The organism is Stenotrophomonas sp. Steno-C17, from assembly GCF_056393165.1.
Window position 1 is genome coordinate 1 of the sequence record NZ_JBWJPD010000003.1, and the last position, 57,102, is coordinate 57,102.

The following is a 57,102-nucleotide window of genomic DNA, read 5'->3' on the forward strand; positions in this document are numbered from 1 at the left end:
TCATTCTTCATTACGTACTACCTGCGCCGGAAGCGGCGAAACTGCGGAAAACAAAGGCGACAGGGGGCAGGTCCACGAACGGACCCGCGCGGCGAGTCGCGGCGGTTCGTTATTGTCTCGTTAAAGACCGTGCCTGGCGACCGCACCAATGGAATGGAGAGGTCCGCCCGCGCATGCAGCGCGCGATGTCAGCAAGCAATCCAGTAATCGATCTGGAACAACCGTCCCTGCGCATCGAAACGCAGGTCATAGCGTTCCTCGAAGATCCCACGCGGATCGGCGGTGACATGCACGGCGCCATCGCTGGCGTGTGCGCGCGGCAACCGCTGCATGACGCTGGCCGCGGTGCTGCGCAGATCGATCCGCTGCCCGGTGGACAGCATCAGCGCGCCATCGCGCCCCGGTTCGAAGCGGCGCAGCACGGCGGTCTGGCCGTCGCTCTCCCAGGCCTGTCCGGCCCAACTCAGCAGTTGCACCTCGCCTGCGTCGTACGCACTGCCGCATTCGTATGGTGATGCCTCACGCTGCTCCGGCGCCCCCAGTGCCTGCAGCACGCGCGGCAACGGCACCCGCGCAGCGTGCCCGAACCGGCCTACGCCGTGCACCTGCACACCCACGATGGCGGGCTGCGCTTCTTCAGCCGTGGACGCCGCGCCTGCCAGTGCGCCGGGCGGCCCCAACAGCAGCGCGCCTGCGGCAAGCAGGCCGGCAACGCGACGGTGGCGGGTGCGCAGTTCCATGACGGTGACTGTACTGCAGTTCCCGCCATTCGAATGCCCTGCACCTACAACGGCTTCACGGCATACCGACTAATTTTTGCCAGACACTTTACGGATGACGGACCCACGTGCATCGGCATCGCCCCACCCCGTGGCTGCAACGCGCAGGCGCGCCCCTGCTGATCTGTGCGCTGTGGCTGCCTGCAACCGGCGGCGCGCAGTCCCTGCCTGACAGCGCGGCACCACCGGCATTGGACTGGGAACAGGCGCGGCAACGGCTTGAACAGGTGTCCGACGCACTGGCCGCCGCCGACGCCGGCGTGCGCAACAAGCAGGAACTGCAGGAGGCCACCCGTCTGCTGCGCCTGCCCGAGATCACCGGCGAAGTGCGCCGCCTGCAGTTCCAGAAGACCCTCACCCTGCCGCTGGGCTCGCTGGCGCCGGTGGCCGAGGCCTACGGCATCGATTCTCCACTGTCGTTCACCGAACGCGACTGGCGCACGCGCCCCGTGGTGACCGCGGTGCTTCCGCTGTACACCGGCGGGGTGATTCCGGCGGCACAGCGCGCGGCCAGCGCGGCCAGCGAACAGGCCAGCGCCGAGCGTGAAGCGCAGCGGCAATCGATCACCGTGCAGCTGGCGCAGGCCTACTTCGGCCAGCGCCTGGCCGAACAGGCGGTGGACGTGCGCCGCGATGTGCGTGACGGTCTGGAACGCCATCTGTCCGATGCGCAGAAACTGGAGCGCGAAGGCTTCGCCACGCGGGCCCAGCGCCTGCAGGCCACCGTGGCCCGCGACAAGGCCGAACGCGAGTACCAGAAGAGCGTGAACGACCTGGCCACGCTGCAGGCTGCGCTGGCCACCCTGTTGCGCAGTGGTGGCCAGGTCCGCCCCACCTCGCCGCTGTTCGTGCAGCGCGCGCCGCTGGAACCGGTGGCCAGCTTCGAACGCACCGCGCAGGCGCGGCAACCGCAGATCGCGCGCCTGCGTGCGCTGGTGGCGCAGGCCGAACAGGGCGTGCGCGTGCAGCAGGCCAAGCTGAAACCGCAGATCTTTGCGTTCGGCCAGTACGACTTCCGCCGCCGCGATGAAATGCTGACCGACCCCGACTGGGCGTTCGGCATCGGCTTGAAGTACACCTTCCTGTCACCCAACTCGCGCCCGGCGCAGATCGGTGCGGCGCGTGCGCAGCAGGAACAGGCCGAGGCCGGTCTGCGCGAGGCCGAGAACCAGGTCGCCCTGGGCGTGCGCAAGGCCTGGAACGAGCTGGAAACCGCCCGCCAGCAGTTCGTGCTGCTGGACAGCAGCATCGCCCAGGCACAGGAAAACCTGCGTTTGCAGGAACTGGCGTTCCGAGAGGGCCAGGCCACATCGCTGGACGTGATCGATGCGCGATTGGGGCTGGGCGGCGCCCGCGTGGAGCGTTCGCAGGCGGCGTATCAGTACGACGTGGCCTTGGCGCAATTGCTGGAGATCAGTGGCCAGATGGACCGTTTCGAAGACTACCGGCGGCGTGCGGACGAGGTGATCGACCATGAGTGATGTATTGCACGATGACGCAGCAACACCGCCGGGCAAGCGCCGTACCGGCCTGATCCTGGTCGTGGTGTTGCTGCTGGTGGTGGTGCTGGGCCTGTGGCTGGCCTGGCGCAGCCCGGCCGACCAGATCCAGGGCATGGCCGACGCAGACACGCTGAACGTGGCCGCCAAGATCACCGCCCGCGTGGCCGAACTGAAGGTGCGCGAAGGCGACCGCGTGCAGGCCGGGCAGATTGTGTTCCTGCTGGACAGCCCGGAAGTGGCGGCCAAGGAACAGCAGGCCCACGGTGCGCTGGCCTCCGCCCAGGCAGTGGCCGACAAGGCCGACGAAGGCGCGCGCCGCGAAGACATCCGCGCCGCCGAAGCCAACTGGAAGCGCGCCGAAGCGGGCGCCACCCTGGCCGAGGCCACCGCCGGCCGCGTGCAGAACCTGTTCAACGAAGGCGTGATGACCCGGCAGAAGCGCGACGAGGCGCACGCCCAGGCCACCAGTTCGCGCGAGCTGGCCCGTGCCGCGCGCGCGCAGTACGACATGGCCCTGGCCGGCGCACGCGAGCAGGACAAGCGTGCCGCACAGGGCCAGGTACAGCAGGCACAGGGCGCGGTGGCCGAGGTCAACGCCGCCCGCGCCGAAGTGGAAGGCCGCGCACCGGTGGCCGGCGAGATCAACAAACGCATGGCCGACCCCGGCGAACTGGTGCCGGCCGGATTCCCGGTGTTCACCCTGGTCGACATCGATCGCATGTGGGTGTCGATGAACCTGCGCGAATCGCAGATGCAGGGCCTGAAGGTCGGCAGCCGCCTGCAGGGCCGGATTCCCGCACTAGAAAAGGATGCGACGTTCGAGGTGTACTTCATCAATCCGGCCGGTGACTACGCCACCTGGCGCAGCACGCGCCAATCGTCGGGCTACGACGTGCGCAGCTTTGAAGTGCGGGTTCGCCCGGTGCAGCGTGTCGAAGGCTTCCGGCCCGGCATGAGCGTGTTGTTCGCATGGCCGCAGGGCTGAACCCGGACAGCACCGGCATGGGCGCTGCGTGGCGGCGCGAACTGCGTGCGCTGCGCAGCAACCGCGCAGACCTGGCGCTGGTCACGCTGTTGCCGATGCTGATGCTGGCAGTGATGGCCTGGATGTTTTCCGCATCGGTGATGCGCGATGTGCCCATTGCCGTGGTCGACCTGGACCACAGCAGCGACAGCCGCCTGCTGCTGCGCATGCTCGATGCCAGCCCGGGCGTGCGCGTGGCCACGCAGCCGGCCAGCCTGGACGAGGCACAGGCGCAGTTGCGCAGCCTGCAGGTGTTCGCGGTGGTGCTGGTGCCGCGCGATGTCACCCGCCAGGCGCTGCGTGGCCGCCAGGGCACCGTGTTCGCCTATTACAACGCGACCTACATGACCACCGGGCAGTCGGCTGCGCGCGATATCGGCGATGCGGTATCGGCCTGGGGCGCGCGCCTGCTGCGCGAACGCATCGGCCTGCAGGTCGGCCCCGGCAAGCTGCGCGCCGCGCCCATCGCCGTGCAGTCGGACATCCTCTATAACCCGGCGCGCAGCTACGAGCTGTTCCTGCTGCCGCTGATCTTCCCGGCGGTGCTGTCGCTGGTATTGGCCTTGGCCGTGGCCGGCAGCCTGGGCCGCGAGATCCGCGATGGCACGCTGCGCAGTTGGCTGGGGCGCACGCCATGGTCGGCGCTGCTGGGCAAGATCGCACCCTACGTGCTGCTGTTTTCCGTATACGGCGCCGCAGGTGTCGCCTACCTGGCCTGGCTGCGCGGCGATGGCATCGCCGGCAGCGTGCTGTTGCTGCTGCTGGCACAGCCGCTGTTCTACCTGGCCACCGCCAGCTACGCGCTGTTCTTCGTCGGCGTCACCCGTGACATGGGCACCGCACTGTCTGCCGTGGGCCTGAGCATCGGCACCGCACTGGCCTTTTCCAGCGCCACGTTCCCGATTATCGATGCGCCGCTGTTCACCCGCATCTGGCACCTGCTGCTGCCGCTGAGCGCCTACATCAAGCTGCAGACCCAGCAGCAGTTCGTCGGCGCGCCGTTGGCGGTATCGCTGTGGCCACTGGCCACCCTGCTGCTGATGATCGTGGTGGCCGGCGGCATCGGCGGCGCACGGCTGATCGCCTTCGCCCGCGGCGCACCGGCCGCGCAAGCGGCCAGGGCAAGCGCATGAACGAAGTGTGGCGCAGCCTGCGGCAGACCCTGATGGCCGTGCTGCTGGACCGCTACGCCATCGTGGTGATGGTCGGCGCGGTCATCCTGTACTCGTTCTTCTACCCGGCCGCGTATCGCCACCAGGTGGCCGGCGATCTGCCGGTGCTGGTGGTGGATCAAGACCACAGCGCCACCAGCCGCGAACTGCTGCGCACGCTGGATGCGCTGCGCGTGGCGCGGGTGGTCGGGCAACCGGCCAATATCGAAAGCGCCCGCCAGCAACTGGAAGCCGGCCAGGCCGAAGGCATCGTGCTGATTCCGGCAAACCTGGAGCGCGACATCCTGCGCGGCACCCCGGCCAAGCTGGTGCTGCTCGGCAATGGCGCCTATCTGGGCCGTGCCAGCTGGGTGCTGGGCAGCGTGGCCGATGCGCTGGGCGCGTTCGGTCGCGATGCCGCCGTCACCCAGGCCGCCTTCATGGGCGCGCCGCAGGCACCGCCGGTCACCCTGGTGCAGCGGCCGCTGTACAACACCCAGGAAGGCTACGGCAGCGCCATCGTGCCCGGCGTGGCCGAACTGATCGTGCACCAGACCCTGCTGATGGGCATCGGCGTGCTGCTGGGCGGCCGCCGCCTGGCGCTCGGGCGGCGCCTGCGCTTCGACCGCCCCACCCTGCTGGGCATGGCGCTGGGCTTTGGCCTCATCGGCCTGTTCGGGTTGTTCTACTACGCCGGTTTCACCGCCTGGGTGCAGGACTACCCGCGCGGCGGCAACCCGCTGGGGCAAGTGCTGGGCGGCACGTTGTTCATCGCCGCCACCGTGGCCTTCGGCCTGTTCGTCGGCAGCTTCTTCCGCACCCGCGAACGCGCGTTCCAGTACGTCATCGCCACCTCCATCCCGCTGTTCTTCCTGGCCAACCTGTCATGGCCGGCGGTGATGACCCCAGCGCCGCTGGTCTGGCTGTCGCAGCTGCTGCCCACCACCGCCGGCATCAACCTGATGGTGCGCCTGACCCAGATGGACGCCAGCCTGGCCGATGTCCGCCACGAACTGATCACCCTGGGTGGCTTGCTGCTGCTGTACGGCACGCTGGCCTACCGGCGCCTGCATGGCGCAGCGGCGCGCGGCGGCGACTAGTCCTTGCTCTCCTCCGGCGTGTACCAGAACGGAATGCGGTACTCACGGCGGCGATCGGGTCCGGTGCGTTCGCCCTGCGCATGCCAGACCAGGTGCAGGTCATGCCGGCCCGGCGCCAGGCCCTGCAGCGGCAGGTAGCCCACCAGCCCGCGCATTTCCAGATCGCGGCGCTCGAACGGCACGAAGTCGGCCAGCGCCACCGGTTTGCCGTCCAAAGTGACGTTCCAGATCAACGCCAGGCAGTCCACCGCTGCACGTGCCGCCGGCGCGCCCTCGGCGCTGTTCTCGCCACCGGGCAAGGCACTGCAATAGCGCCGTGCCAGCGGATTGTCGCGCTGCGGGCGATGCGGAATGAACAGCCGCAGGCGCGAACTGCTGATCGTGTCGGCCGGAATCATCGGGTAAGCCAGCAGCTGGTCGTGCGTCGAGCGCAGCGATTCGTAGTGCGCACTCAACATGCCGTTGTCCACCGCTTCCTCGGTCAGCACCTGGTAGCGGTTGAACAGCGAGAACTTCACCGAACCGGCCACCTGCACCGCCGCCAGCACCATCGCCACGCCGATGGCCAGCAGGTAGCCCACCATGAACGAGCGCGAGCGCAGGTTGCTCTGGATGGTCAGCTGCATGGTCTGCATCAAGCGCAGCAGCGGCACGCGCTGCATGCCGGCCAGGAAGCGCTGCAGTCCGCGTTCCAGCCGCTCGCTGGGGCGGCCCAGCGCATGGCGCCGGGCGATGGCCTTTTCCAGCATGAAGGGCACGAACGCCAGCGCCAGCAGGCTTGCCAGGCAGGCGCCCACCACTGCCATCGCCACCTGGTCCGAACCACCGGTCAGGAACGCGATCAACATCGCAATGGCCAAGGTCACCATCGCCAGCACCAGGGTGCCGGCCAGGGTCTGCACGCAGATCAGCGTGGTTGAAAACAGCAGCGTGGCCAGCCGGTCGGCGCGCTGGATGCTGCTGTCCAGACCGCCATCGCGCGCGCGCAGGAACGCACGCGACACCGGCCCCATTTTGTGCAGCGCGGCCCAGTCGATGCCTTCGGGGAAATGCGATTTCAGCCCGACCAGGCCGATCCAGTAACCGCGCACGGTCAGGTGCGCGATCAGCGCCACCGCCAGCACGTAGCACATGCCCACCACCGTGCTGAAAGCAAACCACAGCAGCTGGAAGTACATGCCCTCGGTATGCAGGCTGCTGCGCGCCCAGGCATCGAACAGGTAGCCGGGCACGGCCAGCAGGGCAAACGCCAGCAGGCCGGAAATGAACAGCTCCAGCTCGTCCGCACGTTCGCGCAGCCGACTGAAGCGGGTGTTCGCTTCCGGCTCGGCGCTGGTCGATGTGGGTGCGGCCTGCGGCGCAGCAACGGAGGATTCGTTCACAGCGCGTTCATCCTTGGAGGTTGGCGCAGTATAGGGCGCCGCCCGGCCCCGTGGTACGCCCGCGCAAACGAAGAACGCCGGCACAAAGCCGGCGTTCGGGTACTGCAGGTGGAAGGGACTACAAAGGGGTTATCGGTACACGCGCTCGCAGCGACGCTCGACCACGCGGTCGCCGGTCTTGCTCTGGTGGTTGCCCTGGATCTGGCGACCGGCAGCGCCGCCGGCCACGGCACCGGCCACGGTGGCCAGCTTCTTGCCGTTGCCGCCGCCCACCTGGTTGCCCAGCAGGCCACCCACCACCGCACCGGTCGCGGTACCGGTGATGCGGTTCGGGTCGCGCGAGTTGCGCTGCACTTCTACGTTCTTGCACACCACGCGGCTGCCGTCGTTGAACTTGCGGCCTTCATCGCGCGGGCCATAGGTCTGTGCACCGGCAACCGACGACGCTGCCAGAAGGCTGCCCAGCAGCAGTACACGGATCGAAGTATTCATGGCGGTCTCCTGTGTTGCGGTATGGCCCAAGTCTGTCGTGGGCGGTGGCAACCACAGGTGAAATCCAGGTCGACGGCAGCTGAACGACCATGTGCGGTTCAGACAAGCCTTTGCTGCGGTCAATGCGCACAGCCGCGCACCGTTGCGGCGATGCGCGGGCTCTCCGTGCTCGGCTGCAGCGTGGTCAGCGCCCGCGGCGGCTGAAGTAGTGCGTGGCTGGCGCCCGGTACAGCAGATGGGCGATGTACAGTGACACGCAGAACGTAACCAGCAGCGTCAGGAAGCCGATCGGCCCTTTGGCCTTCAGCGTGAACAGCGTGAGCACCGTCGTTTCCATGAAAACGGCGATGAACAGCGGCCGCCCCCATTCCCAGCGCAGAAAAATGCCCACGCCGATGATGATGGCCGCCACGTTGTTGAACAGGCCACTGGCCAGGACCAGCGGATAAGGCAGGCCGAAGTGGATGTCTGCCAGAAGCGTGCGCTGGTACGCGGGCAGGTGCGGGCCGAAGTTCTTCAGGAACAGGTACAGCGCCAGCGCACCGCCCAGCAGCTGATACAGCGCAACCACGTACAGCGAAGGCGGAGCTTCGGCCGGCTCGGTCACTGCGCGCCCAACAGGTGTGTTTTCCTGCGTCATGGTGCATCTCCTTGTGAAGTCGTGTGGCGTCCATTCCATCCGATCGCGTTGCATGGCGCAGTCGGTCAAGGGGCAGCGTACACCAGTGCAAGGCAGGCACGCAGTCGGAACGCATCCATCGTCGTTTGGACTTCTGAAGGTCTGCGACCTTCAGGCACTTCGCTGTTTGCCCCGTATACGACGTTGAGATTCTACTGCCGCCCGCGAGCCTCGGAGCCCGCCGCAACCTCAAGCCGTCACACACATAGCGGTCACGATCTGATCGGGCTCGTCCTCAAGCGGCACACCCCACCCCGAAATCTCAAGGGACCCATAGGCGTCATCGGTATAGAACCACTCTTCCGCCTCGTCAAAATCCAACCTAGTAAAATCAAGAAAACTCGAAGCCAGATCACCCAAACCTATTGATTCTGCCGTGGCCCCGCGATAAGAGTGGCTTTGGACCACATCACCCGGCAGTCCCAAGGCATATACCTTGATGGACCGAACAGTCCAGCACCGGATAGAAATAGAAAGAGCTGCAGTACGCCCGCTGCCGTCATCGTGAGGCAGAGCGAACAGCCAACCTCCATTCCCATGCTCATCCAGGACGCGACTCTGCAGCCGAAGCTCTGGGCCGCGCGAAAACCTGTACAACATCAATTCCGCATCAACAAGATACGTAGATATAGCCATTTCTACATCATAATACGAAGCAAGCAACGGTATGCCTGCCAAAGAAACACCCGGCACAACAGGAGCATCCCACAGAACAGAAAAACCACCAGGAGTATTCATTCTGGAATCCAATTACGAGAAGAAGGATTACAGTCAATCTTCCTCAACCCTGTAAATTCGAGCATCTCATCAAGCACCCACCTTAAAGGTAACGCGAACCAGCGCTGCGCTATTCATTTTGAATGACTGCCTGGTGCAATCTATTGACTTGCCGCAGACATCGGCTGGAGCCTCCACGACATTTCCAGGAATTCCCGCCTGCCCTGCGAAGCCTTCGCGCAAGGCGGCCCCTGAACATGCGCCGCCTTCTACTGACTGGGAACCAAAAAATCTGACGCCGTATATGCACACCGCCCACCCATTCGCCAGAACTCAAAATAAGCAACAAAATCCACATCAACCTCAAACAGCGAAGAGCCAATCTACCAGGCCAGGCAGTAGTCCGTAGCCAAGCCGTAAAGCGCTTCGAAGATGGCGTAGACGTGATCAGCCTCAGATATCCGACTCTCTCTTACCAGACCTCCAATCTGATCAAATAGCCAACAACCAGGAATATCCTCCCGAAGCACCGAATCCAGATCACCGGCGGCGCAGCAGCGGAGTGCTCTTTCAACAACCCCAGAACAAGAGACTACTCACATCCACACCTCCTCAATACGGTGGACGCGAAGGAAACAGACTGGCGTCAGCCGGCCCTGAAAACCAGGCAGCTGGCGCTGACCCATCCCCTGCCGATACCGTCAGGAGCCACCTCGGCAGCGCGACCATCGACTCCGCGCAAGGGAGATCGAACGCTCGTTGGTGGCGACCCATCCGCCTTCGCGGAACCAAGGCAGCAGCATGATCGAAACCGTCTAACAAAGCCCCAGAATCACAAGGTCGCCTTTGAACTGCGTCGCCTCTTCAACTGGCAAGGCATGCAACTCAGACAACAAATCAATATCCATAATTATTTCATTTATGGCATTAATGTGATAACCCCTGACGCCCGCGGAAGACCTCCCAGCAGACAATACAAGAACCAACACCTCGAGCATTAGCCTCTCAATAGGCAGATCAAATGCACTCTCAAACTCATCGTATGCATAACCTATCTCACTCTCCCCATCGACCCATGGGCTTTGATTTCTAAGCTTGTTCCCACAATAAACATAACAAGCGTCGAACAGCAAATTGCGAATCTCACCATAGCTCACCCGCTCATCCACCACGACTCATCCCTCGCCAAGCAAAGCATAAAAACTTGACTATATATTGTGCCGACAACCATAACACCCATAGCGAGAACTTCAACGGCCGCCCACTCGACGAATGCCTCAACGAACAAGGGTTTCCCACACTGCTGCACGTCCGCACTCAGATCGAATCCTGGCGGCGGAAATAAAACAACGAGCGACGTTCCCAGGCGATTCAACTGCTCCACCGGACCACGCGCACTGAATGGGCCGGTTCCGTTGCGGTCATCTGCTCTAGGTACTTGTCTGTGAGGCTCGCCGAGTAGTCCCTCTGGTTATGCAGATCGCTTAAGGTAAACGTCTCCGCCGTCGGCTCACTGTTGCCCGCATTCGTGCTGGCAGCGCCCGCTGGCCGGATCGCTCGCGGGGTTGGCGGCGGCGAGCGCCCACTGGAAGCGCGGCGCCTCATCGCCCTGCAGCACGATGTGATCCACGCCTACGCAGGGTGTTTCCTGCGCAGGCAGATGATCGCCAGACGATTCCTCGCTGCGCTCAAGGCGAACGTCGATTTGGCTTTCCTGTTGCTCACGCAGGACACGTTCACGCGCCTGCCGGCGCAGCAGTTCCTGCGTACCGGGGTCGCCCCCCTGTTGGGCGGCCACATTGAAGGCCATGCCAAGCAGCACCAGCCACCCACCACGACGGCATGCATGCCGCCCCTGCTTCTTCCCTGACTGCACTCGCTGTTCCTGGTATTGGCGCCGCGCGCCGCCCCTGCCCGGGGAATGGCAAGAGGGACACATCGGCCTGAATCGGGTCCGCCGACGCTCACGCGACAGCACGCTACCGCGCGAGGCGCACGGGAGCGGAAGCGTTATCGGCCACCGCCGCAATTTCTATAGGAAAATGTTCAAACGGCTTGCGATGGGTGCAGACAGCGCGTGGCACGGGCCAGGCCCCTCCAGCGGGCCGGCGTCCCCGGCCGGCGCTATAGTCGGCGCATGACATCCCCCCTGCAGATGGATGGCGCCGCCATCGTCGACATTCCCAGCTTCTATGCCGAGATCAACCGGGTGTTCATGGCGACAGAGACCTGGCAGCTGGCGCACAGCCTGGATGCACTGGACGACCTGCTGTACGGCGGGTATGGCGCACTGGCCGGCCACGCCACCCACACGGTGATCTGGCATGACAGCGAGCACAGCCGGGCGGCCCTGGGCAGGGCGGCCACCCGCGCCTGGCTGCAGGCCAAGCTGCAGCACCCCGGTATGTTCAATAACGACCGCATCGTGCAGCAGCTGGCCGCGCTGGAACGTGGCGAGGGGCAGACCTACTTCGAGATCGTGCTGGAGATCTTCGCATCCCATCCGCACATCACCCTGGTGCACGCGTAGGACAATGCGCGGGCAAGGCCGGCAGACGAAGCGGCCCCCTGCCCCCACCGGTTACCATGGGCAGCCCTGTACCCGTCTCCGCCCTGCGGCCTTCCCGCGGCGGATACCCCTGATCCACGAGCCCCATGTCCAAAGACAAGTCCGCCGAACACACCCCGCTGATGAAGCAGTTCTTCGCAGCCAAGTCCGACTATCCGGACCTGCTGCTGTTCTTCCGCATGGGCGACTTCTACGAACTGTTCTACGACGACGCCCGCAAGGCGGCGCGGCTGCTGGACATCACCCTGACCCAGCGCGGCAGCTCCGGCGGCGCGCCTATTCCGATGGCGGGTGTGCCGGTGCACGCCTACGAAGGCTACCTGGCGCGGCTGGTGGCGCTGGGCGAATCGGTGGCGATCTGCGAACAGATCGGCGACCCGGCGCTGGCCAAGGGCCTGGTGGAACGCAAGGTGGTGCGCATCGTCACCCCCGGCACTGTCACCGACGAGGCCCTGCTGGACGAGCGCCGCGACACCCTGTTGATGGCGCTGTCGCGCAGCAAGCAGGGCTATGGCCTGGCCTGGGCCGATCTGGCCGGCGGCCGCTTCCTGGTCAACGAAGTGGAAACCGACGACGCGCTGGAAGCCGAACTGGCCCGCCTGGAGCCGGCCGAACTGCTGGTGCCCGACGAAGAAAACTGGCCCGAGTTCCTGCGCCAGCGCACCGGTGTGCGCCGCCGCGCACCGTGGCTGTTCGATGCCGATAGTGGCCGCCGCCAGCTTCTGGCTTTCTTCAAGCTGCACGACCTGAGCGGCTTCGGCATCGACGACAAGCCGCGTGCCACCGCTGCCGCCGGCGCCCTGCTCGGCTACGTGGAAGAAACCCAGAAGCAGCGCCTGCCGCACCTGACGTCCATTGCGATGGAAACCGCCGGTGAGGCGATCGCGATGAACGCCGCCACCCGCCGCCATCTGGAACTGGACACGCGGGTCGATGGCGATACCCGCAATACCCTGCTGGGCGTGCTCGACAGCACGGTCACGCCGATGGGCGGCCGCCTGCTGCGGCGCTGGCTGCACCGCCCGCTGCGCCTGCGCGAGGTGCTGGTGCAGCGCCACCATGCGGTGGAAACGCTGATCGACCGCGGCAGCGATGCGGACATCCGCGAACAGTTCCGCCGCCTGGGCGATCTGGAACGCATCCTTACCCGCGTGGCGCTGCGTTCGGCGCGCCCGCGTGATTTTTCCACCCTGCGCGATGGCCTGGGCCTGCTGCCGGCCGTGCGCGAGGTGCTGGCACCGCTGGATTCGCCGCGCCTGCGGACCCTGCATGCCGCGCTCGGCGAGCACGACGAATGCGCGCACCTGCTGGCCAGCGCCATCGCCGAAATGCCGCCGCTGAAGCTGAGCGATGGCGGCGTGCTGGCCGATGGCTTCGATGCCGAACTGGACGAGCTGCGCCGCCTGTCCACCCACGCCGACCAGTTCCTGGTCGACCTGGAACTGCGCGAGCGCGAGAGCAGCGGCATTCCCACCCTGAAGGTGGGCTACAACCGCGTGCACGGTTACTACATCGAAATCAGCAAGGGCCAGTCCGACCGCGCGCCGGTGCACTACACCCGCCGGCAGACGCTCACCAATGCCGAGCGCTACATCACCGAAGAACTGAAGGCGTTCGAAGACAAGGTACTGTCCGCGCGCGACCGTTCGTTGTCGCGCGAAAAGTACCTCTACGAGCAACTGCTCGACACCCTGGGCGGCCAGCTGGAGCCGCTGAAGCAGTGCGCCGCCGCGCTGAGCGAACTGGATGTGCTGGCCGCCTTCGCCGAACGTGCGCAGGCGCTGGACTGGGCGCGCCCGGAACTGCAGGCCGAGCCCTGCCTGAAGATCGAACGCGGCCGCCATCCGGTAGTCGAGGCAGTACGCGAACAGCCCTTCGAACCGAACGATCTTGACCTGCACCCGGACCGTCGCATGCTGGTCATCACCGGCCCGAACATGGGCGGTAAGTCCACCTACATGCGGCAGAACGCGTTGATCGTACTGCTGGCCCATATCGGCAGCTTCGTGCCGGCCAGCCGCGCCCTGATCGGCCCGATCGACCGCATCCTCACCCGCATCGGCGCCGGCGACGACCTGGCCCGCGGGCAGTCCACCTTCATGGTGGAAATGGCCGAAACCAGCTACATCCTGCACCACGCCACCGCGCATTCGCTGGTGCTGATGGACGAGATCGGCCGCGGCACGTCCACCTACGACGGCCTGGCCCTGGCCGATGCGGTGGCACGCCATCTGGCCTACCAGAACCGCTGCTACACACTGTTTGCCACCCACTACTTCGAACTGACTGCACTGGCCGACGAGCAGCACGAAGGCGGAGCCAGTGGCATCGCCAACGTGCACCTGGATGCGGTCGAGCATGGCGAAGCGCTGGTGTTCATGCACGCAGTGAAGGACGGCCCGGCCAACCGCAGCTTCGGCCTGCAGGTGGCCGCGCTGGCCGGCCTGCCGCGCGCCACCGTGGCACAGGCGCGGCGCCGCCTGGCCGAACTGGAACAGCGCGGTGGTGAAAGCCACGCGGCCGCCGTGGCCCCGCAGGCGCTGGATGCACCGCAGCAGTTCGGCCTGTTCGCCGCGCCGTCGAACAAGGCGCAGGAAGCGCTGGCAGCGATCGATCCGGACGAGCTGACCCCGAAGCAGGCGCTGGAAGCGCTGTACCGGTTGAAGGCGTTGCTGTAACGGCGCCCGCCCGGGCGCCATGAACCCTTCGCATTGCCGTCGTGTACCCGGCGTTATGCTCGGGCGGTCCTTCCTTCACCGAACGGAGACCGCCATGAATACCCAATCCCTCGCCGCATCCCTGTTCCAGCAACTGCAGCAGGGCCAGGGCCTGCAGCAGGTATCGCAGCAGCTTGGCCTGGACAGCGCGCAGACCAGCCAGGCGGTGGGCAGCGCCCTGCCCCTGCTGCTGGGCGCCATGGGCCAGAACGCCAGTGAGCCGCAGGGCGCGCAGTCGCTGCTCAATGCCCTGCAGCGCGACCACAGCGGCGGCGGCGGCGGCTTCGACCTGGGCGGCATCCTCGGCGCGGTGATGGGCGGCGGTGGCAGCGGTGCCACCGACGGCGCCGGCATCCTCGGCCACGTGTTCGGCGGCCAGCAGCCGCAGGCGGCCGCAGCTCTGGGCCAGAAGACCGGGCTGGACAGTGGCACCTCCGGCAAGCTGCTGGCGATCCTCGCCCCCATCGTAATGTCGTTTTTGGCCCAGCGGTTTGCCCAGCAGGGCAATGCCACTGAACTCAGCAGCGCGCTGGGGCAGGAAGCGCAGAGCGGCGGCGGCGGCCTGGGCAGCCTGCTGGGCGGCGCCCTGGACCAGGACGGCGATGGCCAGTTCGGCGCTAGCGACCTGATGAAGCTGGGCGCAGGCCTGTTGAAGCGCTGATCGGCCACGACCGTCCTAGCCAGACGGCACCATAGGTCACCACTATCGCATTGGTTGAATCAATCGAATTTACCGATCATCAGGCCCTGCCTATCGTGGGCTTGAATCCGATTCCCATTTCGCCAGCCCACAGGTAGATACCCATGAAAAGCGAAGCCAAGTGCCCCTTCAACCATGCCGTGGTCGGTGACGCCACGACCAACCGCGACTGGTGGCCGAACCAGTTGCGCGTGGACCTGCTGAACCAGCATTCGGCGCGCTCCAACCCGCTCGATGCCGGCTTCGATTACGCCAAGGCGTTCCAGGGCCTGGATTACGCCGCCCTGAAGGCCGACCTGAAGGCACTGATGACCGACTCGCAGGACTGGTGGCCGGCCGACTTCGGCCACTACGGCGGCCTGTTCATCCGCATGGCCTGGCACAGCGCCGGCACCTACCGCATCGGCGATGGCCGCGGCGGTGGCGGTCGCGGCCAGCAGCGCTTCGCTCCGCTCAACAGCTGGCCGGACAACGTCAGCCTGGACAAGGCCCGCCGCCTGCTGTGGCCGATCAAGCAGAAGTACGGCCAGGCCATTTCCTGGGCCGACCTGCTCATCCTCACCGGCAACGTCGCGCTGGAATCGATGGGCTTCAAGACGCTGGGCTTCGCTGGCGGCCGCCCCGATACCTGGGAACCGGACCAGGACGTGTACTGGGGCCGCGAAACCACCTGGCTGGGCGGCGACGTGCGCTACAAGCACGGCTCCGAAGGCGTGCAGGAAGACCACGGCGTGCTGGTGTCCGACGATGATGCCGACGGCGATGTGCATTCGCGCAAGCTGGAAAACCCGCTGGCCGCGGTGCAGATGGGCCTGATCTACGTGAACCCGGAAGGCCCGGACGGCAACCCCGACCCGGTGCTGGCCGCGCATGACATCCGCGATACCTTCGGCCGCATGGCCATGGACGATGAAGAAACCGTCGCCCTGATCGCCGGTGGCCACAGCTTCGGCAAGACCCACGGCGCCGGCCCGGCCGACAACGTCGGCAAGGAACCGGAGGCGGCAGGTCTGGAAAACCAGGGCCTGGGCTGGGTCAGCAGCTTCGGCAGCGGCAAGGGGGGCGACACCATCACCAGCGGCCTGGAAGTGACCTGGACCCGCACCCCGGCGCAGTGGAGCCACGATTTCTTCGAAATCCTGTTCGGCAACGAATGGGAACTGACCAAGAGCCCGGCCGGTGCCCACCAGTGGGTGGCCAAGAATGCCGACGCGGTGATTCCAGACGCACACGATCCGTCGAAGAAGCATCGCCCGACCATGCTCACCACCGACCTGTCGCTGCGCATGGACCCGGCGTATGAAAAGGTCTCGCGCAGGTTCCTGGAAAACCCGCAGGCCTTCGCCGATGCCTTCGCCCGCGCCTGGTTCAAGCTGACCCACCGCGACATGGGCCCGCGCGCGCGCTACCTGGGCCCGGAAATTCCGGCCGAACAGTTCATCTGGCAGGACCCCCTGCCGGAAGCGCAGCACCCGCTGATCGACGCCAAGGACATTGCGGCGCTGAAGCAGCAGATCGCCGCCAGCGGCCTGAGCGTGGCCGAGCTGGTGTCCACCGCCTGGGCGTCGGCCTCGACATTCCGCGGCTCGGACAAGCGCGGTGGGGCCAACGGGGCACGCGTGCGCCTGGCCCCGCAGAAGGACTGGGCGGTGAACCAGCCGCAGCAGCTGGCCAAGGTGCTGGCCGCGCTGGAAAAGGTGCAGGCCGCGTTCAACGCCGGCAGCAGCAAGCAGGTGTCGCTGGCCGATCTGATCGTGCTGGCCGGTGGCGTGGGGGTGGAACAGGCCGCCAAGGCCGGTGGTCATGACGTCAGCGTGCCGTTCACCCCGGGCCGCACCGATGCCAGCCAGGAACAGACCGATGTGGAATCGTTCGCGGTGCTGGAACCGGCCGCCGATGGCTTCCGCAATTACCTGAAGGGCGCTTACGCGGTGCCGGGCGAGGCGCTGCTGATCGACAAGGCGCAGCTGCTGACCCTGACCGCGCCGGAGATGACCGCGCTGGTCGGCGGCCTGCGCGTGCTCGGTGCCAACGCCGATGGCGGCAAGCACGGCGTGTTCACCGCGCGCCCGGGCACGCTCAGCAACGACTTCTTCGTGAACCTGCTGGACATGGGCACGCAGTGGAAGGCCACCGGCCGCGAAAGCTACGAAGGCCGTGGCCGCGGCGACGGCGCCACACGCTGGACCGGTACCCGCGCCGATCTGGTGTTCGGTTCCAACGCCGTGCTGCGCGCCCTGGCCGAGGTCTATGCCAGTGCCGATGGCGAGAAGAAGTTCGTGCAGGATTTCATCGCCGCCTGGACCCGGGTGATGGAACTGGACCGCTACGACCTGCACGGCTGACGCGCCTGGTAGGTGCCAACCTTGGTTGGCACATCCCAATCGCCCACCAAGGTGGGCGACTACCGTGAACGCATCACCATCGCGCCTGGTAGGTGCCAACCTTGGTTGGCACATCAAATCGCCCACCAAGGTGGGCGACTACCGTGAACGCATCACCATCGCGCCTGGTAGGTGCCAACCTTGGTTGGCACATCAAATCGCCCACCAAGGTGGGCGACTACCGTGAACGCGCCACCATCGCGCCTGGTAGGTGCCAACCTTGGTTGGCACATCAAATCGCCCGCCAAGGTGGGCGACTACCGTGAACGCACCACGATCGCGCCGCTACAACGCGTCCAGATCACCCAGCGCGCGGATCAACCGCCGCGCGCGCTTGTCCGGCTTGTGCTCCGGCGGCTGGAAACCATCACGGGCGGCGATGCGCAACGCACGCTGCTCGGCGCGCCGCGCCTTCGATGCTTCGCTTTCCACATACAGCTGCTGCGCCACCGGCGCCGGGCCACGCTGGTCGCTGATGCCCAGCACCTGGATCTCGAAATGTTCCTCGCCACGGTCCACCTGCACCTGCTCGCCCACGCGCACCGCGCGTGAGGATTTCGGGCGCTGGCCGGCCACGCTCACCTTGCCGGTTTCGATGGCCTGCTTGGCCAGGCTGCGGGTCTTGAAGAAACGGGCCGCCCACAACCAGATATCCAGGCGGACACTGGGCGGCAGCGGGGAAAGCGCATGCATCGGCGGAAACTACTCCGGGGGTCGATTCAAGGGACGCGGGTTGCCCGGGTCGACCCGGCAGCCGGTGCCGCCGATCAACGGCTTCACACCAGAGGCCAGGTCCTGGCGTTGGCTGCCCACCAGGCATTCGGGTCGGTCGGTCGGCCGTATCTGGGTATCGCCCAGGCGGTCGTCCATGGAACATGCGGGCAGCACGGCCACGATCAAGGCCAGCGCGATCCCGCACACCCCCTGCTGTTGCTGATGCATTGCCACACCCCGCAAACCGGCTTGGTGCTAGTGTGCGCCTCCCGGCATTCGATCTCCAGCCCATGGCCAAAGCGCCGCTTGACCTGACTTCCGGCCCGATCGGGCGCAACCTGCTGCTGTTCGCGCTGCCCATCCTGGCCGGCAACATCGCCCAGTCACTGAATGGTTCGGTGAACGCGGTGTGGGTCGGGCGCTTCCTGGGCGAGGCCGCGCTGACGGCCACCGCGAACGCCAACAACATCATGTTCTTCCTGATCGGTTCGGTGTTCGGCTTCGGCATGGCCGCCACCATCCTGATCGGCCAGGCCATCGGTGCGCGCGACATCGGCCAGGCCCGGCGCGTGGTCGGCACCAGTGCCACGTTCTTCATTGGTCTGTCGGTGGTCATCGCCATCGCCGGTTGGTTCCTGGCCCACCCGCTGCTGGAAGCAATGGGCACGCCGGCCGCCTCACTGCCGCTGGCCGAGGCCTACCTGCGCGTCATCTTCCTGGCCATGCCCACGTTGTATGCGTTCGCCTTCCTCAGCGCCGCGCTGCGCGGTGCCGGCGATTCGCGCACGCCGTTCCGCTTCCTGCTGGTGTCGGTGGTGCTGGATATCGCGCTGAACCCGGTGCTGATCTTCGGCCTGGGCCCGTTCCCGGAACTGGGCATTGCCGGCTCGGCCTGGGCCACGCTGGTGTCGCAGACGCTGTCGCTGGCCGGCTTGCTGCTGTATATGCGGCACAAGCGGCACACGCTGTGGCTGGGGCGTGCCGACATGCACCTGTTCAAGCTCGATTTCACCATCCTGCGCGCACTGGTGGTGAAGGGTGTGCCGATGGGCCTGCAGATGGTGCTGATCTCGCTGTCGGTCATCATGCTGATGACCATGGTGAACCAGTACGGCACCGACACCGCGGCCGCCTACGGCGCGTCGCTGCAGTTGTGGAACTACGTGCAGATGCCGGCCATGGCCATCGGTGCGGCGTGTTCGTCGATGGCCGCGCAGAACGTCGGTGCGCAGCGCTGGGACCGCGTGCGCGGCACCGCGCGGCAGGGCGTGCTGTTCAACTTCCTGCTGACCGGGGCACTGATCCTGCCGTTGGTGGCGCTGGACCAGTATTCGCTGGCGCTGTTCCTGCCGCAGGGCAGCGAGTCGCTGCAGATCGCCCGCCACCTGAACCACGTGGTGATCGGCTCGTTCCTGTTCTTTGGTGTCAGCTTCGTGATCTCCGGCGTGGTGCGCTCCACCGGTGCGGTCATTCCGCCGCTGCTGATCCTGGCCGCCTCGCTGTGGGGCGTGCGCGTGCCGTTCGCTGAATTCCTGCAGCCCTACTGGGGCGCCGATGCAATCTGGTGGAGTTTCCCGGCCGGTTCGCTGGTGTCCATGTTGCTGTCGCTGGCGTATTACCGCTGGGGTGGCTGGCGCAAGGCGCGGATGATCACCCCGCCGGCCCCGGCCGAAGTGCTGGCCACGCCCTCGGAAGTTCCGGCCTGCCCGCCCTCGCCGGTGGCCGACCCGGATGCCGTGACCCGATAGCGCGGGACTTGGCCCGGCGCTACCGCTCTACTTCGCCGCGTTGTGCTTGGCCGCAGCGCGGAACAAGGCCTTCAGCGCGGTCGCGTCGGGCATCTCGCCTTCGTGGATGTCGATCGCGCGCCGCGTATTGCCTTCCAGGCTGGCGTTGAACAGGCCCTTCGGGTCGGGCAGCGCGGCGCCGTGGGCGAAGGTCAGTTTCACTGCCTGCTTGTAGGTTTCGCCCGTGCACAGGATGCCGTTGTGCTCCCACACCGGCGTGCCGCGCCATTTCCAGGTTTCCTGCACATCCGGCAGCGCCTGGTGGATCAGCGCGCGCACGCGGGCCAGCGTATCGCCGCGCCAGTCGCCCAGTTCGGCGATGCGTGCATCAATCAGTTCAGAGGCAGGGCGTGCTTCTTCGGTGGCTTCCGCAGCTTTTCTGGGCATGTCTGCACTCGCACGGTACGGTGGGAATGGGAAACTACATCCGCGCGCCCGGCAGCGCACGTGCCTTCTGCAGCCAGTCCAGCAGTTGTGCGCGGTCCAGCACGGCGTCTTCATACAGGTGCAGATAGCGCGTGGTGGCCCGCTTCGAAGGCTCGGGCGGCTGCGGCTGCAGCAGCGCGCCGTGGAAGAACGCGACCTTGATGTAGCGCGTGCAGCAGTGGAAGCTGAGGAACCAGCCCTGCCCTTCGGCCACGCCATACATCGGTGAATTCCAGCGCACGGCCTTGTGCACGCCGGGCACGGCCTGGGTGATGAGGGCATCGAGCTGCTCGCCGAACGCACGCTTCCAGCCGGGCATGGCGGCGATATAGGCCTGCACCGGTCCATCACCATCGCCCTTGGCGATCTGCGGGTTGCCGCCGGACAACAGCTTCGGCGCAGCGGGTGCCGATGGCTTGGAGGGCATCGGCTCAGTCCCTCAGCGTGGCGAGGAAACCGCGCCAATCGGGCAGTTTGCGGCTGTTGCGCAGCGAGCGCATCAGCGCGGCCATCACCAGGCCGAACAGGGCACCGGCCAGCAGACCGGCGGCCAACAGCAACGGCAAGGGGCGTTCGCTGCCCTGCCAGATCAGCACCCACATCAGGCCGGTCCAGAACAGGCCGAACAGCAGGCCCTGCATCAGCGCATTCACCCCGAAGCCGGCCAGGATCGGCGGCGGCAGGGGCACGCCCAGGCGCCACAGCGTGCGATGCAGCAAGGGTGCGGCCTGCGCGCGGGGCAGGCCCTGCTGGTCCAGGTAGCGCAGCGCGGCCTGGATGCGGGCCGGGTAGCGCGGGCTGATCTCATTCATGCCCTGATCGTGGCCGATCCGGCAGCACAAACGCAAACGGCCACCCGAAGGTGGCCGTCGCGGCAACAACCGAAGTTGTTTATCAGGCCTTTTCGGCCAGACGGGCAGCCTTGGCGGCAGCAGCTGCAGCCAGGTCTTCCTTGATGCGGGCAGCCTTGCCTTCCAGGCCACGCAGGTAGTACAGCTTACCGGCGCGGACCTTACCACGACGCTTCACTTCGACCGAGTCGATGATGGCGCTGTGGGTCTGGAACACGCGCTCGACGCCGTAGCCGTGCGAGATCTTGCGCACGGTGAACGAGGAGTTCAGGCCGGCGTTCTTGGTGGCGATCACAACGCCTTCATAGGCCTGCACGCGCTCGCGGCTGCCTTCCTTCACCTTCACGTTGACGACAACGGTGTCGCCCTGGCTGAACTTCGGCAGTTCGCGGGTGATCTGGGCGGATTCGAATTCCGCGACGATGGACTTGTTCAGCTTGCTCATGGGTTACACCGATTCTTGTTCGGGTGGGCGTGTCGTTCTGACAACGTAGGCTCATGCAGTCACGGAACTGTGCTGCACGTTTGTTGTGGGTACTGCGCGCGCCGGCCGGGGCTGGCGGGAATTGGCCATGATAGCCGATAAAGCCAGCCCTGCGCTAGGGGCTGGCCTTGTGTTTCTGGGCCTGGCGGGCCTGGTCCAGCAGCTTGCGGTCGGCCTTGCCCAGCGCCTGTTCATCCAGCAGGTCCGGGCGCCGTTGCGCGGTACGAACCAGCGACTGCTGGCGGCGCCAGGCGGCAATGGCCGCGTGGTTGCCCGACCGCAGCACGTCCGGCACGTCGCCCAGCGGGTGCTGCGCCGGCTGGCTGTAATGCGGGCAGTCGAGCAGACCCAGGTCGCCTTCGAAGCTGTCCTGGGCCGCCGATTCAGCGTCGTTCAGAGCGCCGTCCTGCAGCCGGGCCACGGCATCGATGATGACCGCCGCGCCCAGTTCGCCACCGGACAGCACGTAGTCGCCCAGCGAGATTTCTTCATCGACATTGGCTTCCAGGAAGCGCTCGTCGATGCCTTCATAGCGGCCACAGAGCAGGACCATGCGCGGCAGCGCCGCCAGTTCCCGCACCTTGGCCTGGGTCAGCGGCGCGCCCTGCGGGCTGAGGTAGATCACCCGCGCCGGGGTCGGGTCGGCGTCGCGGATCGCCTGCAGGCAGGCCTGCAGCGGTTCGATCAGCATCACCATGCCCGGGCCACCGCCGAACGGACGGTCGTCCACCCGGCGGTAGTTGCCTTCGGCGTAATCACGTGGGTTCCAGCCGTGCAGGCTGAACAGCCCCTTCTCCTGCGCCCGGCCGACCACGCCCAGCCCTGCGGACTGGGCCAGGAAGTCGGGGAACAGGGTGATGACGTCGAAGCGCATGCTCACACTCAGAACTCGGGGTCCCAATCGACCACGACCAGATTGGCCTCGAAGTCGACCGATTTGACGAAGTCCGGCAGCACGAACGGAATCATCCGCTCGCGGTCGCCACGGACCACGACCACATCGTTGGCGCCGGTGCTGAATAGGTGCGAGACCTGGCCCAGGGCAACGCCCTCGACGGTCTTCACGTCCAGGCCTTCCAGATCCACCCAGTAATACTCATCGGGCTTCGGCGGCGGCAGCGCGCTGCGGGCCACGTAGATCTCGGTGCCGTGCATGGCTTCGACCGTATCGCGATCTTCGATGCCCGGGAACCGGGCCACCAGATGCTTGCCGCTGTCGCGGCCACGGGCGCCTTCAAGCGTCGATTCCTGCCCGTTGGGGCTGCGCAGGATCCACGGCTGGTAACGGAAAATAGCGGAACGCGGCTCGGTCCAGGACTCGAGCTTTATTTCGCCGCGCACACCAAAAGCGCCGACAATCCTGCCCAGCAGGATGCGGCGCTCGTTATCTTTCATCTGCGTTCAATCAGATGGGCCGCGCCAGAGCGCGGCCCGTCAGGATCAGGCCGCAGCGGCCTGGGTCTTGGCCGCTTCCTTGATCAGGTTGCGGACCTTTTCGGTCGGCTGGGCGCCGTTCTTGACCCAATGGTCAACGCGGGCCAGGTCCAGCTCGATGCGCTTCTCGCCGCCCTGGGCGACCGGGTTGTAGAAACCAACGCGCTCGATGTTGCGGCCGTCGCGCGCGCTGCGCACGTCGGTCACGATGATGTGGTAGAACGGACGCTTCTTGGCGCCGCCGCGGGTCAGTCGAATCTTGACCATGGTGTTTTTCCTATTGCCCAGTCGCCGGAATGGCGAGGTAAGCGGGCGATTATAGCGGCAGATGGCGGCTGGGCCAACCCCATGGGTGACCCGCCTTCACGGTAGCGCCGGGCCACGCCCGGCGGGACGGCACCCGACCGCTGCGCTCGCGGGGCATGGCCCCGCGCTACCGCTGTGTCGCGTCTTTCTGAAGCACGTCCCACGCCACGTCCGCCAGCACCGTCCTGCCCTGTTCAGCCAGCGCCTGCGACCCCGGCAGGGCGTGCCCATCAATCGCGTCCAGCGCCCACAGGCCACTGGCATTGCAGGCAAAGGCCGCCTTCACATCGGCCAGATCGGCCAGCCGCAGGGGCTGGATGGCCTGCGCGCCGGACCAATGCCGCTGCAGCAGCGCCTCCGCCGTTCCGCGCAGGGCCGGCGCCTGCGGCCAGAGCAGCCGTTGGCCATCGTGCACGGCCAGGTTCCAGGTACTGCCTTCGCTGATCAGTCCATCGGCCGTCACCAACAGCGCATCGTCAAACCCTGCAGCGAGCGCGGCGCGGCGCTGGGCGAACAGACCGAATGTTCCCACATGTTTGAGATGCGGCCAGTCGCGCTGCCAGACCACGCTGCGTACCCGTTTCGGCGCCACCAGGGCCACCGGCGCCGACACCGCCACCAGTACGTCCACCGGCACGGCGGCCAGCGGATTACGGAAATCGAAGCGGCGCGAGAACACCGTCACCCGCAGCGAGGCGTCGCCCTGCCCCGCCTGCTGCAGCGCCTGCACCATCCAGGCCTGCACCTGGCGCACGTCCAGTTCGCTGCCGAACAGCTCGCGCGTGGCCTGCGACAGCCGCGCCAGATGCAGATCCAGCCCCTGCACGGCATGGCCACGCACCTGCAAGGAGGTGAAGTGGCCGTAGTTCACCAGCGCCGGCAGCAGATCGTCGGCCTGCGCGGGCTGGCCATTGCAGGTCACGGTCACCGCAGCAGGGCCTGCGCGTCGCGCCACATGTCGGCCAGCACCTCGGCGGCTGGCCGCGCCGGTGCCATCCACGCCGACTGCCCGGCCCAGGCCTGCATCGCCGCCAGATCATTGCGCTGCGCCGCCTGCTTGCGCATCGGCGCGGTCAGCCCGCGCTGCACCGGGTACGGGCGCGGCGGTGGCGCAGCATCGGCCGCTGCCGCGCGCACATAGGGCGTGGCCAGGCCGCGGCCCAAGCGCCCGCTGAAGGCGCGCGTCGGCCAGGTGTCTTCGGGTTCGGTCACCGCCAGTGCATCGGCCCAGGCCGGGGCGATCGCCGCTTCGGGCGTGCGCAGGAAGGCGGTGCCGATCTGCACGGCGCTGGCGCCCAGGGTGAGCGCGGCCGCAATGCCACGACCGTCGGCGATGCCACCGGCGGCGATCACCGGAATCTGCAGATGGTCGGCCAACCGCGGCAACAGCGCGAACAAGCCGACCAGTTGCCGTTCGGCCAGCGCCGGATCGAAGGCGCCGCGATGGCCACCAGCCTCCGCCCCCTGCGCCACCACCGCATCGGCACCGGCGCCCTGCGCAGCGCGTGCTTCGGACAGCGTGGTCGCGCAGGCAATCCAGGCAATGCCGGCGTCTTTCAGCTGTTGCACGTGGCGCGGCGACAGCACGCCCATGATGGTCGAGGCCACCGCCGGGCGCGCGGCCAGCAGGGCGGCGAACTGTTCATCGAAATCGGCCGGGGTGGCATCGGCGGCACTGGCCGGCACCTCGGGGCCCCATTGGCCCAGGAAAGCGCGGCTGGCGGCTTCGGCGGCCACGTCGCGGGCGGGCGCCGGGTCGGGCAGCCATAGATTCACCTGCGCCGGGCCGACAGACGCGGCGCGGAAACCATCCATCCACACGCCGATATCGGCCGCCGAGGACAGCACCGCGCCCATCGCGCCCATGCTGCCGGCATTGGCCAGCGCCGCGGACAACGGCACCGGGCAGGTGCCGGCCATCGGTGCCAGCAGGATCGGAACGGAAACCTGGAAGCGCCGGCAGAACGCCTCGACGCGGGAAGTGACAGCAGACATCAGCAGGGCGGCCCATCGTTGCAGACAGGCCCCCATGGTGCGCGCAGCAAGGGGGTAGAGTCGAGCTTGCTCGACTGAACCACGCGCTACGTAGAGTCGAGCTTGCTCGACTGCTGCTGGCCCCTCAGTCGAGCAAGCTCGACTCTACCAATGCACGGCCCCAGCAATGCATCAACGTACCCGTGCGTGATCCCAGCAATGCATCAACGTACCCGTGCGTGATCCCAGCAATGCGTCGACGTCCACATGCATGGTCCCAGCAGTGCATCGACGTAGCCCTGCATGGTCCCAGCAATGCATCGACGTACCCATGCATGGCCCCGGCAATGCGTCGGCGTACCAACGCATTCACCCACCCACGCATCACCCCATCAACGGAACGGCAATCCGCGGCCGCCCATGGCGCCCATCATGCCCTTCATGCTGCGCATCATGCCCTTCATGCCGCCGCCGGCCATCTTGCTCATCATCTTTTCCATCTGCATGTACTGCTTCATGAGCTTGTTGACGTCGGCCGGGGTCACGCCCGAACCCTTGGCGATGCGCGCGCGGCGCGAGCCGTTCAGCAGGTTCGGGTTGCGCCGTTCCTTCTTGGTCATCGAATTGATGATGGCGATCATGCGCGGCACTTCCTTGCCCTGGCTGACCTGCTGCTTCAGGTGGTCGGGAATGTTGCCCAGGCCCGGCAGCTTGTCCATCAGGCCGCCGATGCCGCCCATGTTCTGCATCTGCTCCAGCTGGTCGCGCATGTCGTTCAGGTCGAACTTCTTGCCCTTGGCGACCTTCTCGGCCAGCTTGGCAGCCTTGTCCTTGTCCACCTGCTGCTCGACCTGCTCCACCAGCGACAGCACGTCGCCCATGTCCAGGATGCGGCTGGCGATACGGTCGGGATGGAACACATCCAGACCTTCCGGCTTTTCGCTGACACCCACGAACTTGATCGGCTTGCCGGTGATGTAGCGCACGCTCAGCGCCGCACCGCCACGGGCGTCACCGTCGGTCTTGGTCAGCACCACGCCGGTCAGCGGCAGCGCATCACCGAAGGCCTTGGCGGTGTTGGCCGCGTCCTGGCCGGTCATGGCATCGACCACGAACAGGGTTTCAGCCGGGTTCACCGCCGCGTGCAGGGCCTTGATCTCGGCCATCATCGCTTCATCGATGGCCAGGCGGCCGGCGGTATCGACCAGCAGCACGTCCACGAAGGACTTGCGCGCATCGTCGATGGCCGCGCGCACGATGGCTTCCGGCTTCTGGTCGGCGCTGGACGGGAAGAACAGCACGCCCACCTGCTCGGCCAGGGTCTTCAGCTGCTCGATCGCGGCCGGACGGTAGACGTCGGCCGACACCACCATCACCTTCTTCTTGCGCTTTTCCTTCAGGTGCTTGGCCAGCTTGCCCACGGTGGTGGTCTTGCCGGCGCCCTGCAGGCCCGCCATCAGGATGATGGCCGGGGCGGGAACATTGAGGTTCAGGTCGCTGGCTTCAGCGCCCATCACCGCGGTCAGCTCGTCGCGCACGACCTTGATCAGGGCCTGGCCCGGGGTCAGCGACTTCAGCACTTCCTGGCCGACCGCGCGCACCTTGATGCGTTCGATCAGGGCCTGCACCACCGGCAGCGCCACGTCGGCTTCCAGCAGCGCGATGCGCACCTCGCGGGTCGCCTCGCGAATGTTCTCCTCGGTCAGGCGGCCACGGCCACGCAGGCGCTCGATGGTGCCGGAAAGGCGCTGGGTCAGGGACTCGAACATGCGGCGCAACCTGTCTGAAAGCGGGGGACAATAAGGCAGACAGTATAGCGGGTCCGCCCCGGTTCCCGGGCTGCGACGCTGCGGCCGTCGCCAGCTTACCGGGGGTATGCGAAACTGCCACGATGACAATCGTTCTCATCGCGATCCTGCTGTACCTGGCCGCCAGCGTCCTGCTGGTGCGCGCGCTCGGCCGCGACGAGGCAATGGGCTCGCCCACCTGGCTGTGGCCGGCACTGCCGGCCATGCTGCTGCACGGCGGCTACCACGTGCTGGTGGCGCTGCGCACCAGCGGCGGGCCGGACATGCATTTCTTCGCCGCGCTGTCGCTGGTCGGCCTGGGCATGGCCTGGCTGACCTCGCTGGTGGGCGCGCGCGGGCGCATGTCGGCGCTGGGCGTGGTGGTGTTCCCGCTGGCGGCGCTGCTGCTGGCGGTGTACCACGGCTACGGCCACGCCCCCAGCAAGGTGCTGGGCTGGCGACTGGCCAGCCACGCCTGGCTGGCCCTGCTGGCCTACGCCACGCTGAGCATCGCCGCACTGCTGGCCATCATGCTGTGGCTGCAGGAACGCGCCCTGCGCCGTCGCGAATTCCGCCCGTGGCTGCGCGCCCTGCCCCCGCTGGCCGACCTGGAATCGCTGCTGTTCCGGGTCATCACCGTGGGTTTCGCGCTGCTGACCCTGACCCTGGTGACCGGCGTGCTGTTCGTGGACGACCTGCTGGCGCAGAAGCTGGTGCACAAGACCGTGCTCAGCGTGCTGTCGTGGATCGTGTTCGGCGTGCTGCTGGTCGGCCGACGCCGCTACGGCTGGCGCGGGGTGAAGGCCGTGCACTGGACCCTGAGCGCGATGCTGTTGCTGCTGCTGGCGTTCTTCGGCAGCCAGTTCGCGATTGAACTGGTGTTCGGGCATACCCGATAAAGGCGTGCCGACCAACGGCCGGCACCCACCGGAGATGCGTGGATGCCGTCAACCGTCAGGGCACAGGCTGGGCAAGGATGCCGCGCACCGAGCGCCCGCTCTGCGTGATCACATCATCCACCTGCCAGCAGCCCTGGCCCTTGCGGACCATCGGCAGGCGGGTCACATACGGCTTTTTCCACACCGAATAGCGCAACTCGACCTGGCCGACCGTCGCTGACGTTGCGTTCCAGGCGTAGCGTACCGGGCCCTCGATGTCGCCATCCTGCGCATCCAGCCACGGGTCCGAATCGATCGTGCAGATGCCTTCTTCGCGCGCCTGGCAGGCACGTTCTTCGCGCAGCGCCTTGCCGAAGGCCGCGCTGACCAGCGCGCGCGGCGCATCCAGCACATAGCCCGCATCGCCGGAGGTGGCCTGGAAGAACGCCCGGGCCACGCCCACGGCATCCTCGCAGGCCGGGGCGGCCTGCGCGGCGGGGGCCAGCAGCAGGCCGGCGATCATGAACATCCCTGTCTTTCGCATGTGTTTCATTCCTTGTGTAGGGGGCAACGCCGGGCATGGCCCGGCGGGTACGCGGCGCGGCGGGCTTACAGCCCGTACCGCTCGATCACATCCAGGTGCGGCTGGCGTTCCTGGTCGCAGGCTTCGGCCAGGCGCAGCCAGCATTGCGGGTGTTCCCACTGCGCGGTCTGCTGCTGCAGGAACCGATGCAGCGCCAGCGGCGGGTGATCCTGCGGCTGGGCCACGGTGAACAGCAGGCCCGGCAGCGTGCCCTCTTCCGCGTCCGGGTCGGTCACGGTGTAGTCGGCACGGCTGTGCCCCCACGCCTGCCAGCCCTGCGCCTGTGCCGCTTCCACCAACGCATCCCACGCGGCTTCGCCGGGGTGTGCGCCGTCGATCAGCCAGCTGCGCGCAAAGCCACCGCGCTCCAGCACGTGCACCTGCGCATAGGTGGGAATGAAGTGCTGGCGGGCCTCTTCGTCTTCCGGCGCGGGATGCACCAGCGCGGCGTCGAACACCACCCAATCGCCCACCTGCTGGGCACGGTTGGCCGGTGCGTTTTCCACGATGCGCGCGGTCACCGGGCCGGTGCGGCGGGCGTAGTACTCCATTGGCTCACCCTGCTCTTCGCTGCGGATGATCACCCAGCCCCACGGCTCTTCCACCACGCCTTGCTGGCTGGACAGTTCCATGCCGATGGCCGCGGCCGAACGGCGCACCGCATCCCAGTCGCGCGCGGCGCTGGCGGCGCTCATGTGGTCCCAGTGCGCGGCGTTGGGATCCTCCTGCAGCTCCACCAACTGCGCGTAACAGGCCTGCGCATCGCTGAAGCGGCCGGTTTCCATGTACATGCGGGCCAGCGTGCCACGCGCGCCGTGCGAGCCGGGCGACAGTGCCAGCAGCGCAGTGGCGGCCTGCTCCAGCGCCGGCCAGTCGGACACCCTGCGCGCACGCTGCACATCGCACCAGTGGGCGAACACCGGCACGCTGCTGCGGTACACATCGGCCAGCTGGCGCAGGCCCTCGTCATCGCCCTGCTCGGCCAGCCAACGCATCAGCGTGTAGGCCGCCGGACCGTCTTCCTGCAGATGCGCGCGCACGAACTGCCACAGCAGCGCGCGCGCTTCGTCCTGCGCGCCACAGGCATTCAACGCCGACGCCGCCACTTCGGCCAGCGCCTCGTCGTCGGGGCACTGTGTATGGCCCTGCAGCAGCCACTGCGCCTCGCGCTCGGGATCGCGCGACTGGTTCTGCTGGCCCTGCGCTTCCAGCCACGGCAGCAGTTCGGCGGCTGGCACCGGCAGCGGCGCGGCCTCGGGCAGTGCGTCGATGCGTGCGGCCAGCGCGGCCACCTGTTCGGCCGCACCCCGGTCCTGGCGCAGCTGCGAAAGGTGCGTGCGCGCCAGCCGCAGCTGCCGCTGCGCGACCCAGCGCGCGCCGCGCTGCAGGGCCAGTTCCAGGCTCAACGCGGCCATTTCGATCACCAGGCGGTGCGCGCCCACGCGGGCGAAGTGTTCGATGATCGTGTTGAAGCGCGTGCCCAGATCCCAGGTGTTGCGCGCCGGATCACGCTGGCACAGGATCGCCACCGTGTTGGCCCACATGCGCCACGTATTGGGGGTCAGCTCGCTCCACGGCACCAGCTGCTGCAGCGCTTCTTCGTCGCGGCCCAGTTGGGCCAGCGCCCAGGCACGCGACAGGCGGCGCGGCACGGTGCAGTTGGCCGGCTCATACTCGCCGGCGGCTTCCACTTCGGCTTCGCGCTGCTCGATCAGCACCAGCGCTTCGTCGGCACGGCCGGTGGCCAGCAGCACCTTGATCTGCATTTCCGGGAAGCTGTCGAACACTTCCTTGCCGCGCGCCTTGATCGCATCGGACTGCACCTGCAGGTAATCCAGCGCGTCCTGGCCGCGGCCATCGTCCAGCAGCGCATCGGCCTTCTCGCAGCTCAGGCACTGGAAGCAGGCCCAGCTGGGGTCGATGCGGGCCAGCGTTTCATCGCACACTTCAATGCGCTCGGGCACCCAACCCGGGCCGTCGATGTTGCCGTAGCAGGCGGCCAGATCCTGGGTCACGCAGATCGACTGCGGGCAGTCCAGGGTGTCGGCACGGTGGGCGCGCTCGAACAGCGCCACCGCGTCGCCCAGTGCGCTCTCGCCTTCCAGACGGTTGCCCACGCGGTTGCGCAGCGCCCAGTGACCGACGTAGACATCCACCCAGGGGTTGTCCAGCGCCTTGCCCAGCGCGCGCGCCTCGGGCAACAGTGCATCCACGCGATCGACCTGCAGTTCACTGACCTCATCGGCCAGGCGGGTCAGCAGGTGCGCGTTCTGCGCCTGGCCGGCATGGCGCAGGTCTTCCTGCAGTTTTTCGACCCAGTTCCAGATTTCCATGATGTGTAACGCTCCTGTCTAGCGAAGGCTGGATAAGAAAGTGAGCGGTGCTCAGCGCAGCATCTGCTGCAGGGCACCGGCAATATCGGCGAAGGCCCCGTTCAGATCGGGGGTGGCGGCGCTGGCGTCGCGCGCCAGCGGCCGCCCCTGTGCGGACACGATGATCTTCAGCGAACGCAGCAGGCGCGCTGCAGCAGGGGCCTGCGCATGGCCGGCACGCTGCGCCTGCAGCAGCGCCTGCACCGCCGGGTTGTCCAGGTTCACGTACAACCGCGACGGCGCACGCGATTCAATGCGTGCGGTGAACTGGCGCGCCAGGCGCAGCGCGGCCATCGACACACGCTTGTCGTTCTCATCGTCTTCCAGGCGCTGTTTCAGCTCGGCCTCGCGGTCGGGCACCACCACCACCGGCAGCGCCTCGGGGCTGAAGCGCGCCGGCAGCAGCTGCTCGCCATCGCCCAGGTGCTCGCGCAGCCACGCCAACTGCGCCTGGTCCAGGCTGTCATCGCTGCGGAACAGCGCGCGGTTGCCCTGTTCGGTGCCCAGCTCCACCAGGCGCAGGCCCTTGGCCTGGGTCCAGCGGCGCAGGAACGGCACCACGGCGTAGCGGTGGCCGTGTGCCACCGGCACGCCCATGGCACGGAACAGCATCTCTTCGAAGCCGCCGCCGTTGTCCAGGATCACGTGCACCGCGCCGCGCGCCGGCAGCGCGCTGGCCGGCAGATCGCCCTGCGAGGTCGGCACGCGCACGTGTTCCAGCAGCAGGTCGAACAGACGGTCGTCGCACAGCGCCGCGCCCAGCAGGGCCTCGTTGTGACGGCTGAGCACGCGGCGCCAGGCTTCCGGCTGCTGCCGCGCCACGTCGGCCAGGCCGTCAATCAGCGCTTCCAGCAGCGCGTGCTGCACGGCGCGGTAATGATCGTCGCGCTGCAGGTCCTCGCGGCTGGCGGTGGGGGTCAGGCGGGACGATTCGATCACCCCGCCGATGAAGCCGGCCCACGGCGGCAGCAGGTCGCGCGCATCGTCGTCCAGCAGCATGCCGCGCACGAATACCGACAGGTTGCGGTTGTCGCTGGTGCCGTAGGTGGCGCCGTCCTGCACCCACAGCAGGCCGGTGGCGTCACTTTCCGCATCGGCGCGCAGCGGCATGGTGACGATGGGCTCGAAGTCGTGTTCGAAGCGGGCGGCAAACTGCAGCGCCTGGCGCCGCGCCTGCACCGGGTGCAACGCCACCTCGCCCTGCCCGCGCCACGGCGGCGGCTCGGGGTTCAGCGCCTCGGTGGCGGCGCCGATGAAGATCGGTTCGGACAGCAGCGCGCAGTAGCGGCCCAGCACCTCGTACAGACGCGCCTCGTTGGCCAGCGGCAGGAAATCCGGGTGCAGTTCCAGTTCCACTTCCGTACCGACCGCACGCGCCGGCACTTCGCTCACGGTGTACTGCTCGGCGTTGCTGGACACATACAGGTGGCCCAGTTCCGGCGTCTGGTACGACGTGGTGCGCACGCTCACCCGCCGCGCCAGCACGAAGGCCGACAGGAAGCCCAAGCCGAACATGCCGATCAGGCCGTCCTGGTCGTCACCGCCCTGGCGCAGCCCGCGGGTGTAGCCCACGCCCACCGTGGCCAGGTAATCGTGAATTTCCTGGCGGGTCAGGCCGGCGCCGGTGTCGATGATGCGCAGCACACCGGCCGCGGCATCGACCTGCACATCGATGCGCGACGGCAGCTCGCCAGCGGTCTGTTCGATGCGGCGGCGGATGATGGAATCGTGCGCGTTCTGCACCAGCTCGCGCAGCGCCACCATCGGGGTGGAATACAGGTGCTTGCCCAGCACCGTCATCAGTCCATTGAGATCGACCCCGGCCCGGCGGATTTCGGCGGCGGGGGTGGTCAGCGTCGGGTCCTGCATGTAATCGGTTACTCCTTGCCACACAAGGCGCCGCGGGGCGCCATCGTCGAGCCGGGAAAACTAGCACAGGCACGCTGACCGTTGCTGTGCCGGGCGTTGGATTCCGCGCCACGGCGGGGGCCAGCCCCGGTAGAGTCGAGCTTGCTCGACTGCTCCCCAGCACCCGGTAGAGTCGAGCTTGCTCGACTGCTCTTGCCTCGACGCGGAAAGCAGTCGAGCAAGCTCGACTCTACAAAGGCACACCCGGCACATCGCAGCCCGTCGTTCCAGGCAAAGGCACACCCGGCGCATCGCATCCCGTCGTTCCAGGCATTGGCACACCCAATCCCTCGCAGCCCATCGTTCCAGGCAAGGGCACGCCCGGCGCATGTCGCCCGGCGGGATGCCTCACGGCTTACGCCGCGTCAATCGCTTCGGACAGCCGCTCCACGGCAATCACTTCCATACCCTTCACGCTGCCGCCCTTCGGCGCGTTGGCCTTGGGCACGATGGCGCGCTTGAAGCCATGGGTGGCCGCTTCGCGCAAGCGGTCTTCGCCGTTGGGCACCGGGCGGATCTCACCGGACAGGCCCACTTCGCCGAACGCAATCGTCTTTTCCGCCAGCGGCCGGTCCTGCAGCGACGACAGCACCGCCAGCAGCACCGGCAGATCGGCGGCAGTTTCCTGCACGCGAATGCCACCGACGACGTTCACGAACACGTCCTGGTCGCCCACCAGCACCCCGCCGTGGCGGTGCAGCACCGCCAGCAGCATGGCCAGGCGGTTCTGCTCCAGGCCCACGGCCACGCGGCGCGGGTTGGACAGCGGCGAGGCATCCACCAGCGCCTGCACTTCCACCAGCAGCGGGCGGGTGCCCTCGCGGGTCACCATCACGCAGCTGCCCGGCTGGTGCGCGCTGCTGCCGGACAGGAAGATGGCCGAGGGGTTGGACACTTCCTTCAGGCCCTTGTCGCCCATGGCGAACACGCCCAGCTCATTCACCGCGCCGAAGCGGTTCTTGAACGCGCGCAGCAGGCGGAAGCGACTGCCGCTTTCGCCTTCGAAGTACAGCACCGCATCCACCATGTGTTCCAGCACGCGCGGGCCGGCAATGCCGCCCTCCTTGGTCACGTGGCCGACCAGGAACACGGCGGTGCCGGTTTCCTTGGCAAAGCGCACCAGCCGCGCCGCGCTTTCGCGCACCTGGCTGACCGACCCCGGTGCGGCGGTCAGGGTTTCGGTCCACAGGGTCTGCACCGAATCGGCCACGATCAGCCGCGGACCGGCCTTGCTGGCGTGCTGCATGATCGACTCGACACCGGTCTCGGCCAAGGCGTTCACGCCGTCCAGCGGCAGTTCCAGCCGGTGCGCGCGGCCGGCGACCTGCGCCAGCGATTCCTCACCGGTCACGTACAGCACCGGCAGCTCGGCGGCCATCCTGGCCACCGCCTGCAGCAGCAGGGTCGACTTGCCGATGCCCGGGTCGCCGCCGACCAGCACCACCGCGCCCTCCACCAGGCCACCGCCCAGCACGCGGTCGAACTCGCCAATGCCGGTGCTGACCCGGCGGTGCTCGGTCTGCTGCACGTCCTTCAGCGCGGTGATCTTCGGCGGATCGATCTTGCCCACCCAGCCATTGCGGCGGGCCGCCGGGGCCTTCGCGGCCGCAGCGCTTTCCAGCACGATTTCCGACATCGAGTTCCACGCCCCGCATTCCGGGCACTGCCCCTGCCATTTGCTGGAATCGGCGCCGCATTCGTTGCAGACGTAAGCGGTGCGGGCCTTGGCCATCGGAAATCCTGCGTGGTGAACGGTGAAGGAGGATAGCCGAGCGCGGTCGCAGGCGCTGCGACAGCCCGCCCCCGGCACGCCGCCTACACATCTCCAAATACGAGATGAACATCACACTTTTTAACTGCTAAGGTTCAGCCCCCTGCCGCCGCTATAGTTCGCGGCTTCATGCCTGCCCTCCCCGCTTTCCCTGAAGGACCCGCAATGACTGGCACTTACAGCCAGAGCCTGGTTGCTTTCTCGCTGTTGGTGGCCATTCTCGCTTCGTACACCGCCCTGGACATGGCCGGCCGCCTGGCCACCGCACAGGGCCGGGTGGCCCGCTGGTGGCTCATCGGCGGCGCATCGGCCATGGGCCTGGGCATCTGGTCCATGCACTTCATCGGCATGCTGGCCTTCAAATTGCCGATTCCGATCGGCTTCGATCTGGGCATCACCCTGTACTCGCTGGCGGTGTCCATCGCCGCGTCGGCCTATGCCCTGTGGCTGGTATCGCGCCCGGAACTGCCGCGGCGGCGCCTGCTGGCCGGTGGCACGCTGATGGGCCTGGGCGTGGCCACCATGCATTACCTGGGCATGGGCGCGATGCGCATGCAGCCGGGCATCGACTACGACCCGCTGTGGTTCGCGCTGTCCATCGCCGTGGCGATTGGTGCCTGCACCGCGGCACTGTGGATCGCCTTCCGCCTGCGCCGCGAAGAGCAGCGCACCCTGCACTTGCGCGTTGCCGCATCGGCAGTGATGGGCCTGGCCATTGTCGGCATGCATTACACCGGCATGGCCGCCGCCAGCTTCCCGGCCGGCAGCCTCTGCGGCGCGGTGATCGACGGCGGCATTGAATCGCACTGGCTGGCAGTGCTGGTGATCGTCACCACCCTGGGCGTGATCGGCATTGCGCTGGTGGCGTCGCTGTTCGACCGGCAGATGCGCGTGCGCACCGGTCTGCTGGCCGAATCGCTGGAAAAGGCCAACGACAAGCTGCTGCAGGCCGCCCTGCATGACCCGCTTACCCAGCTGCCCAACCGCATGCTGCTGCAGGATCGCATCGAGCAGTCAATCGAAAAGGCGCGCCGCCGCGGCCATGCGCTGGCGGTCATGTTCTGCGATCTGGACGGCTTCAAGGCCGTCAACGATGCCTACGGGCACCAACTGGGCGATCGCCTGCTGGTGAAGATGAGCCAGCGCGTCAGCGCCCTGCTGCGCCCGCAGGACACCTTCGCCCGCCTGGGTGGCGATGAGTTCGTGATCGTGCTGGCCATCGACGAACCCGACGACGCGGTGGTGGTGGCCGAGCGCATCATTGCCGCGGTGGCCGAACCGTTCCTGATCGATGCGGCCGAACTGCAGGTCAGCGCCAGCCTGGGCATTGCGCTGTACCCGGACGATGCCACCAGCGAACGCGAACTGATGGCCCATGCCGACGCCGCCATGTACCACACCAAGGAAGGCGGCCGGAACGGCTACACCTTCTTTACCCCGTCGATGCAGGTGAGCGCGAACCGCCAGCTGCGCCTGCTGCAGGACCTGCGCCGCGCCACCGAACGCGGCGAGCTGCTGCTGCACTACCAGCCCAAGTTCGTGGCCGCCGGCACCCCGGCGGTGGGCGCTGAAGCACTGCTGCGCTGGCAGCATCCGGAACTGGGCATGCTCAGCCCGGACGTGTTCATTCCCATTGCCGAACGCAGCGGGTTGATCCTGCCCATCGGTGACTGGGTGCTGGACCAGGCCTGCGCGCAGCTGCGCGCCTGGCACGATGCTGGCCAGCACGAATGGACCATGGCGGTGAACCTGTCGCCGCTGCAGTTCTCCTCGCCGGCGTTGCTGGACAGCGTGCGCGCTGCGCTGCAGCGGCACGGCATCGCGCCGGAGCGCCTGACCCTGGAGATCACCGAAACCACGGCGATGAAGGACGTGGAAGCCAGCCTGGTGATCCTGAACGACCTGACCGCGATGGGCGTGCATATCGCCATTGATGATTTCGGCACCGGCTATTCCAGCCTGCTGTACCTGAAGCGCATGCCGGCCACCGAACTGAAGATCGATCGCGCGTTCGTGCGCGAGCTGGAGCAGAACGCCGAAGACGCGGCCATCGTGTCGTCCATCGTGGCGCTGGGCCGTTCGCTTCAGCTGCAGGTGGTGGCCGAGGGCGTGGAGACCAAGGAACAGCAGGATTACCTGAGCGGGCTGGGCTGCGACCAGCTGCAGGGCTACCACCTGGGCAGGCCGATGGCTGCCGACGAGTTCCTGCGCAAGGTCGGTTGAACCGCGCGGCGGTAGCGCCGGGCCATGCCCGGCGGCGCGACCGACGGGGTCGGATCCCTTGCCGCAGGCAAGGGCTCTGACCCCATCTGCATCGCGCGCGCTGCCATCCACGCATGGCGTGGATCTACCCGCCGGGCATGGCCCGGCGCTACCCATTCACGAGCGCAGGAGCGGCAAGGCCAGCGGGGTCGGATCCCTCGCCGCAGGCAAGGGCTCTGACCCCCACCCTCCGCCAACGAAAAAGGCCGCCCCGAGGGGCGGCCTTTTCGTGTGTGGCAACGTCGCGAAGACGTCAGTGCATCATGTGCACGTTCATGTTGTGCATGACCCACAAGGTGCCGGCCACGATGATGCCGATCACCACGACGGTGAAGGCAGCAGCGTTGACGTTCCAGCGGCTTTCCGAAGAACGGTCCAGGTGCAGGAAGAACACCAGGTGCACCAGCATCTGCAGCACCGCGGAAACCGCGATCACCACACCGCTTACGGTGCGCGAGAAGTCGCCCGACATCACCACCCAGAACGGGATGACGGTCAGCACCACCGCCAGCACGAAGCCGATCAGGTACGACTTCACGCTGCCGTGGCTTTCGCCGCCGGTGCCGTGGTCGTGTGCATGGTTGTCATGTGCCATTACAGCGCTCCATTGAGGTAGACGACGGAGAACACGCCGATCCAGATCAGGTCCAGGAAGTGCCAGAACAGGCTCAGGCACGCCATGCGGGTCTTGTTGGTCGGGGTCAGGCCGTACTTCTTCAGCTGCACGAACATCACCAGCAGCCACAGCAGGCCGGCGCTCACGTGCAGACCGTGGGTACCGACCAGGGCAAAGAACGCCGACAGGAAGGCACTGCGGTCAGGGCCGTAGCCCTGGTGGATCAGGTGGTTGAACTCCCACACTTCCATGCACATGAAGCCGAAGCCCAGCAGCCAGGTGATGGCCAGCCACAGGTACATCTGGCCCACCTGCTTGCGGTGCATGGCAATCATGCCCAGGCCGAAGGTCAGCGACGAGGTCAGCAGCAGCGCGGTTTCCCACGCCACGAACGGCAGCTCGAACAGATCCTTCGGGGTCGGGCCGCCGTCATTTCCGCCCACCAGCACCACGTAGGTGGCAAACAGCGAGGCGAAGATGAGGCAGTCGCTCATCAGGTACACCCAGAAACCGAAGACGGTATTGCCGCCGGTGTCGTGGTGCTCGTGGTCGTCATGGCCATGGGCCGCCGCGTGCGCGGCGTGCCCGTGGCTCAGGGTCGAGGTATTGGTGCTCATGCCTTCAGCTCCGACTTCACCAGGCCCTGGGCTTCCAGGTGCTTGCGGTGTTCGTTCTCGATGCGTTCCACCTCGGCGGCCGGGACCCAGTAGTCCACGTCCTGGTCGAAGGTGCGGTAGATGAACGTGGCGATCATGCCGACGAAGCCGACGATGGCCAGCCACCAGATGTGCCAGATCATCGCAAAGCCAAACACCAGGCTGAAGGCGCCGATGACCACACCCGTGCCGGTGTTGCGCGGCATGTGGATGTCGGTGTACTTGGCCGGCTTCGGCCAGGCTTCACCACGCTGCTTGCGCTCCCAGAAATCGTCCAGTTCGGTGACTTCCGGCAGGCTGCCGAAGTTGTAGAAGGCCGGCGGCGAAGAGGTTTCCCACTCCAGCGTACGGGCATCCCACGGGTCGCCGGTCAGGTCGGCGGTCTTCTTGCGGTCGCGGATCGACACAGCCACCTGGATGATCTGGCACAGGATGCCGGCACCCACGATGAAGGCACCTGCGGCAGCCACCAGCAGCAGCGGCTCGTAGGCCGGGTTCACGGTGCTCTGCAGGCGACGGGTCATGCCCATGAAGCCCAGCACGTACATCGGCATGAAGGTCACATAGAAGCCGATGAACCAGCACCAGAAGGCGCACTTGCCCCAGAACTCGTTCAGGCGGAAGCCGAACATCTTCGGCCACCAGTAGGTGATACCGGCGAACATGCCGAACACCACGCCGCCGATGATGACGTTGTGGAAGTGGGCGATCAGGAACAGGCTGTTGTGCAGCACGAAGTCGATGGCCGGGATCGCCAGCATCACGCCGGTCATGCCGCCGATGGTGAAGGTGACCATGAAGCCGATGGTCCACAGCACGGGCGTGGTGAACTGCACGCGACCGCGGAACATGGTGAACAGCCAGTTGAAGATCTTCACGCCGGTGGGAATGGAGATGATCATCGTCGTGATGCCGAAGAAGGCATTGACGTTGGCACCCGAACCCATGGTGAAGAAGTGGTGCAGCCACACGATGAACGACAGCACGCCGATGCAGGCGGTGGCGTAGACCATGCCCTTGTAGCCGAACAGCGCCTTGCGCGAGAAGGTCGCGATCACTTCGGAGAACACGCCGAAGGCCGGCAGCACCAGGATATAGACTTCCGGGTGGCCCCAGATCCAGATCAGGTTGATGTACAGCATGGCGTTGCCGCCACCATCATTGGTGAAGAAGTGCGTACCCAGGTAACGGTCCAGGGTCAGCAGCACCAGGGTGATGGTCAGCACCGGGAAGGCGGCGACGATCAGCACGTTGGTGACCAGCGCCGTCCAGGTGAACACCGGCATCTGCATCAGCTTCATGCTGGGGGTACGCATCTTCAGGATGGTAATGAAGAAGTTGATACCGCTCAGCGTGGTACCCAGGCCTGCGACCTGTAGACCCCAGATGTAGTAGTCCATGCCGACGCTTGGACTGTATTCGATGCCCGACAATGGCGGGAACGCCAGCCAGCCGGTGGCGGCGAATTCACCGATCCACAGCGACAGCATGATCAGCACCGCGCCCGCCACGAACAGCCAGAAGCTGAGCGAGTTGACGAACGGGAACGCGACGTCGCGCGCGCCGATCTGCAGCGGCACGGCCAGGTTCATCAGGCCGGTGATCAGCGGCATGGCCACGAAGAAGATCATGATCACGCCGTGGGCGGTGAAGATCTGATCGTAGTGGTGCGGCGGCAGGTAGCCTTCCGAACCGCCCACTGCCAGCGCCTGCTGGGTACGCATCATGATGGCGTCGGAGAAGCCGCGCAGCAGCATGACGAAGGCGACGATCAGGTACATCACGCCGATCTTCTTGTGGTCCACCGAGGTGAACCACTCCTTCCACAGGTAACCCCACAGCTTGAACTTGGTGATCAGGGCCATCACGCCCAGACCACCCAGCACTGCACCGATCAACGTCGTCAGGACGATCGGATCGTGGGGGATCGACTCAAGAGAGAGTTTTCCCAACATGTTCATTCTCCCGAACCCGCGTGGCCGGCATGGCCTGCGTGTTCGTGTTCAGTGGCATCCAGGTTTTCACCCGATTCCTTGGAATCATGCGCGTCACTGGGGGTGTGCCCCTCGTGCGCTTCATGGCTGGCAGCATCGGCGGCGGCCGCACCGGCATGCGAATGCTTCATGCCGTAGTGCTGGTTGTCGCCCATGTGCTTGGCAATGACCCAGTCGAACAGGCCTTCTTCGGTCTTGCCGAAGTAGGTGACCGGGTACCACTCGGAATTCTTCGCATCACCCAGGGCCTTGAAGCTGGTCTTGTCCAGGGTCTGCTCGCCGGCACGCACCTGGTCCAGCCACTGGCGGTACTCGGCATCGGTTACCGAATAGGCGGTGAAGTGCATCTTGGCGAAGCCCGCGCCGCTGTAGTGCGAGGACATGCCCGGGAATTCACCGGTTTCGTTGGCGATCAGGTGCAGCTTGGTTTCCATCGCTGCCATCGAATAGATCATGCTGCCCAGGTGCGGAATGAAGAACGCATTCATCACCGTGTCCGACGTGATCTTGAAGTTCAGCGGGGTGTTCACCGGGAACTTGATCTCGTTGACGACCGCAACCTTCTCTTCCGGATAGATGAACAGCCACTTCCAGTCCAGCGAGATCGCCTCGATGGTGACCGGCTTGACGTCCGATTCCAGCGGCTTGTACGGGTCCAGTGCGTGCGACGAACGCCAGGTCAGGACCGCCAGCACCAGCACGATCATGCAGGGGATCGACCACACCACCACCTCGATCGCCGTGGAATGCGACCACTTCGGCTCGTAACGGGCCTTGGTGTTGGAAGCGCGGTACTTCCACGCGAAGGTCAGGGTCATGACGATGACCGGGACGACGACCAGCAGCATGAGCACGACAGCCGTGATCAGCAGGGTCTTCTCGTCCTGGCCGATCTGGCCCTTCGGACTGAGGATGGCCACGGCATCGCAGCCGGTGAGCATCACCAGCAGTGCAAGCAGCAGGCCCGGGCGCAACCAGCGCCCAAGGGTTTTCAACGGAATCATCGGTCGATCCAATTGCGAGGGAATGCCGTTCCCCGTCCTGCCCGCTCCGGCAAAAGCCGGTCCCGCCTGTGGTTGAGACAGGCAGTGAGGTGGGGTCGAGTCAGCCTTTCAATTTTAGGCCGTCACGCATCATTTAAGAAAGGCATTGACAATGATCCAGCGCAGGAATCGGCCGGATATCGCTGCGACACGTTGTCGCACCGCGCGCAGGGGGCCGGATTCGGCAAAGCAGGCTGAACGTGTTCAGCGTACTTGAACCGAGCCGCTGCCGCACCAAGACTGGGTGACTGACGCCCCCTCTTCGCAAGGATGCCTGATGAATGCCCTGCTGCGCTGGCTCACCACGCCCACCGTGCGGCGCACGCTTGCCCTGCTGGGCGCCGCGCTGGTGGTGCTGCTGGCCTGCAACCCGGAACTGGCGCCGCTGCTGGGGCTGGTGGATGTGCTGGGGCTGGACGTGCTGGCGCTGCTGCTGGGCGCGCAGCTGCTGGCCACCCTGCCCTGGCTGCGGCTGCAGGCCGGGCGCGGGCTGCAGGTCGTGGGGCGCCTGGCCTGGGGCGCACTGGCCGGGGCGGTGGGCGGGTATCTGCGGCAACTGGCACCGTTCTGTCGTGATCGCCTCGGGCCGGGGCTTCGGGTTGGCCGGGCGGGCTGACCTGTTCGACGCTGGCTGGGTGGCCCTTTGAACCGGGCCTGATGGCAACCCGGCCTTGCCGGGCGGGCGTTTCGGGCTGCGGGCCGGCGTGCCAAAATGCCGCCGAAGCGTAAAACATCCCCGCATTGACGCAATCTGCCCTTGGCAGCGGCTCGCGGGCTGTGCACACCATGGCATGCCACTGAAAACGAGTGGCCGGGTCGGCAAACCCGATGTCTGACGAGTGTTTACGCTTGCCAGTCGGCGCCACCTCTGCGTGGCGCCGGCTGGCAATCCGTCCGCGTTCTATGGCGGGCGGTGCGTGGGGGTGCGTGTTCGCATGCACCCGCCGGATTCGTCAGACCCGGTTTTTGCCGCCACGCACCGTCCGCCACCCCTGCGGTGGCGCTTTGTGTTTTGCACGGAGCATCTGCCATGAACGCATCGGAATTTCCTGATCTGAACGCCCGCCGCGCGGCGCCTGCTGCCGACGCCGGCGGCGAACCCGGCACCGACCCCAGCACCTTCACCCCACGCTGCGGCGTATCCAGCGGGGCGCGGCCGCCGATGGCCAGCCCTGGCCCGAACGCGCGATGCCACCCGGCCGGCGCCTGCAACTGGCCGACGCCGATTGCGCCCTGGCCGGTCTGGCCACCGTGCAGCAGATGCTGTTGGCGGCCGAGCGCACCCGCCAGACCGCCCAGCCCGAAGACACCCTGGGCGATCGCAGCACGGAAGGGCTGCTGCTGGCCTGCATCGCCCTGACCGCGCATGCGGCCAACTGCCTGCAGGTGCAACCGTAGCCCGGGCCGCGGCGGCGTCCATTCCCTCCACGGTGGTGATGCTGCTGGGCCTGCTTGCCGGCCATCTCTATCTGCCGGAACCCGCACTCAGCGTAAACAGCTACAGCAAACAGACCGTGCCGGACTTTCTGTTGATGTGGCAGCAGGCCGCGCAGTTTGCACGGGAACGGGATGCCGACGGACTGCGGGTCAGCCCCGCCGCGCGCGGGGCGCGGCATTTCGAAATGTATGTGGGGGATACGCCGGTATTACTGGTCGATAATTCGCCCAAGCGCATGGTGATTATCGTATTTGACGATTCACGGCAGCAGGTGCCGGACCTGTGGGAGCTGGAACAGCAATGGTGGAGGGCGATGCGCCAGCGCGGTCAATTCGTGCGGCGCGGCGCGGACGGGTGGGGATAGGTGGCGAGCAGGGAGAGCAGGGAGAGCAGCAGGTGCTGCTCTTCGGCCTCGCGCCCTTCTTCCACGGCGTGCAGCGCCAGCCAGGCAATCTCCTGGCCCTGCATATCAAGCGCGTGATGCGCCGGCTGCAGCGCCAACAGAGGAATGGCCTGCAGCGGCTGCAGCCGGCCTTCATCCAGCAACCGCTTCACCCACGCCAGATGCAGCGCAGGGAACGTCTCGGCCAGTGCATATCCCTGCACCAACCACTGCGCCGCGCGCAGCAACGCCGCAGGGTCGGCATGGCCCAGCCACGCGTCGAGGTCGGCCTCGATGGGGCGCGGCACGGACATCTGGCCGCTGTAGTACCGCTGCAGGTGCGCAGTGTGTTCAACAGCGTTGCTGCCACTGCCCCCATCAGAGAGCAGGTACGCCAGGAACTGCTGGGTTTCTGTATCCATCGCGCGCGTCTCTGCAACCTGTGGCCGGAGGCCTTACTGGCCCTTCGCCTCACGCGGCGGCGCGTACTCGAAACGCATCTCCCGCTGTCCCTCACCCACCACCGGCAATACCGGATCGGCGCCGGTGCAGCCCAGACGCAGCTGGTCGCGCGCGGCCGCCGGCACCGTGCCGCAGCCACCGGAGTTGCTGATCTCCAACTGCGGCAGCAGCACCGACGCAAAGGTTTCTACCTCGCCGCGCGCCGCGTTGCGGTTCGCTGTTGCCGCCAGCACGCTGTAGCGCAGCTTGATGGCATACAATCGGTCGATGGCGAGCAGCATCACCGAACTGTAGTCCTTGCCATCGCGCACGAAACCGAAATCCAGCACGCTGGCCTCAACAGTGGCCGCTGTGCCCGGTTGCGCCGCAGCGGCCTTCAACGGCACGGTACGCACGGGCGACATATCATCGCGCCCGGCCACGGATGCTTCTCGCGCCTCCAGCAAGCCCTTGCGCTCGCCTTCCAGCAGGGCCGAACGCTGTTCCTGCTGCAGCACCCCCACCGGATAGAAGTACACGTCAATCCAACCGTCCTCGCGGCCGGCCTGCTGGTAGCGCACCGATGCACCGCCCGCGACATCGTCGTAGCGACGCTCGCCCAGCGCTTGCCATTGGCCTACCTGCAACGGGTAGACCACGCTGGTCGCACGCAGGAAACCGCCCAGGAACGGCGACGGCGCACGCGTGCCCTGCCCCACCGCTTCCGGATTGAGCATGGCCGTATTGTCGCTGGCGCTGCATTCGGCCTTCACCACGGGCGCCAGATGCGCGCGCAACGTGCCGGCCTTCTGCTGCGCAGCCAGCGCATCCATGGCCGCAATCCGCAATGCGGGATCGGCCGCGACGAAGGACGCATAGGCGCGCAGCGCGCTCTGCACGCCGGCTACCTGCCGGCTCAGTTGATCGTCGTCGTTGTGCGGGTCTATCTGAAACACCAGGTTGCCGAAGCTCTGCTGCAGCAGCAGGTCGATGCCAATCTTGCTGGCGGCAGGATCCTGCTCGGGCAGGTCCATCACCGGACAGATGGTGACGGTGTAATCCGGCGTTTCCGCCAACCACCGCAGCATCGACACGCGCAGTTCCTGCGCGCCCGGCTGCTGGGGTGTTGCTTCCAGCGACTGGGTGAGGCGCACGAAGTTGGCCGCGTTGATCGGTTCTGCGGGCGTGGCCGGCGCCGGCGGGGATTCGGCTGCGGCCCAGGCCGGCACGGAGAGTGCCGAAGCCACGCCGATGATGGAATATGCGGCCAGACGATGCAGTGCGTTTGTCGATGCCATGGTCTACGGTCCCTGTAACCGCGCGGCGCGGTGTCAGGGGCAAGCGTAGCAGGCGGTGGCGGTGGGTGGTGTCTGGCGCCCACGGGATGATGGGGCCGCCGACGATTCCCAGCCGGCAACCCGTGCGGATGAAGATCGAATACGGTGCTCATCCCCTACACTCACGAACGCGCCTTGCGGGTGCTTCCTGCCCGCCCCGTTCACCCACGGAAGACCCCCATGCCCGGATTGCACATGAACGCAAAGAGCCTGATGGCGGCTGTACTACTGACGACGGTCCTTGGCCCTGTGCCCGCCGACGCGGCCAGCCCCAAGGCCGAGCCCCCGGCAGATGTCAGCGGCACCTGGTCGGTGGAATGGTGCGACCGCACCAACCCCAAGCTGGACTGCGGCGGCTTCAACGTAACCCTGGTCCAGGAAGGCGCCCGCCTGTGCGGCGACTTCGGTGGCGCCCTGGTCAATCTGCGGCAGATCGACGACGGGCAGGTAGTGGGGACCGTCGTTGGCAATACGGCCGTGTTGGCCGTGGAAAGCGGCCGCAACGGATCCATCAGCCTGGTACGCGCGGAGCGGCACGGCGACACGCTGGACTGGCGCGTTGTGGACAGCATCCGCAAAGGTGACAACGGCGATACCGACGTCATCGCTCTCAACGATGTCTTGAAGCGGAAGTCTGGCCCGGCGCCTGAAGGCACGAAAACGTGCCGTGGTGCTACGGACAATCTCGACGAGTGAATGCCGGTCTTGCGCAGGCGAAAGGCCGACGGGGCTGCGCGCTGTGCGCTCGGGTGGCGGCTCAGCCCGCCTCATCCATTGCCACGTAGACGTACTCGTGCGCTGGAAACTGCCACGATTGCGCATCTGTGTCTCCCGGAAGGTTCAGGCACATCGCTCCGGGGGCATCCAGCGCGACAGCGGTAAGCGTACGGCCATCCGAGAATTGCAGGCGGATTCCGGCGTCAACGATCAATCCAGCGCTCTTCCAGCGAACGATCTCGGTACGTGCAACGCAGAGACCTTTCGGAAGCTCGTGGATCGCAGATGCGCAGGCGAGATCCGCGGTATCGCAGGCCAGAACCTCGACGTTGACGCTCCCGAACGCCTTCCATCGCTCAACGACGGTATTCGAGCATGTGATTTCGATCGACACATCAGAGCTGAACTTCAAGATCACCTGCCAGGCCATACCCGCCGCCTGCGCCGCAGGAATCGAATAGCCCAGGAGCAGACGCCCCTGTAGCAAATCAGCAAGCTCACCCGGCTCCGCCCCCGCCAGTTGGATCGGCAGATAGCGCACATCATCGGGAAGAAGATTGGGCGTGGTGTAGGACTTCATTGGGTCTACTTCATTCGCCTGAATGTTGCCGCGCTCAACGCCCACCGGCTTCGGGCATGGCTTGGACCGGCCAAAATTTCAGTGTCACTTGCCGCCCGCACCACAACCCGCTGCGTAGCCAGGCACGACCTCGGCCAATGCCTGGGAGATTTCATCCAGCCCGATGCCAGCATCAAGAGCCTCAAGAACCAGAAACTCCGCCGCATACCCATCAAGCCCGCCGGACCGCGCCAACGCACTCCACACCAACCGATCGATTGGATTTCCGGGCCGCGAGTCCTCCCTGCTGGACCAGAACACGCCGAGCCACTTTTTGTACTCGGCGTCCTGCCCCATCACCCAGAACTCGCGAGCCGCGTTTACTGCAGCCAACCGCTCGCCATCAAGCCGGCCACCAAGCCGATCGCACAATGCGAGCGCAAGCCTGGCGCGAGCGCTCTCACAGTTTTCGAATCCGGCGACATCGAGCAGCGGGTCAAGCCGATCGATCAACTGCCGCAGAGACCCATGGGTGGCTTGATCGCTGTTCATCGCATCACTCAGGAAGGAAGGCATCTTCAAAAGGACCCTCAACGATCTGCCCCCGCCACACCCCCTCCCTCCCTGGATGAAGGACGATGATCCTGGCATTCAGATCACCGTCCGATCCAGTCAAGAGCATTCCTGCCTCGAGCACGAGATGTTGCGCTTCCAGGTCCTGCAGCGTGCCCACAAGATTGAGCCTCAGGCAACCCTCAGGATCCAGGTTATTGAAGTCAACAAACACTCTCATCGTGCACCTCCATGAACTACCACAACCGCCCCCTCTTCCTGGCAGGCCAAGCCGGGATGCACCACAACGCTCTGCGACCGAGCTTGCAGGCCAGAAGGGGCGATCAGCATCGTGCCCTAGATGGACCGGTTCGCCGGTACGCTGCCCGCCAATGCCGTAGCGCGGGTAATGCAGCCCACAGGACACCCTTCTGTTGCCTCCGACATTAGCATCGCTGAAGGTCACGGGCGGCACGGGCTATCGTATGCAGAAGTAGGGGTGAACAGAAAACGATAGTGAACGCGCAGGGTCTGCTGCGATGACCTCCGCATCGCCAAACGCCGCATAGGCGATGTTTGCCCGCAAGGTCTGGCCCGGTTGCAAGCGAACCTCGCCGCATCCGCCAGGGCAGTAAGCTGTCATAGCAACTATGGGATGCCGTGTGCCACTGGCCGCGGTCAGTACTGCTCCCTCGTTCCCCATGGGAAAACTACCGTCTTCGGCAGGCCAGCTGTCCTTCGACAAGCACAGAAGTCGGCTGACGGAAGACGTCAGGACTACCTCGTATCGCTTCTGCGTAGGGCTATCAATCAAGGAAAGGCTGAAATCCCCCGGGGCAGCATGCCGGAGTGGACCAAGACAGGCAGTTGTCACCGTGCACAGCAGGGCTATGGCAAGAGGCCCCCTTCTCCTGCCTGATCGATTGCGTGCCAAATCAGTTCAACTCCGCAGAAGTACTTGTCCGCTCAATGGCGTGCTCGAGGTCCCGAACCACGCCATCTGCCAGACGGAAATCCAACACACGTCCGGATTTCGCATGCACGTCTCCATATACAGCAAATCGCCCAACCGACCGTCCATCATACGTGGTGACGTAAGACGCCATTCCATCGAATCCAACGCCCAAACGCGGCCCGTCCGCACTTTCGTTCCTGGCAGTCATAGTGGAAATACCCATCAAAAATAATAGTAAAAAGTAGAAGAGAGGCCCGCAGTGAAGTCGATAGCTTCAACACCAGCGCTCGATGACCCGCCTTCATTTCCGAATCACTTCCACGAGTACTCCGAAATGTTTCTCCTGGTTACATCGTTGTTCCACACGCCCCCTCCAAGATCGGAAATCGCCCACACCCTTACGCTCACCCTCGCACCGGGCCGCTAACCGACACACGCACCAGATTACCGGCCACAATCAGCGCCAGTGCTTCTTATCAGTCCCGCAGCCAGACCAATCACCATAGGCTCGGCCGCCCATCAAGAAAGAATCGACCTCGAACCAACGATCTTTTCCGTCAGGGGTCTGAGAGTAGTTGCCACACAGAGCAACAACGCCCCCTTTTCTTCGACCGGCCTCCAACACCAAACCTCGTTCGTAGAGGACGGGCGCATGACGATCCGCATTTGTCGAAAGCAGCACCGGAATCCCGTCACCAGTGGAATGGCATTCATTGATCACGAGCCCATGCTGACTTGATGAAATACACCCTTCAATCCTCAACCGGACCCCACCAAGCGACTGACCAGAGTTCACCATTTCCTCAATGGAGATATGTTGGGCGCGCCCCTCATCTCTGCTGCATGCGCTCGTTAGGCACAGTACTGTCGCGCAGGTCACGAACGAAAGAATGGCAGCGGAGGATGAGATCAGTGTGCGCACGGGCAAGCCCCTTGGAACGCTATTCGTACGCATGATAGCCGCAGCCTCTGAAGCCGCGGCATCGTAAGGTTCGTTGTCGTAGCGTTTGATCAGGTTGTCGTCGGCATCGCGCTCAGCCACAGCGGAACCCAGAGCGTCCGTGGCTGTGATTTCCGTTGCCGCACAGGCGGCAGAATGATGATCAACGTAACACGTTTCATCCCGGCACGACGCGCTTTATCAGATGCAGACATCTGCCAGTATTCGGCACAAGCGTCATTTGGGTTGCACTTCGGTAAGCTTAGCGACACAGACCCCTGCCGGCCACTTCTCCAAGTGGCCTTGCAACCTGGAATCGAACATTCCCGTCACCACAACCCTTCGCCCCTTGGATGAATAGAAGGGCGACATCCCGCCCAGCCATAATCCCAACTCTGGCCTTGAATAGCAATCGGGCGTTTCGTAAATTGCATTCATCTCGAACGCCGCGCAATAGTACCCCTCCACGGAAACAAGTCTTCCATCAAAAGATGTTGGATCCGCTATGGCGTCCGAAATCGCTATCGCCGTCGGGACTTCCGGAGGCAGCTGACAAGCCTCCGAGTTCAGGGCCTCCACTACAGCAGCGGGTTCATTCACTGCCGATGAGCAACTCGTCAGCACCAAGAGGATCACACTGGAAGTTCGAACGTTCATTCAGAACCCTCTCAAACCTATTTCCCGCAGCCAGAAGACATATCAGAACTACATTTCACACCTTTGTCGTAGTCACGATAATACTGCCTAGCAGGCTCTCCGAGCTCCCTACCCACTTGACGTTCAACGGAACTCGCACGATTTTCCTCGCGATCCACACCATTCTTTTGAATGTCCCGCTTGGCCTTTGCAAACTCCCTTGTACCCACGCGATCATGTTCGGCAGCATGCGAAATTTCATGAGCGCTATTGACAGTAGGAGGCTGCACCTCGCCAGTTGAGCTAAGCTTGATTCCCAATGATGGATTTAACCTTATGGTCCTGGTGTCGGTAACGTAACCCGGCTCTAGATCATTTCCCATTACGATAGTATAGATCTCAGAAGATCTTTCGAGTTGCTGCAATTCCGCGTGAGCGGTAGGCGACATTACGACTCCCATCATGTGCAAACGGCCTCGTCTTTCACTGACGCCTTGCAAGTACTCATACACGACCTCCCTTCCGTCAGGATCTTTGAACTTGTACGGATTCCCATTCGCATACCGGTACCGATTGAACTGCCTAACCGGCTGCTCATACGCCGTCACCGGGTCCACCGACAGGAACACGCCCAACTGCGGATCCATGTACCGCTGCTGCATGTAGCTCAGCCCAGTGGCGGAGTCGCTCACATGCCCAGTGTACCCCGGGCCATCCGTGACCCGCCCACCTACAATGGCGCCATAAGGCTCGTAAGCGTAGCGCTTGATCACGTTGCCATTGGCACCACTCTCGGCCACAACCGAACCGAGCGCATCGGTATGGATGTACGTGACTGTCTGGGCCACCACCGGGATAGACAGGACAAGCCCGACCACCAGAATGCAGCAACGCAACGCGACGTCCGTCAGCAGCTTCCCGGCACGGCCTTCAATCCCTCCAAATCGGGCAGGCCGTCCGCCTGCCTGTATCTCGATCCTACGCATTCTTTCAGTCCTTGAGCGGCATCATGAAGCATTGCCGGGTACGTTCGGTCGAACAATCGACGGGGCGCAGAAGCAACTATCCGCCAGCGCTGAGCGGACGAAGACACCCGTGCCTTCAAGGAGGCGGTGATGCGACTGGCGCATCACCGCCCGCGCTTCACAATGGCGTGTTGATGGTTTTCTGCGGGAAGGGCGGCGCCGAGTAAGGCGAGCACCCACTTGCGTTGCATGCCTGCACGACATGCGATGCGGCGCAGTAATACGACCCCGCACGCGTCAGCTCATAGTTCGGCCCGGTGTACTGCACTTGGCCCGACGGGGCCGCCATCAGCCGATAGCTGGTTGCACCCGGCGAAACAGTCCACCGCACGCTGCAACTGACCGTCAACGTCGTACCCACGCGCCGTTCGGTTTTTGCCGAGTACATGATGGACGGCGTCTGGGGAATCGGCGCAGGAGGAATGTAGAGCGATACGATGTTCGAGTAGTCGCTGCAGCCTGCCTCGTTGCAAGCCTTCAAACGGAAGGTATAGGAGCCAGATTCCAGGCGCAGTACAACGGCCGACAGTCCTCCACTGTATGAAACGCGCACCCAGTCACCACCGTTTGTGGACTTTTCCAGATCGTAGTTGTGGCTGCCACCACCACTTGCCGCTGACCACCTGAACACGTAGCCATTGGCTTCGTCAGCAACCGGTTCGGACAGTGAAGGCGGATTCGGACGTTCGATCACATTCACTGAAACAGTACTTGAATAAGGCCCCGCACCCGAGCCGTTGATTGCGCGCACGCGATAGCTATACAACCCCATCGGTTTGCCAGCGAACGCTCGTGCGCCCAGGTCATTTTCCTGCACCGTGACCCATCCGCCCCCGTTTGCACTTTCCTCCAGCAGATAACGCTCAGCCACCGCAACACCGGTCCAGGTAACCGTGTAGCTACCGTTGGTCGACTTGGCAGGCACGCTGATGTCCGGCGCAGTTGACGGGGGATACTGGACAACGATGCTCGCCTCCGCACTCGCACCGCTGCAACCGCCAGCATTGCACGCCGTGACACGGTAGGTGTAGACGCCCGCCATTTTCCCCGCAAACACGCGCATCGCGCTGGAGGCCGCGTGCACCTGCTGCCACGTGGCACCGTTTGCGCTTTCATCCAGGACATAGCGGTCTGCACCGGGCACCGTCGACCAAGTGACCGTGTACGCACCATCCGCACTGCGGGACGGCAGGCTGATTGCAGGAGCAGCGCCCGGCGGAACGACAACCGTGACCGAGGCAATCGTGCTGACGGCGCCGCAGCCACCCGCATTGCAGGCCGAGATCCGATACGCGTAGCCACCCTGCGGCTTGCCACTGAAGACCTGCGACGTCGTGTCCGCTTGCAGGAGCACCGCCCAAGCCCCACCACCTGCACTCTCTTCCAGCCGATAGTCCACAGCGCCAGTCACGCGCGTCCAACTGACTACAAAGGATCCATCGGTTGACATGGAAGGCGCACTGAGCACCGGCACCCCAGACGGCGGCAACTGCACCCGGACGCTGGCCTCGGCGCTCCACGCGCTGCACGCCGCACTGTCACAGGACCTCACTCTGTACTGGTAAGTTCCGGAAGCGTGGCCCGGAGCCGTCCAAACTTTGCCAGACCCACTGTAAGCCGCCTGCCAATCCGCGCCCGGACTGCGTTGCTGCAGCTCGTAGGTGGCAGCCGCAGCAATTCCGCTCCAGGACACCTGGTAGTCGCCACGCGAACTGAACTCCGCCAAGGCCAGGACGGGCGTGGAAAGAACCACCGGCCCGGCTACCTGCGCAACAAGACTGCCATTGAGATAGATGTACTCCGTGCCTTCGCCGGCGCTATCCTCCTGCCTGCGAAGCACGCCATCCATGCTGTAGAACGACAGCCTTGCAGAACCATCGGGACGAATGTTGGCCACACGACGGCCATGGCCATCGTAACGGTACTGCTCGAGATCGAGGACCTCGCGCAAACGATTTCCAAGATCAAAGCGGAACTGCATTCCGTTCTTGCTCTTCAGATTTCCGCGCACGTCATAGGCTAGACCCATCGTCGTGGCGCCATCATCGGCACGAATGTTTGTGAGGCGATTACTGCCGTCATACCAGTAGTTGAACTGACGCACCCCCGCCAAGTGCGCGCTGCGCAGATTGTCGATCGCGTCGTACGTGTAGGTCGCGACGCCATCGCCACCGAACGAAGGGGACTCCGCGCGGGTCAAGCGATCCTGGCCGTCGTAGCCCATCACCCGCGTGCGCCGCGCATCAAGCGCGTCATCAATCCGGCTGACATTGCCGACGACGTCATAGGAATAGCCATTATCGAGCGCCGCGCCCTCCTGCACCCGGGCCGGCAACTGTCGCGCATTCTGCTGCATGCCATGCTGGATGCCATTGCCGTACGCGAAATTCCGCATACCGCCGTTGGGGTAGTAACTGACATCCACCGCGTAGCTGCCCGCGCGCGTGGGCTGGCCGAGCGCATTGGGCGCGTAGTCAACAAACAGGCCGCTGGGATAGCGAACGCCGGACATGTCACCATTGGCATTGTAGGCATAGCCGATGGACCAGTTGTGGCCTTCCAGCTCACCACCGGTTTCACCAGTGATCAGTCCACGCCGGTTATAGCTATAAGCGTTGATGACGTCCGGGGCGGAAACCGCCTTGGTGATGATCTGGTCAGGCTGACCTGTGCTTGTGTACCGCCATGACTGGTTCCCGTTGCCGTCTGGGAACACCAGACTCCGCAATCGATTGCGAGCGTCGAACGTTCGGGCCACACGGTGTTCCTGGATACCCGTGACGAGACCGTCGGCATGGCAGCTCGTGGATGGATCGAGCCCCGTTGCTGACCAGGTCATGTTGCCCGCACCGTCATAGCCCATCAGGGTTACACCGGTCTCCGGCTCCCGTTGACTGCACAGTCGCCCGCTCCCGTCATAGCTGTACGCACGCGTGACGGTCTCACCACCATTCACTGCGCCCTTGGAAATGGTCAGCGGACGATCAAACGCATCCCTCGATATGCGCGTAACCACACCTTCCGGGCCTGCCACTTCTGTAGGCACCTGATCGCTGGGTTCGTCGTACACCTGGAAGCGCGTCTTCACCGAACGGCCATCGGGGCGCGTGGCAACGGAAAAACTACCCTGCGCATCTGATCCGTAAGCCGTAACTGTGCTAAGCAGACCAAGCTCACTGTCTGCAGCGTGACGCACAACGCGCCCCGTCGCATCGTACTGCGTCCACACTCCAACATCCGGGTTACTGGTTCCGGACGGGTAAGATGCAAACACTGTTCGCCCTTCGTGATCGTACTCGAACCCGGTGAAGCGCTCCGTTCCGGAGGCATTGCTGGCATCGAACTCGCGCACCAGCAACGGGCGCCACATCGCGTCCAGATAGCTGATCTTGCGTGCATTGCCCGTTTCCACGGTATATCGCCAGTGCCCAGGCGCCACGCCGTACTCACCCACCCCAACCCTTTCCAGGGTTCTCAGCACTGGATTCCAGGCGACGGCATCTCCATCCGCGAAGCTCGATCGAACGAGTCGACCCATGGAATCGTACTGGTAGGAGGTTGCATAGCCACCTTCGTCAATGGACTGGACCACCAGACCCTGGTCATCGACAGTGGCCGACACCGTCGCGCCATCGGGATAAGTGACGCTCTGCGGAACCCCCCGCTTCCACCCGCCGATCGACGTCATGTTGCCATTACCGTCCCGGACCGCTGACACGGTGCCGTCGGCCCGATACTCGATGCTCTGCACTACGCGCCCAAACTCTTTGATCACCGTTGGCGCGGCACTGGCGTTGTACGTGGTCTCGTAGAAAGGCACGCCATTGACGGCCACGCTCCGGGGCTGTCCCATCACCCATTTGGATACGTCGTCGTGATACTGCGTATCTTCCAGCTTGATGGGGGTACCCGCCACACTACTGTGCTTGCTCACGCGCACCGGACGCGCCAAGCTGTCTAGCTGCTCTGCCGACCAAACGAAGTCCATCCCGTCCTGTGTGATGGTCCTGGTCAGTAGCGGCCTATGAAGTTCAGACGGAAATCCCGCTTGACGGTAACGCGGGCTCAGTCCCCAGCGTGCAGGATAGGTGCCGTCAGCCAGCGAAAGGTCATAGCGACGCTGCTCTGATCTCGCGATTCCACCCTGTGCATCGCGCAGCACCGTGCTGAGCAGCTTCCCTTCGTTGTAGCGATAGGAATTGCCGTATCTGTACGTTGTGGAAGTCCCGTCCGGAGCCGTGATGGTTGTTGACTTTGAACCCGCACAGTCATCTGAAGTGCACAGCGGCGCGGTGCACTCAGCCACTTCAGGCGGGCAGATGGGGAACCGCGAATCACCGGACAAATACTGGTAGCTACTACCTGCGGTGTACGCGTAAGCCCATCGCATGGTGCCCAGGCCGAGGCCGGACAGAACCTTCTCCGAAAGCGAAAGCCCATAGTGGGCAGGGGGAATCCACGCGATGTCATCGCCCCTGTTGTTGGTCGGTCGTGTCACGTTCTTGCAGTAGAGCGGCACGTTGCTGCGCCCATGGAGCGTTATGTCCACGGTGAACTGTGCTGCCAGCCCTGTTGGGTGCACCATCGTGCCGACGAAGGAAGTAGGCCCAAGGAGGTCACCTTGGCGCGAACAGTTGCGAGTATTCTGATCACCCGGCTCGCCGACTACATACTGGATCGTCGCCCGACCCAGACCACTGAAGTTGATCGCCCACTCGCTCTGATCCGGCAGGCGCACGCCGACCAGCGTTGGTTTCGATCCATCGTTGGCATAACTGTAGTTCCAGACCCGGCCGTTCGCCTCGACCTGGCTGATGTTCCCGGAACCATCGTAGCGCACTGCAATCCAACGCCCATCACTACTTTCGATGCGCGTCAGCCGAACGCTTTCACTCCAGCCGTTGGAATAGGTATACGCAACCCAGTTCCCGTACTTGTCCTCGACGCGAGTGGGATAGAGGGAGTTCTTCTTGCGCGGAATCCGTCGCTCGGTTGTCGTGGCGAGCTGGGAGACGATCATCGCGGTCTGCGAAACCAAGGAAGGCTCAGCGTCCTGGGCCATCCAATTGAAGTGGTAGCGGTTGCCATTGGGAGCGACAGCGAGGAATCCCTCGCCCGAGCCATTGGCCAGAGAAGGCAGACAGGACAGACGGATGTTGTCTCCGGCCGTCCAATAGTAAGGCGAGCCGTCGCCAGGCACAGGAATATTGCCTTGGATGTAGAGAAGCTCGCCACCGCCTTCAGGCAACTGCAGCGTTACACCGTCCCAGTACTCATCCGGCATTACATATTCAGTACCCACCTGGATGGGCATGGGGCGCGCGTCGATCGCCCGCGCTACCGAGCATCGTCGCTGAGGATCCCCCGTCGCTGAGCCTGTCCAGTCGGGCGCAAAGTCGGCGGACAACGTAGGCAGGCTGATCTGCCAATCTGCCATCGCGAACGAACGATAGAAAACCCCCGGAATCGGATTGTTTCTGACAGAGAACGATCGTTCGAATCGCACCGGCAACTCGTTGTTTCCAGCCAGATCTACGTCCGTGGCCTTGAACGACACGCCCCCCATATAGGTATCGACTTCTTCGCCGAAGGCATTACTGCCAACCACACTGGGATCGGAAGCGCGCCCAACGCGATTGCCATACTCTTCCCAGACCTTTCGCTCCTGAGCGTGTAGGGGGCTCACTTGAAATGCGCACACTACTGCCACCAACGACACGACGGTCCCAAACACACGTCTTGTGAGAAATCCCTTCAAAGTGGTGTCCCCGATCAAATTGCCAACGAAATGGCGCAGAGGCGCCCCCCCCCTACCAAGACGGAAGAATCCGCCCAAGCAAGATGGAAACCCTGCCGCGCGCTAGACCATGCAGTCAGCAGGTGCAGGACCCGAGGTGACGCCCCCCGTCGCGGCTTCTAAGCAGTTCACAGCGCTGACGACCATGTAGGAGCCGCTGCAGCGGGAGTACGGGCCGATCGCCGCAACGCCGCCTTGAATACTGCGACATACCCCGGTACGGCTGAATCAGATCCACCAGCCGCCGTTGTCGATTTCCTAGCTTGAATTTCCTGCTGGGTGTACGCACATCCCCGCTAATCCCCCCTGACCAGCACATCTTTCCAATCCCTGAAAGAGCCTTGAAGCAAGGCCGCCTATTCATATCACAGGATTCGCCGCTTTAGGCAGGAGACTTGATATCTGGGTCGATAGCGACAACCGGTGTCGTACCAGGCGTCATGGTGGCCATGAATGCGCGAGCTGGCCATTGATCCAGCACCCTTCAGCGCCCACCGCCGTGGTTCACCAAAAGTCACGAAGCGGGCCCCGTGTAGCATCAGTGAAGAAGCGGGTTTCATGATCGCTGGCGGGCTCGTAACCACAGAGGACGTGACTGCCGCCCGTGCACCCCAGAAATTCCAGGGAGGCATGATGCAATGCATCCAGGCCATTCAGCGATTCGAAGTGCAGCTCACAATCCAAGAATGATAGGGAAATATCCGCATTTTCTTGAACCATGAACACCTGCACGAGAGGACTGACTATTGTCATACCTCCAAACTCCACTTTATCCAAGCTAAAGCTGATCGCGCCAGGGTTCGGCGACGCCCCCTCAAGAATCTCGAGCACGCGACCTTGCCAAGATGCCAGATCCAGACCTGGACTTTCACTAGCGGCGACAGAACTCAAGACCGACTTACTCAAGAGCAAGCCGATGGATTCATCCAATCGATCTATTACAACGCCTTCAAAAATAAGCTCGATCAATTCACTCATTTATCAATGGACCCCTTGAATGTCCCATTCATATTCAGGCGCACACCCCGCCAATTTTCGAGTGATCTTTCGAGGAATCTAGCACCATCTTGATTGGCCACCTCTTGAATTCCCCAGGACCGCGCAAAATATCCCGAAAATGCTTCACCGCCTGATCATCCATGTCCGCATGGCTCCGCCCCCCCCAAACTTCAGGATTTCGGCGTGCATGCTTCGAGATCCTCCGCCTCTACCAACCATCAATACAAACACCCGTAGGCCGACCATCACGCCCCTTGACTTGCTTTTTCCAGGGCGCCGATT

At 65.0% G+C, this 57,102-nt stretch carries 50 protein-coding genes and 2 pseudogenes; 16 read left to right on the top strand and 36 right to left on the bottom strand.

Annotated features, from left to right (window positions below; genetic code table 11):
• Nucleotides 1-188 precede the first annotated feature (188 nt).
• The gene (locus AC06FA_RS03265) at nt 189-740 is read right to left on the bottom strand and encodes a hypothetical protein (RefSeq protein WP_478067116.1); all 552 of its coding nucleotides are present in this window, start codon (nt 738-740) and stop codon (nt 189-191) included.
• A 134-nt stretch (nt 741-874) separates the two neighbouring features.
• On the opposite strand from AC06FA_RS03265, the gene AC06FA_RS03270 reads away from it, so the two are divergent.
• From AC06FA_RS03270 to AC06FA_RS03285, 4 genes are read left to right on the top strand one after another with little or no spacing between them, the layout of a single operon-like run.
• Nucleotides 875-2,260 carry a TolC family protein gene (locus tag AC06FA_RS03270; protein ID WP_478067330.1) on the top strand — a complete coding sequence of 462 codons (1,386 nt, stop codon included), beginning with the start codon at nt 875-877 and terminating at the stop codon, nt 2,258-2,260.
• Nucleotides 2,253-3,266, top strand: a complete 1,014-nt coding sequence (locus AC06FA_RS03275) for an HlyD family secretion protein (RefSeq protein WP_478067117.1) — start codon at nt 2,253-2,255, stop codon at nt 3,264-3,266. The genes AC06FA_RS03270 and AC06FA_RS03275 overlap by 8 nt, the downstream gene beginning before the upstream one ends.
• Complete coding sequence (locus AC06FA_RS03280) at nt 3,251-4,438, top strand: ABC transporter permease (protein WP_478067118.1); 1,188 nt, start codon at nt 3,251-3,253, stop codon at nt 4,436-4,438. Before AC06FA_RS03275 ends, AC06FA_RS03280 begins: the two co-directional genes overlap by 16 nt.
• Nucleotides 4,435-5,556 carry an ABC transporter permease gene (locus AC06FA_RS03285; RefSeq protein WP_478067119.1) on the top strand — a complete coding sequence of 374 codons (1,122 nt, stop codon included), beginning with the start codon at nt 4,435-4,437 and terminating at the stop codon, nt 5,554-5,556. Before AC06FA_RS03280 ends, AC06FA_RS03285 begins: the two co-directional genes overlap by 4 nt.
• On the opposite strand, the gene AC06FA_RS03290 is transcribed toward AC06FA_RS03285, so the two are convergent.
• The 5 genes from AC06FA_RS03290 to imm2 all read right to left on the bottom strand — a co-directional run bounded on the left by AC06FA_RS03290 (nt 5,553) and on the right by imm2 (nt 9,995).
• Entirely contained in the window at nt 5,553-6,938 is a 1,386-nt protein-coding gene (locus AC06FA_RS03290; RefSeq protein ID WP_478067120.1) for a hypothetical protein, read from the bottom strand. The two genes, AC06FA_RS03285 and AC06FA_RS03290, sit on opposite strands and share 4 nt — an antisense overlap.
• A 129-nt stretch (nt 6,939-7,067) precedes the next feature.
• On the bottom strand, nt 7,068-7,430 hold the full coding sequence (locus AC06FA_RS03295) for a glycine zipper 2TM domain-containing protein (protein ID WP_108752523.1): 363 nt from the start codon (nt 7,428-7,430) through the stop codon (nt 7,068-7,070).
• A gap of 184 nt (nt 7,431-7,614) precedes the next feature.
• Entirely contained in the window at nt 7,615-8,070 is a 456-nt protein-coding gene (locus AC06FA_RS03300) for a hypothetical protein (protein ID WP_478067121.1), read from the bottom strand.
• 228 nt (nt 8,071-8,298) lie between these two features.
• Nucleotides 8,299-8,847: a hypothetical protein gene (locus AC06FA_RS03305; RefSeq protein WP_478067122.1), complete on the bottom strand. Its 549-nt coding sequence runs from the start codon at nt 8,845-8,847 to the stop codon at nt 8,299-8,301.
• A 794-nt stretch (nt 8,848-9,641) separates the two neighbouring features.
• A complete protein-coding gene (gene imm2, locus AC06FA_RS03310) occupies nt 9,642-9,995 on the bottom strand; it encodes an Imm2 family immunity protein (RefSeq protein WP_478067123.1) in 354 nt (117 codons plus the stop codon).
• Nucleotides 9,996-10,003: 8 nt separating this feature from the next.
• On the opposite strand from imm2, the pseudogene AC06FA_RS03315 reads away from it, so the two are divergent.
• Nucleotides 10,004-10,168, top strand: a pseudogene (locus tag AC06FA_RS03315) (integrase core domain-containing protein); the annotation flags it as partial.
• Between the two features lie 168 nt (nt 10,169-10,336).
• On the opposite strand, the gene AC06FA_RS03320 reads toward AC06FA_RS03315, so the two are convergent.
• Nucleotides 10,337-10,636, bottom strand: a complete 300-nt coding sequence (locus tag AC06FA_RS03320; protein WP_478067124.1) for a hypothetical protein — start codon at nt 10,634-10,636, stop codon at nt 10,337-10,339.
• Between the two features lie 327 nt (nt 10,637-10,963).
• Between AC06FA_RS03320 and AC06FA_RS03325 the strand changes: the two genes are divergently transcribed.
• From AC06FA_RS03325 to katG, 4 genes are all read left to right on the top strand, one after another.
• Nucleotides 10,964-11,356: a barstar family protein gene (locus AC06FA_RS03325; protein ID WP_478067125.1), complete on the top strand. Its 393-nt coding sequence runs from the start codon at nt 10,964-10,966 to the stop codon at nt 11,354-11,356.
• Nucleotides 11,357-11,481: 125 nt separating this feature from the next.
• A complete protein-coding gene (mutS, locus tag AC06FA_RS03330) occupies nt 11,482-14,073 on the top strand; it encodes a DNA mismatch repair protein MutS (protein ID WP_478067126.1) in 2,592 nt (863 codons plus the stop codon).
• 94 nt (nt 14,074-14,167) lie between these two features.
• Nucleotides 14,168-14,773: a DUF937 domain-containing protein gene (locus tag AC06FA_RS03335; protein ID WP_478067127.1), complete on the top strand. Its 606-nt coding sequence runs from the start codon at nt 14,168-14,170 to the stop codon at nt 14,771-14,773.
• 143 nt (nt 14,774-14,916) lie between these two features.
• Complete coding sequence (gene katG / locus AC06FA_RS03340) at nt 14,917-17,157, top strand: catalase/peroxidase HPI (RefSeq protein ID WP_478067128.1); 2,241 nt, start codon at nt 14,917-14,919, stop codon at nt 17,155-17,157.
• Nucleotides 17,158-17,481: 324 nt separating this feature from the next.
• Here the strand turns inward: katG and AC06FA_RS03345 are convergent, their stop codons facing one another.
• Together AC06FA_RS03345 and AC06FA_RS03350 are read right to left on the bottom strand one after the other, a co-directional pair.
• A complete protein-coding gene (locus AC06FA_RS03345; RefSeq protein ID WP_108752517.1) occupies nt 17,482-17,889 on the bottom strand; it encodes an RNA-binding S4 domain-containing protein in 408 nt (135 codons plus the stop codon).
• Nucleotides 17,890-17,898: 9 nt separating this feature from the next.
• On the bottom strand, nt 17,899-18,138 hold the full coding sequence (locus AC06FA_RS03350; protein ID WP_478067129.1) for a hypothetical protein: 240 nt from the start codon (nt 18,136-18,138) through the stop codon (nt 17,899-17,901).
• A 62-nt stretch (nt 18,139-18,200) separates the two neighbouring features.
• Between AC06FA_RS03350 and AC06FA_RS03355 the strand changes: the two genes are divergently transcribed.
• Complete coding sequence (locus AC06FA_RS03355) at nt 18,201-19,658, top strand: MATE family efflux transporter (protein WP_108752515.1); 1,458 nt, start codon at nt 18,201-18,203, stop codon at nt 19,656-19,658.
• Nucleotides 19,659-19,685: 27 nt separating this feature from the next.
• Here the strand turns inward: AC06FA_RS03355 and AC06FA_RS03360 are convergent, their stop codons facing one another.
• From AC06FA_RS03360 to ffh, 10 genes are all read right to left on the bottom strand, one after another.
• A complete protein-coding gene (locus AC06FA_RS03360) occupies nt 19,686-20,084 on the bottom strand; it encodes a DUF1801 domain-containing protein (RefSeq protein WP_478067130.1) in 399 nt (132 codons plus the stop codon).
• 34 nt (nt 20,085-20,118) lie between these two features.
• Nucleotides 20,119-20,550 (bottom strand): DUF1801 domain-containing protein, encoded by a 432-nt coding sequence (locus AC06FA_RS03365; protein ID WP_478067131.1) that lies wholly within the window; start codon nt 20,548-20,550, stop codon nt 20,119-20,121.
• Between the two features lie 4 nt (nt 20,551-20,554).
• A complete protein-coding gene (locus AC06FA_RS03370) occupies nt 20,555-20,935 on the bottom strand; it encodes a DUF6404 family protein (RefSeq protein ID WP_478067132.1) in 381 nt (126 codons plus the stop codon).
• A gap of 82 nt (nt 20,936-21,017) precedes the next feature.
• On the bottom strand, nt 21,018-21,419 hold the full coding sequence (rplS, locus tag AC06FA_RS03375) for a 50S ribosomal protein L19 (RefSeq protein ID WP_005408597.1): 402 nt from the start codon (nt 21,417-21,419) through the stop codon (nt 21,018-21,020).
• Nucleotides 21,420-21,573: 154 nt separating this feature from the next.
• Entirely contained in the window at nt 21,574-22,332 is a 759-nt protein-coding gene (gene trmD / locus AC06FA_RS03380) for a tRNA (guanosine(37)-N1)-methyltransferase TrmD (protein ID WP_478067133.1), read from the bottom strand.
• Nucleotides 22,333-22,340: 8 nt separating this feature from the next.
• Nucleotides 22,341-22,853 carry a ribosome maturation factor RimM gene (gene rimM / locus AC06FA_RS03385; RefSeq protein ID WP_108748976.1) on the bottom strand — a complete coding sequence of 171 codons (513 nt, stop codon included), beginning with the start codon at nt 22,851-22,853 and terminating at the stop codon, nt 22,341-22,343.
• A gap of 45 nt (nt 22,854-22,898) precedes the next feature.
• Nucleotides 22,899-23,159, bottom strand: a complete 261-nt coding sequence (gene rpsP, locus AC06FA_RS03390; RefSeq protein WP_108748975.1) for a 30S ribosomal protein S16 — start codon at nt 23,157-23,159, stop codon at nt 22,899-22,901.
• A 166-nt stretch (nt 23,160-23,325) separates the two neighbouring features.
• Nucleotides 23,326-24,126 carry an aminotransferase class IV family protein gene (locus tag AC06FA_RS03395; RefSeq protein ID WP_478067134.1) on the bottom strand — a complete coding sequence of 267 codons (801 nt, stop codon included), beginning with the start codon at nt 24,124-24,126 and terminating at the stop codon, nt 23,326-23,328.
• Nucleotides 24,123-25,193: an NAD(P)H-dependent flavin oxidoreductase gene (locus AC06FA_RS03400; RefSeq protein ID WP_478067135.1), complete on the bottom strand. Its 1,071-nt coding sequence runs from the start codon at nt 25,191-25,193 to the stop codon at nt 24,123-24,125. Before AC06FA_RS03400 ends, AC06FA_RS03395 begins: the two co-directional genes overlap by 4 nt.
• 371 nt (nt 25,194-25,564) lie before the next feature.
• Nucleotides 25,565-26,941: a signal recognition particle protein gene (gene ffh / locus AC06FA_RS03405; RefSeq protein WP_199934553.1), complete on the bottom strand. Its 1,377-nt coding sequence runs from the start codon at nt 26,939-26,941 to the stop codon at nt 25,565-25,567.
• 122 nt (nt 26,942-27,063) lie between these two features.
• Here ffh and AC06FA_RS03410 point away from each other — a divergent pair, with 122 nt between their 5' ends.
• Nucleotides 27,064-27,858, top strand: a complete 795-nt coding sequence (locus AC06FA_RS03410) for a cytochrome C assembly family protein (RefSeq protein ID WP_108748971.1) — start codon at nt 27,064-27,066, stop codon at nt 27,856-27,858.
• A gap of 55 nt (nt 27,859-27,913) precedes the next feature.
• Here AC06FA_RS03410 and AC06FA_RS03415 read toward each other — a convergent pair whose 3' ends face one another.
• The 4 genes from AC06FA_RS03415 to radA form a co-directional block, all read right to left on the bottom strand.
• Nucleotides 27,914-28,381 carry a hypothetical protein gene (locus AC06FA_RS03415; RefSeq protein WP_478067136.1) on the bottom strand — a complete coding sequence of 156 codons (468 nt, stop codon included), beginning with the start codon at nt 28,379-28,381 and terminating at the stop codon, nt 27,914-27,916.
• A 65-nt stretch (nt 28,382-28,446) separates the two neighbouring features.
• On the bottom strand, nt 28,447-30,753 hold the full coding sequence (locus AC06FA_RS03420) for a tetratricopeptide repeat protein (RefSeq protein ID WP_478067137.1): 2,307 nt from the start codon (nt 30,751-30,753) through the stop codon (nt 28,447-28,449).
• A 51-nt stretch (nt 30,754-30,804) separates the two neighbouring features.
• Nucleotides 30,805-32,661 (bottom strand): ATP-binding protein, encoded by a 1,857-nt coding sequence (locus AC06FA_RS03425; RefSeq protein ID WP_478067139.1) that lies wholly within the window; start codon nt 32,659-32,661, stop codon nt 30,805-30,807.
• A 394-nt stretch (nt 32,662-33,055) separates the two neighbouring features.
• Nucleotides 33,056-34,432 (bottom strand): DNA repair protein RadA, encoded by a 1,377-nt coding sequence (gene radA, locus AC06FA_RS03430; protein ID WP_312706196.1) that lies wholly within the window; start codon nt 34,430-34,432, stop codon nt 33,056-33,058.
• A 204-nt stretch (nt 34,433-34,636) separates the two neighbouring features.
• On the opposite strand from radA, the gene AC06FA_RS03435 reads away from it, so the two are divergent.
• Nucleotides 34,637-36,694 (top strand): putative bifunctional diguanylate cyclase/phosphodiesterase, encoded by a 2,058-nt coding sequence (locus AC06FA_RS03435; RefSeq protein ID WP_478067140.1) that lies wholly within the window; start codon nt 34,637-34,639, stop codon nt 36,692-36,694.
• A 292-nt stretch (nt 36,695-36,986) separates the two neighbouring features.
• On the opposite strand, the gene cyoD is transcribed toward AC06FA_RS03435, so the two are convergent.
• Genes cyoD through cyoA form a run of 4 tightly spaced genes read right to left on the bottom strand, consistent with a single transcriptional unit; the run spans nt 36,987 to nt 41,003 of the window.
• Nucleotides 36,987-37,328: a cytochrome o ubiquinol oxidase subunit IV gene (cyoD, locus tag AC06FA_RS03440; protein ID WP_108748966.1), complete on the bottom strand. Its 342-nt coding sequence runs from the start codon at nt 37,326-37,328 to the stop codon at nt 36,987-36,989.
• Complete coding sequence (cyoC, locus tag AC06FA_RS03445; RefSeq protein WP_312706198.1) at nt 37,328-37,966, bottom strand: cytochrome o ubiquinol oxidase subunit III; 639 nt, start codon at nt 37,964-37,966, stop codon at nt 37,328-37,330. Before cyoC ends, cyoD begins: the two co-directional genes overlap by 1 nt.
• Nucleotides 37,963-39,960 (bottom strand): cytochrome o ubiquinol oxidase subunit I, encoded by a 1,998-nt coding sequence (gene cyoB, locus AC06FA_RS03450; RefSeq protein WP_108748964.1) that lies wholly within the window; start codon nt 39,958-39,960, stop codon nt 37,963-37,965. Before cyoB ends, cyoC begins: the two co-directional genes overlap by 4 nt.
• Before the next feature lie 2 nt (nt 39,961-39,962).
• Nucleotides 39,963-41,003, bottom strand: coding sequence for a ubiquinol oxidase subunit II (gene cyoA / locus AC06FA_RS03455; protein WP_312706200.1), 1,041 nt, complete (start codon nt 41,001-41,003; stop codon nt 39,963-39,965).
• A 316-nt stretch (nt 41,004-41,319) separates the two neighbouring features.
• On the opposite strand from cyoA, the gene AC06FA_RS03460 reads away from it, so the two are divergent.
• From AC06FA_RS03460 to AC06FA_RS03470, 3 genes and pseudogenes are all read left to right on the top strand, one after another.
• Nucleotides 41,320-41,658, top strand: coding sequence for a hypothetical protein (locus AC06FA_RS03460; RefSeq protein ID WP_478067141.1), 339 nt, complete (start codon nt 41,320-41,322; stop codon nt 41,656-41,658).
• A gap of 414 nt (nt 41,659-42,072) precedes the next feature.
• Nucleotides 42,073-42,440, top strand: a pseudogene (locus tag AC06FA_RS03465) (hypothetical protein).
• A 38-nt stretch (nt 42,441-42,478) separates the two neighbouring features.
• A complete protein-coding gene (locus AC06FA_RS03470; protein ID WP_312706203.1) occupies nt 42,479-42,844 on the top strand; it encodes a hypothetical protein in 366 nt (121 codons plus the stop codon).
• Here the strand turns inward: AC06FA_RS03470 and AC06FA_RS03475 are convergent.
• Entirely contained in the window at nt 42,808-43,284 is a 477-nt protein-coding gene (locus tag AC06FA_RS03475; RefSeq protein WP_478067142.1) for a hypothetical protein, read from the bottom strand. The two genes, AC06FA_RS03470 and AC06FA_RS03475, sit on opposite strands and share 37 nt — an antisense overlap.
• Before the next feature lie 33 nt (nt 43,285-43,317).
• The gene (locus AC06FA_RS03480; protein WP_478067143.1) at nt 43,318-44,601 is read right to left on the bottom strand and encodes a hypothetical protein; all 1,284 of its coding nucleotides are present in this window, start codon (nt 44,599-44,601) and stop codon (nt 43,318-43,320) included.
• A 234-nt stretch (nt 44,602-44,835) separates the two neighbouring features.
• Here AC06FA_RS03480 and AC06FA_RS03485 point away from each other — a divergent pair, with 234 nt between their 5' ends.
• The gene (locus AC06FA_RS03485; RefSeq protein ID WP_478067144.1) at nt 44,836-45,336 is read left to right on the top strand and encodes a hypothetical protein; all 501 of its coding nucleotides are present in this window, start codon (nt 44,836-44,838) and stop codon (nt 45,334-45,336) included.
• 61 nt (nt 45,337-45,397) lie between these two features.
• Here the strand turns inward: AC06FA_RS03485 and AC06FA_RS03490 are convergent, their stop codons facing one another.
• From AC06FA_RS03490 to AC06FA_RS03520, 7 genes are all read right to left on the bottom strand, one after another.
• A complete protein-coding gene (locus tag AC06FA_RS03490) occupies nt 45,398-45,937 on the bottom strand; it encodes a hypothetical protein (RefSeq protein ID WP_478067145.1) in 540 nt (179 codons plus the stop codon).
• Nucleotides 45,938-46,021: 84 nt separating this feature from the next.
• Nucleotides 46,022-46,492, bottom strand: coding sequence for a hypothetical protein (locus AC06FA_RS03495; protein WP_478067146.1), 471 nt, complete (start codon nt 46,490-46,492; stop codon nt 46,022-46,024).
• Nucleotides 46,473-46,709: a hypothetical protein gene (locus tag AC06FA_RS03500; RefSeq protein ID WP_478067147.1), complete on the bottom strand. Its 237-nt coding sequence runs from the start codon at nt 46,707-46,709 to the stop codon at nt 46,473-46,475. Before AC06FA_RS03500 ends, AC06FA_RS03495 begins: the two co-directional genes overlap by 20 nt.
• Nucleotides 46,710-47,880: 1,171 nt before the next feature.
• A complete protein-coding gene (locus AC06FA_RS03505) occupies nt 47,881-48,465 on the bottom strand; it encodes a hypothetical protein (RefSeq protein ID WP_478067148.1) in 585 nt (194 codons plus the stop codon).
• 572 nt (nt 48,466-49,037) lie between these two features.
• The gene (locus tag AC06FA_RS03510) at nt 49,038-49,985 is read right to left on the bottom strand and encodes an RHS repeat domain-containing protein (RefSeq protein ID WP_478067149.1); all 948 of its coding nucleotides are present in this window, start codon (nt 49,983-49,985) and stop codon (nt 49,038-49,040) included.
• Between the two features lie 157 nt (nt 49,986-50,142).
• Nucleotides 50,143-55,710, bottom strand: a complete 5,568-nt coding sequence (locus tag AC06FA_RS03515; RefSeq protein ID WP_478067151.1) for an RHS repeat protein — start codon at nt 55,708-55,710, stop codon at nt 50,143-50,145.
• Between the two features lie 615 nt (nt 55,711-56,325).
• Complete coding sequence (locus AC06FA_RS03520; RefSeq protein ID WP_478067152.1) at nt 56,326-56,799, bottom strand: hypothetical protein; 474 nt, start codon at nt 56,797-56,799, stop codon at nt 56,326-56,328.
• Nucleotides 56,800-57,102 lie beyond the last annotated feature (303 nt).

Bases quoted from the DNA above. Each gene is read 5' to 3' on its own strand.
- cyoB (WP_108748964.1), bottom strand. From the start codon at position 39,960: ATGTTGGGAAAACTCTCTCTTGAGTCGATCCCCCACGATCCGATCGTC.
- AC06FA_RS03265 (WP_478067116.1), bottom strand. From the start codon at position 740: ATGGAACTGCGCACCCGCCACCGTCGCGTTGCCGGCCTGCTTGCCGCA.
- ffh (WP_199934553.1), bottom strand. From the start codon at position 26,941: ATGTTCGAGTCCCTGACCCAGCGCCTTTCCGGCACCATCGAGCGCCTG.
- AC06FA_RS03425 (WP_478067139.1), bottom strand. From the start codon at position 32,661: ATGCAGGACCCGACGCTGACCACCCCCGCCGCCGAAATCCGCCGGGCC.
- AC06FA_RS03325 (WP_478067125.1), top strand. From the start codon at position 10,964: ATGACATCCCCCCTGCAGATGGATGGCGCCGCCATCGTCGACATTCCC.
- katG (WP_478067128.1), top strand. From the start codon at position 14,917: ATGAAAAGCGAAGCCAAGTGCCCCTTCAACCATGCCGTGGTCGGTGAC.
- AC06FA_RS03510 (WP_478067149.1), bottom strand. From the start codon at position 49,985: ATGCGTAGGATCGAGATACAGGCAGGCGGACGGCCTGCCCGATTTGGA.
- AC06FA_RS03295 (WP_108752523.1), bottom strand. From the start codon at position 7,430: ATGAATACTTCGATCCGTGTACTGCTGCTGGGCAGCCTTCTGGCAGCG.
- AC06FA_RS03350 (WP_478067129.1), bottom strand. From the start codon at position 18,138: ATGCATCAGCAACAGCAGGGGGTGTGCGGGATCGCGCTGGCCTTGATC.
- AC06FA_RS03480 (WP_478067143.1), bottom strand. From the start codon at position 44,601: ATGGCATCGACAAACGCACTGCATCGTCTGGCCGCATATTCCATCATC.
- AC06FA_RS03415 (WP_478067136.1), bottom strand. From the start codon at position 28,381: ATGCGAAAGACAGGGATGTTCATGATCGCCGGCCTGCTGCTGGCCCCC.
- AC06FA_RS03335 (WP_478067127.1), top strand. From the start codon at position 14,168: ATGAATACCCAATCCCTCGCCGCATCCCTGTTCCAGCAACTGCAGCAG.
- AC06FA_RS03370 (WP_478067132.1), bottom strand. From the start codon at position 20,935: ATGAATGAGATCAGCCCGCGCTACCCGGCCCGCATCCAGGCCGCGCTG.
- AC06FA_RS03490 (WP_478067145.1), bottom strand. From the start codon at position 45,937: ATGAAGTCCTACACCACGCCCAATCTTCTTCCCGATGATGTGCGCTAT.
- AC06FA_RS03485 (WP_478067144.1), top strand. From the start codon at position 44,836: ATGAACGCAAAGAGCCTGATGGCGGCTGTACTACTGACGACGGTCCTT.
- cyoC (WP_312706198.1), bottom strand. From the start codon at position 37,966: ATGAGCACCAATACCTCGACCCTGAGCCACGGGCACGCCGCGCACGCG.
- AC06FA_RS03400 (WP_478067135.1), bottom strand. From the start codon at position 25,193: ATGTCTGCTGTCACTTCCCGCGTCGAGGCGTTCTGCCGGCGCTTCCAG.
- AC06FA_RS03360 (WP_478067130.1), bottom strand. From the start codon at position 20,084: ATGCCCAGAAAAGCTGCGGAAGCCACCGAAGAAGCACGCCCTGCCTCT.
- radA (WP_312706196.1), bottom strand. From the start codon at position 34,432: ATGGCCAAGGCCCGCACCGCTTACGTCTGCAACGAATGCGGCGCCGAT.
- AC06FA_RS03475 (WP_478067142.1), bottom strand. From the start codon at position 43,284: ATGGATACAGAAACCCAGCAGTTCCTGGCGTACCTGCTCTCTGATGGG.
- AC06FA_RS03300 (WP_478067121.1), bottom strand. From the start codon at position 8,070: ATGACGCAGGAAAACACACCTGTTGGGCGCGCAGTGACCGAGCCGGCC.
- trmD (WP_478067133.1), bottom strand. From the start codon at position 22,332: ATGCGCTTCGACGTCATCACCCTGTTCCCCGACTTCCTGGCCCAGTCC.
- AC06FA_RS03280 (WP_478067118.1), top strand. From the start codon at position 3,251: ATGGCCGCAGGGCTGAACCCGGACAGCACCGGCATGGGCGCTGCGTGG.
- AC06FA_RS03355 (WP_108752515.1), top strand. From the start codon at position 18,201: ATGGCCAAAGCGCCGCTTGACCTGACTTCCGGCCCGATCGGGCGCAAC.
- AC06FA_RS03410 (WP_108748971.1), top strand. From the start codon at position 27,064: ATGACAATCGTTCTCATCGCGATCCTGCTGTACCTGGCCGCCAGCGTC.
- AC06FA_RS03495 (WP_478067146.1), bottom strand. From the start codon at position 46,492: ATGCCTTCCTTCCTGAGTGATGCGATGAACAGCGATCAAGCCACCCAT.
- mutS (WP_478067126.1), top strand. From the start codon at position 11,482: ATGTCCAAAGACAAGTCCGCCGAACACACCCCGCTGATGAAGCAGTTC.
- AC06FA_RS03520 (WP_478067152.1), bottom strand. From the start codon at position 56,799: ATGAGTGAATTGATCGAGCTTATTTTTGAAGGCGTTGTAATAGATCGA.
- rimM (WP_108748976.1), bottom strand. From the start codon at position 22,853: ATGAAAGATAACGAGCGCCGCATCCTGCTGGGCAGGATTGTCGGCGCT.
- AC06FA_RS03500 (WP_478067147.1), bottom strand. From the start codon at position 46,709: ATGAGAGTGTTTGTTGACTTCAATAACCTGGATCCTGAGGGTTGCCTG.
- AC06FA_RS03365 (WP_478067131.1), bottom strand. From the start codon at position 20,550: ATGCCCTCCAAGCCATCGGCACCCGCTGCGCCGAAGCTGTTGTCCGGC.
- rplS (WP_005408597.1), bottom strand. From the start codon at position 21,419: ATGAGCAAGCTGAACAAGTCCATCGTCGCGGAATTCGAATCCGCCCAG.
- AC06FA_RS03320 (WP_478067124.1), bottom strand. From the start codon at position 10,636: ATGGCCTTCAATGTGGCCGCCCAACAGGGGGGCGACCCCGGTACGCAG.
- cyoA (WP_312706200.1), bottom strand. From the start codon at position 41,003: ATGATTCCGTTGAAAACCCTTGGGCGCTGGTTGCGCCCGGGCCTGCTG.
- AC06FA_RS03435 (WP_478067140.1), top strand. From the start codon at position 34,637: ATGACTGGCACTTACAGCCAGAGCCTGGTTGCTTTCTCGCTGTTGGTG.
- AC06FA_RS03275 (WP_478067117.1), top strand. From the start codon at position 2,253: ATGAGTGATGTATTGCACGATGACGCAGCAACACCGCCGGGCAAGCGC.
- rpsP (WP_108748975.1), bottom strand. From the start codon at position 23,159: ATGGTCAAGATTCGACTGACCCGCGGCGGCGCCAAGAAGCGTCCGTTC.
- AC06FA_RS03345 (WP_108752517.1), bottom strand. From the start codon at position 17,889: ATGCATGCGCTTTCCCCGCTGCCGCCCAGTGTCCGCCTGGATATCTGG.
- AC06FA_RS03420 (WP_478067137.1), bottom strand. From the start codon at position 30,753: ATGGAAATCTGGAACTGGGTCGAAAAACTGCAGGAAGACCTGCGCCAT.
- AC06FA_RS03305 (WP_478067122.1), bottom strand. From the start codon at position 8,847: ATGAATACTCCTGGTGGTTTTTCTGTTCTGTGGGATGCTCCTGTTGTG.
- cyoD (WP_108748966.1), bottom strand. From the start codon at position 37,328: ATGGCACATGACAACCATGCACACGACCACGGCACCGGCGGCGAAAGC.
- AC06FA_RS03470 (WP_312706203.1), top strand. From the start codon at position 42,479: ATGCTGCTGGGCCTGCTTGCCGGCCATCTCTATCTGCCGGAACCCGCA.
- AC06FA_RS03460 (WP_478067141.1), top strand. From the start codon at position 41,320: ATGAATGCCCTGCTGCGCTGGCTCACCACGCCCACCGTGCGGCGCACG.
- AC06FA_RS03285 (WP_478067119.1), top strand. From the start codon at position 4,435: ATGAACGAAGTGTGGCGCAGCCTGCGGCAGACCCTGATGGCCGTGCTG.